Source organism: Rothia sp. HMSC069C03, from assembly GCF_001811075.1.
GTDB lineage: Bacteria > Actinomycetota > Actinomycetes > Actinomycetales > Micrococcaceae > Rothia > Rothia mucilaginosa.
Map to the genome: position 1 here is coordinate 1 of NZ_KZ627137.1, position 57671 is coordinate 57671.

The 57671-nt window shown below is 60.8% G+C and carries 41 protein-coding genes, 1 tRNA gene and 1 pseudogene (1 of these 43 running past the window's edge); 24 read left to right on the forward strand and 19 right to left on the reverse strand.

The features are described 5' to 3' along the window. Positions 1-111: 111 nt before the first annotated feature. Complete coding sequence (locus HMPREF2779_RS04160; RefSeq protein WP_070685898.1) at positions 112-1836, reverse strand: S8 family peptidase; 1725 nt, start codon at positions 1834-1836, stop codon at positions 112-114. A 706-nt stretch (positions 1837-2542) separates the two neighbouring features. On the opposite strand from HMPREF2779_RS04160, the gene HMPREF2779_RS04165 reads away from it, so the two are divergent. Continuing rightward, a complete protein-coding gene (locus HMPREF2779_RS04165; RefSeq protein WP_105360896.1) occupies positions 2543-4438 on the forward strand; it encodes a S8 family peptidase in 1896 nt (631 codons plus the stop codon). A gap of 118 nt (positions 4439-4556) precedes the next feature. On the opposite strand, the gene HMPREF2779_RS04170 is transcribed toward HMPREF2779_RS04165, so the two are convergent. From HMPREF2779_RS04170 to HMPREF2779_RS04190, 5 genes are all read right to left on the reverse strand, one after another. Then, a complete protein-coding gene (locus HMPREF2779_RS04170; protein ID WP_105360897.1) occupies positions 4557-6509 on the reverse strand; it encodes a S8 family peptidase in 1953 nt (650 codons plus the stop codon). Between the two features lie 701 nt (positions 6510-7210). After that, positions 7211-8356 (reverse strand): phosphoribosylformylglycinamidine cyclo-ligase, encoded by a 1146-nt coding sequence (gene purM, locus HMPREF2779_RS04175; protein ID WP_105360898.1) that lies wholly within the window; start codon positions 8354-8356, stop codon positions 7211-7213. Beyond that, complete coding sequence (purF, locus tag HMPREF2779_RS04180) at positions 8356-10107, reverse strand: amidophosphoribosyltransferase (RefSeq protein ID WP_070685890.1); 1752 nt, start codon at positions 10105-10107, stop codon at positions 8356-8358. Before purF ends, purM begins: the two co-directional genes overlap by 1 nt. Positions 10108-10347: 240 nt before the next feature. After that, complete coding sequence (locus HMPREF2779_RS04185; RefSeq protein WP_070685888.1) at positions 10348-10800, reverse strand: sterol carrier family protein; 453 nt, start codon at positions 10798-10800, stop codon at positions 10348-10350. A 2-nt stretch (positions 10801-10802) separates the two neighbouring features. Continuing rightward, entirely contained in the window at positions 10803-11930 is a 1128-nt protein-coding gene (locus tag HMPREF2779_RS04190; protein WP_070685886.1) for an asparaginase, read from the reverse strand. A 262-nt stretch (positions 11931-12192) separates the two neighbouring features. Here HMPREF2779_RS04190 and HMPREF2779_RS09160 point away from each other — a divergent pair, with 262 nt between their 5' ends. The 7 genes from HMPREF2779_RS09160 (at position 12193) to HMPREF2779_RS04225 (ending at position 19631) form a co-directional block, all read left to right on the forward strand. Further along, the gene (locus HMPREF2779_RS09160; RefSeq protein WP_070685884.1) at positions 12193-12534 is read left to right on the forward strand and encodes a PQ-loop repeat-containing protein; all 342 of its coding nucleotides are present in this window, start codon (positions 12193-12195) and stop codon (positions 12532-12534) included. 152 nt (positions 12535-12686) lie between these two features. Further along, positions 12687-13970: a phosphoribosylamine--glycine ligase gene (gene purD / locus HMPREF2779_RS04200; protein ID WP_070685882.1), complete on the forward strand. Its 1284-nt coding sequence runs from the start codon at positions 12687-12689 to the stop codon at positions 13968-13970. A 267-nt stretch (positions 13971-14237) separates the two neighbouring features. Further along, the gene (locus tag HMPREF2779_RS04205) at positions 14238-15164 is read left to right on the forward strand and encodes a phosphoribosylaminoimidazolesuccinocarboxamide synthase (protein ID WP_105360899.1); all 927 of its coding nucleotides are present in this window, start codon (positions 14238-14240) and stop codon (positions 15162-15164) included. A 252-nt stretch (positions 15165-15416) separates the two neighbouring features. Further along, positions 15417-16319, forward strand: coding sequence for an adenylate cyclase (locus tag HMPREF2779_RS04210; RefSeq protein ID WP_105360900.1), 903 nt, complete (start codon positions 15417-15419; stop codon positions 16317-16319). 161 nt (positions 16320-16480) lie between these two features. Beyond that, a complete protein-coding gene (locus HMPREF2779_RS04215; RefSeq protein WP_105360901.1) occupies positions 16481-17695 on the forward strand; it encodes a peptidoglycan-binding domain-containing protein in 1215 nt (404 codons plus the stop codon). A gap of 1 nt (position 17696) precedes the next feature. Beyond that, positions 17697-18473, forward strand: a complete 777-nt coding sequence (locus HMPREF2779_RS04220) for an ABC transporter ATP-binding protein (protein WP_105360902.1) — start codon at positions 17697-17699, stop codon at positions 18471-18473. Beyond that, positions 18474-19631, forward strand: a complete 1158-nt coding sequence (locus tag HMPREF2779_RS04225) for an ABC transporter permease (protein ID WP_105360903.1) — start codon at positions 18474-18476, stop codon at positions 19629-19631. Between the two features lie 109 nt (positions 19632-19740). Here the strand turns inward: HMPREF2779_RS04225 and HMPREF2779_RS04230 are convergent, their stop codons facing one another. Beyond that, the gene (locus tag HMPREF2779_RS04230; RefSeq protein ID WP_105360904.1) at positions 19741-20604 is read right to left on the reverse strand and encodes a FadR/GntR family transcriptional regulator; all 864 of its coding nucleotides are present in this window, start codon (positions 20602-20604) and stop codon (positions 19741-19743) included. Positions 20605-20825: 221 nt separating this feature from the next. Then, positions 20826-22499: an L-lactate permease gene (locus HMPREF2779_RS04235; RefSeq protein WP_105360905.1), complete on the reverse strand. Its 1674-nt coding sequence runs from the start codon at positions 22497-22499 to the stop codon at positions 20826-20828. An 843-nt stretch (positions 22500-23342) separates the two neighbouring features. Here HMPREF2779_RS04235 and HMPREF2779_RS04240 point away from each other — a divergent pair. From HMPREF2779_RS04240 to HMPREF2779_RS04250, 3 genes are read left to right on the forward strand one after another with little or no spacing between them, the layout of a single operon-like run. Beyond that, positions 23343-24137, forward strand: coding sequence for a (Fe-S)-binding protein (locus tag HMPREF2779_RS04240; protein ID WP_005504630.1), 795 nt, complete (start codon positions 23343-23345; stop codon positions 24135-24137). Positions 24138-24153: 16 nt separating this feature from the next. After that, on the forward strand, positions 24154-25782 hold the full coding sequence (locus tag HMPREF2779_RS04245) for a LutB/LldF family L-lactate oxidation iron-sulfur protein (protein ID WP_105360906.1): 1629 nt from the start codon (positions 24154-24156) through the stop codon (positions 25780-25782). After that, on the forward strand, positions 25782-26426 hold the full coding sequence (locus HMPREF2779_RS04250; protein ID WP_012902909.1) for a LutC/YkgG family protein: 645 nt from the start codon (positions 25782-25784) through the stop codon (positions 26424-26426). The genes HMPREF2779_RS04245 and HMPREF2779_RS04250 overlap by 1 nt, the downstream gene beginning before the upstream one ends. Positions 26427-26639: 213 nt before the next feature. Here the strand turns inward: HMPREF2779_RS04250 and HMPREF2779_RS04255 are convergent, their stop codons facing one another. Next, positions 26640-28199 (reverse strand): molybdopterin-dependent oxidoreductase, encoded by a 1560-nt coding sequence (locus tag HMPREF2779_RS04255; RefSeq protein WP_105360907.1) that lies wholly within the window; start codon positions 28197-28199, stop codon positions 26640-26642. A 605-nt stretch (positions 28200-28804) separates the two neighbouring features. Further along, positions 28805-30388: a cation:proton antiporter gene (locus HMPREF2779_RS04260; RefSeq protein WP_105360908.1), complete on the reverse strand. Its 1584-nt coding sequence runs from the start codon at positions 30386-30388 to the stop codon at positions 28805-28807. Between the two features lie 367 nt (positions 30389-30755). On the opposite strand from HMPREF2779_RS04260, the gene HMPREF2779_RS04265 reads away from it, so the two are divergent. Continuing rightward, positions 30756-31889 (forward strand): hypothetical protein, encoded by a 1134-nt coding sequence (locus HMPREF2779_RS04265; RefSeq protein WP_105360909.1) that lies wholly within the window; start codon positions 30756-30758, stop codon positions 31887-31889. Positions 31890-32065: 176 nt separating this feature from the next. Here HMPREF2779_RS04265 and HMPREF2779_RS04270 read toward each other — a convergent pair. From HMPREF2779_RS04270 to HMPREF2779_RS04290, 5 genes are all read right to left on the reverse strand, one after another. Beyond that, positions 32066-32139, reverse strand: a tRNA-Pro gene (locus tag HMPREF2779_RS04270). A gap of 109 nt (positions 32140-32248) precedes the next feature. Continuing rightward, positions 32249-34123: an ABC transporter ATP-binding protein gene (locus HMPREF2779_RS04275; RefSeq protein WP_105360910.1), complete on the reverse strand. Its 1875-nt coding sequence runs from the start codon at positions 34121-34123 to the stop codon at positions 32249-32251. Next, positions 34123-36162, reverse strand: a complete 2040-nt coding sequence (locus HMPREF2779_RS04280) for an ABC transporter ATP-binding protein (protein ID WP_105360911.1) — start codon at positions 36160-36162, stop codon at positions 34123-34125. Before HMPREF2779_RS04280 ends, HMPREF2779_RS04275 begins: the two co-directional genes overlap by 1 nt. Continuing rightward, the gene (locus HMPREF2779_RS04285) at positions 36162-37181 is read right to left on the reverse strand and encodes a metallophosphoesterase (RefSeq protein ID WP_105360912.1); all 1020 of its coding nucleotides are present in this window, start codon (positions 37179-37181) and stop codon (positions 36162-36164) included. Before HMPREF2779_RS04285 ends, HMPREF2779_RS04280 begins: the two co-directional genes overlap by 1 nt. A gap of 40 nt (positions 37182-37221) precedes the next feature. Beyond that, positions 37222-39366: a transglycosylase domain-containing protein gene (locus tag HMPREF2779_RS04290; RefSeq protein WP_105360913.1), complete on the reverse strand. Its 2145-nt coding sequence runs from the start codon at positions 39364-39366 to the stop codon at positions 37222-37224. 165 nt (positions 39367-39531) lie between these two features. Between HMPREF2779_RS04290 and HMPREF2779_RS04295 the strand changes: the two genes are divergently transcribed. From HMPREF2779_RS04295 to HMPREF2779_RS04305, 3 genes are all read left to right on the forward strand, one after another. Further along, positions 39532-39735, forward strand: coding sequence for a DUF4177 domain-containing protein (locus tag HMPREF2779_RS04295; protein ID WP_005504647.1), 204 nt, complete (start codon positions 39532-39534; stop codon positions 39733-39735). 185 nt (positions 39736-39920) lie between these two features. Further along, a complete protein-coding gene (locus HMPREF2779_RS04300) occupies positions 39921-40403 on the forward strand; it encodes a RidA family protein (RefSeq protein WP_105360914.1) in 483 nt (160 codons plus the stop codon). Continuing rightward, complete coding sequence (locus tag HMPREF2779_RS04305) at positions 40396-41565, forward strand: NUDIX hydrolase (protein ID WP_105360915.1); 1170 nt, start codon at positions 40396-40398, stop codon at positions 41563-41565. The genes HMPREF2779_RS04300 and HMPREF2779_RS04305 overlap by 8 nt, the downstream gene beginning before the upstream one ends. A gap of 146 nt (positions 41566-41711) precedes the next feature. Here the strand turns inward: HMPREF2779_RS04305 and HMPREF2779_RS04310 are convergent, their stop codons facing one another. Beyond that, on the reverse strand, positions 41712-42389 hold the full coding sequence (locus tag HMPREF2779_RS04310) for a Crp/Fnr family transcriptional regulator (RefSeq protein WP_005504653.1): 678 nt from the start codon (positions 42387-42389) through the stop codon (positions 41712-41714). Positions 42390-42877: 488 nt separating this feature from the next. On the opposite strand from HMPREF2779_RS04310, the gene HMPREF2779_RS04315 reads away from it, so the two are divergent. Further along, positions 42878-44056: a MarP family serine protease gene (locus tag HMPREF2779_RS04315; RefSeq protein ID WP_105360916.1), complete on the forward strand. Its 1179-nt coding sequence runs from the start codon at positions 42878-42880 to the stop codon at positions 44054-44056. Between the two features lie 138 nt (positions 44057-44194). Here HMPREF2779_RS04315 and aroQ read toward each other — a convergent pair whose 3' ends face one another. After that, complete coding sequence (gene aroQ, locus HMPREF2779_RS04320) at positions 44195-44635, reverse strand: type II 3-dehydroquinate dehydratase (RefSeq protein ID WP_070685856.1); 441 nt, start codon at positions 44633-44635, stop codon at positions 44195-44197. Positions 44636-44784: 149 nt separating this feature from the next. On the opposite strand from aroQ, the gene nth reads away from it, so the two are divergent. Both nth and HMPREF2779_RS04330 read left to right on the forward strand, forming a co-directional pair. Continuing rightward, a complete protein-coding gene (gene nth / locus HMPREF2779_RS04325; protein WP_105360917.1) occupies positions 44785-45711 on the forward strand; it encodes an endonuclease III in 927 nt (308 codons plus the stop codon). 50 nt (positions 45712-45761) lie between these two features. Continuing rightward, positions 45762-46547: an NUDIX hydrolase gene (locus HMPREF2779_RS04330; RefSeq protein ID WP_105360918.1), complete on the forward strand. Its 786-nt coding sequence runs from the start codon at positions 45762-45764 to the stop codon at positions 46545-46547. 164 nt (positions 46548-46711) lie between these two features. Here HMPREF2779_RS04330 and HMPREF2779_RS04335 read toward each other — a convergent pair whose 3' ends face one another. Further along, positions 46712-48718 carry a bifunctional 3'-5' exonuclease/DNA polymerase gene (locus tag HMPREF2779_RS04335; protein ID WP_105360919.1) on the reverse strand — a complete coding sequence of 669 codons (2007 nt, stop codon included), beginning with the start codon at positions 48716-48718 and terminating at the stop codon, positions 46712-46714. A gap of 347 nt (positions 48719-49065) precedes the next feature. Between HMPREF2779_RS04335 and HMPREF2779_RS04340 the strand changes: the two genes are divergently transcribed. The 5 genes and pseudogenes from HMPREF2779_RS04340 to HMPREF2779_RS09165 form a co-directional block, all read left to right on the forward strand. Continuing rightward, entirely contained in the window at positions 49066-50562 is a 1497-nt protein-coding gene (locus HMPREF2779_RS04340) for a CpaF family protein (RefSeq protein WP_233992277.1), read from the forward strand. Positions 50563-50604: 42 nt separating this feature from the next. Then, positions 50605-51891: a type II secretion system F family protein gene (locus HMPREF2779_RS04345; protein ID WP_105360921.1), complete on the forward strand. Its 1287-nt coding sequence runs from the start codon at positions 50605-50607 to the stop codon at positions 51889-51891. Positions 51892-52033: 142 nt separating this feature from the next. Continuing rightward, positions 52034-52663 carry a DUF4244 domain-containing protein gene (locus HMPREF2779_RS04350; protein WP_070685845.1) on the forward strand — a complete coding sequence of 210 codons (630 nt, stop codon included), beginning with the start codon at positions 52034-52036 and terminating at the stop codon, positions 52661-52663. Positions 52664-52745: 82 nt separating this feature from the next. Then, positions 52746-53276 carry a TadE family type IV pilus minor pilin gene (locus tag HMPREF2779_RS04355; protein WP_070685843.1) on the forward strand — a complete coding sequence of 177 codons (531 nt, stop codon included), beginning with the start codon at positions 52746-52748 and terminating at the stop codon, positions 53274-53276. After that, positions 53266-53589 (forward strand): annotated as a pseudogene (locus HMPREF2779_RS09165) (Rv3654c family TadE-like protein); the annotation flags it as partial. The gene HMPREF2779_RS04355 and the pseudogene HMPREF2779_RS09165, both read left to right, overlap by 11 nt. A gap of 329 nt (positions 53590-53918) precedes the next feature. Here the strand turns inward: HMPREF2779_RS09165 and HMPREF2779_RS04365 are convergent. Further along, positions 53919-56729, reverse strand: coding sequence for a DEAD/DEAH box helicase (locus tag HMPREF2779_RS04365; RefSeq protein ID WP_105360922.1), 2811 nt, complete (start codon positions 56727-56729; stop codon positions 53919-53921). Positions 56730-56941: 212 nt separating this feature from the next. On the opposite strand from HMPREF2779_RS04365, the gene HMPREF2779_RS04370 reads away from it, so the two are divergent. Beyond that, positions 56942-57671 carry the 5' portion of an oxygen-dependent tRNA uridine(34) hydroxylase TrhO gene (locus HMPREF2779_RS04370; RefSeq protein ID WP_070685839.1) on the forward strand. It continues 182 nt past the right edge of the window, so only the first 730 of its 912 coding nucleotides appear in the window; it begins with the start codon at positions 56942-56944; its stop codon lies off the right edge, out of view.

A 57671-nucleotide genomic window follows, 5' to 3' on the forward strand; every position in this document is an offset into this window, starting at 1 on the left:
TTATAGCGTCCAAGTTTCGGGGCGCAGTTCAAAAACTCAACGGGGGCTTTTTGTATGTGGCATCCTTCAGAAGCCTATTGGCTCACCGGCTTCCAAGGGATAACGTGCCGATTAGCGACCGGGGATCAGACCACCGGGGGTAATCAGGAACGGCGGGTTGTGGTTAACAGCCGGGTTCGTCACGTAACCGATACGTGCCGCACGAGTCGGGTACTTGGGGGCACGCTTGGGCTTGGGCTTGACCACGGGGTTCGGGTCCTTCTTGCCCTGCAGAGCGGCCAGTGCGCTCGCAGCGTTCACAATGCCGGAACCGCAAGCGTTCACATCGCAGGTGAGTGGCTTGGAGCTCTGCTTTAGAATCTGCTTTGCGCGCTCAGCGTTCAGCGAGGGGTCCACGGACTTCATCAGAGCGATGATGCCAGCAACCTGAGGTGCCGCCATGGAGGTGCCGTCGTACTCGGTGTAGCCTGCGCCGGTGGAAACGGTGGTACCCAGATCTACGGTGGACATGATGCTGCTACCTGGGGCGCTCACATCAACAAGCTTGCCGTAGTTGGAGAAGTCGCTACGCTTACCCTCCTGGTCGGTAGCGCCCACCACGATCGAACCGCCGCAGTTAGCCGGAGCGACCTTGGAGGTGTCCTGCCCCTCGTTACCCGCTGCGACAACGAGAATCGCGCCGCGCTTGTTCACCTCAGCAATAGCCTTGGAGTAGGTTGCGGGGCAGGTGCCCTCGCCGCCGAGGGAGAGGTTAATAATCTGGGCGGGGTTGGAGTTCGCGGGAACGCCTTCAACGGTGCCGCCGGCTGCCCAAACCATTGCATCCGCAATGTCGGAGTCGTAGCCGCCGCACATGCCCAGGGCACGCACGGGTAGAATCTTGGTGGAGGGTGCCACACCGACGATACCGCGCTTATTGTTCATAATTGCGGCGATGGAGCCGGCAACGTGGGTGCCGTGCCAGTTTGACTCGCTTGCCTCTGCATCAGCATCGCAGACGCCCTCTTCTTCCCAGTTGCCCTGGTCGGTCGGGTCGGAGTCGCGGCCGTTGCCGTCGCGGGCGATGGCAGGCTCGGTGATGAAGTCGTAGCCGGGCAGAACGTTAGCGTCCAGGTCGGGGTGCTTGACGATGCCGGAGTCAATCACGGCAACAGTCACGCCAGCGCCCTGGGTGGTCTGCCATGCCTCGGGCGCGGAGATGCCCTTGGTGCCGTGCAGGTTCCACTGCTGCGGATAGAGAGTATCGTTCGGCGCGGTCACTTCGGGAGTTGTTGCTGCCTGTGCAGCGGGCTTTGCCTGGGTAGCGGCAGCCTTGGTGCGGCCGTTGGGGCGCGCATTGGGGCGGCGCAACAGGTCCGGCTCAACCGAAGCAACGGATGCGTTGGAGCTCAGAGCCGCCATGTACTTCTCTGCCTGCTCAGCGGTGAGCTTCGAAGAGAGGGTCACCACGGTTGCCTTCTGGGCGGTAGTACGTACGTAGCTGGTCTTGACCTTCAGCAGGTCGTCAATGCTCTTCACATCGGAGGTGATGCCCGCATAGAGGGCGTCGCTCCAGGTGGCGACCTGGGTGCCTGCGGGGCTTGCCCAGTTGATGCCGCCGGCGTTCAGCGCGCTGTCGGTGTAGGTGATGACGAAGCGGTTGAAGCCTGCCTTCTGCTGTGCGGAGCTGAGGGAGGAGATGGTGGTGTGTGCCTTGGCGTGTTCGGTGCCGTTAGCCTTGGCGGGTGCCGCGAAGGATGCGGGGGCGCCCAGGGTCGCGACGAGTGCTGCGGCGGTGCCCAGGCTCAGCGCGGCGCGAGCGATGCGGCGCGGTGAGGGGTGAGTGGTAAAAGACATCGGGGTCCTTTGCGTATGTGAGTGCCGGAAGCGGCAAGTGGGTTGGTCATCCACTCACATAAATGCACCTTTGAGAAAATATCTGCATTCTTTTGTGTATTTGCCTGTGAGGAGCGAATAAAAAAAGAAAATGCACATCACTGCATTGATGTGTATTTTTCCCTAAACCCCCGTGTGGGAGTTCTTCGGAAGTGGTTTATGTGGTGAGATATCGCTATGCTAGCACCTTTTCCTATGCGTGAAGTGGCTAAAGCTTGATAGTGTGGCGTAAATAATGAGATTTTTCTTTCATGTAAATGCAGGTAAAGAAATGCCTAGTCGAACTATTCTTGTAGACTTAAAGTAAAGATTTAAGTTTTACTCATCTTTACATAAAATGACTTGCATCACAAATGTTATTTTATTCATAAAGTAACCCAAAAAGGGTGCTAGAGTATCTCACGGTGCGTACCCGTGCATGCATATTGTGGAGCTACCCTCAACAGCCTCACAAGTCACAATGCAGACACCACGCACCACAGCGCCATGCATCAACCACCCCGCACAACAGCATCTGCCCACAGAGATATTTGCCCGGCAGATACGTGCGATGAAAACACCGCACAGCGCTAACACCTCACTCTTCCATATTCACTCGTACCGAGCACACCCCCTCAACGCTACGCCGCATCGTGCGCACCCGGTACCACTCACCTCAAGGACGTCCATGCTTCGCATTGCTCGCCCCTCGCAGGCACGCTCCTCACAGCGTTCCCTGCTGAGCTTCGTCACCGCAACCTGCCTGCTCTCGGCAAGCGTGATTCCCGCCGTGGCGGCACCCACCGCGCAGGCTACCCAGCCCAAGGCATCTGCGGCGGCACAGGTAGCTAATACTGCCCAGTCCGCGCCCGTGGCATACAACCGCTTCATCATCACCTACACCGATGAGGCGAAGAACGCCGCCTCCGCTGACGCCACCGCAGACCAGATTGATTGGTCCGCAGCCGCCGGTACCCAGCAGGCAACCTGGAGCGACGCACTCTACGCGGGCATCAGCTCCGAGGTGCAGAGCATTGACGAGCTGCTGAACATTAAGACCAGCTACGTCCGCTCCACCGCGCTGGATGCCAGCGTGGTCACCACCTCCGCGGAGCTCACCCCCGCGCAGGCGCAGCAGTACATGAACGCCCTGAGCGCGAACTCCAAGGTCGCCTCCGTGTCGCCCGATATGCGCCGCTACGCCACCGTGGACAACACCTCGGAGACCGTCAAGATCAACGACCCGAAGATGAACCGCATGTGGTCCCTCACCGGTGAGAAGGGCGTCTCTGCGCTGGAGGCGTGGGGCACCACCCGCGGTAAGGGCGTAACCGTGGCGGTGCTGGACTCCGGCATTACCGCCCACCCGGACTTGGACGTTAACGTGCTGCCCGGCTACGACTTCATTGCCGAGTCGGCGTTCTCCAACGACGGTAACGGCCGCGACTCCGACCCGACCGATGCCGGCAACTGGACCGTAGACAACCAGTGCTTCACCGGTTCGAAGGCGACCGCCTCCGACTGGCACGGCACCCACGTGGCGGGCACTATTGCCGCTATCGCGAACAATAACGAGGGCATTGCCGGTGTGGCACCCGAGGCGAAGATCGTGCCCGTGCGCGTTCTGGGCGCCTGCGGTGGCTTCGACTCGGACATCACCGACGGCATTATTTGGGCTGCCGGCGGTAGCGTGCGCGGCGTTCCGGCAAACCAGAACCCCGCCCAGGTCATTAACATGTCCATCGGTAGTGAGGGCACCTGCACCACCCCGTACCGCCAGGCGATTGCTCAGGCGAATAAGCGCGGCTCCATCGTGGTCGTTGCTGCGGGTAACAACAACTTTGATGCCTCGAAGTCCAGCCCCGGCAACTGCGAGGACGTCATCAACGTGGGCGCAACCGATAAGAACGGCAAGCGCTCCTACTTCTCCAACTACGGCTCCCGCGTGGACGTGAGCGCCCCCGGTGGCGACCGCCGCTACTGGGGTGGCGGTATTCTCTCCACCCTGAACGCCGGCAAGACTGCTCCCGGTAAGGCTGATTACGCCGAGTACCAGGGCACTTCCATGGCGGCGCCGCATGTTGCCGGTATTGTGGCGCTCATGAAGGCGGTCGACCCGAAGCTGACGTACGCCCAGGCGAAGAAAGCCCTGCAGTCCACCTCTCAGGGCGTTGAGTGCGACCAATCCGCGTGCGGTTCCGGCATTGTGAATGCGGCGCGCGCGGTTCAGCAGGTCCGTTCCGACCGCGAGGCTGCGGATGCTGCCGCGGCTGAGGCGGCACGCAAGAAGGCTGAGGAGGAGGCCGCACGTAAGAAGGCGGCTGAAGAGGCGGCACGCAAGAAGGCTGAGGAGGACGCTAAGCGTCAGCAAGCCCCCGCACCGAAGGTGACCCCGGCTCCGAAGGCCAGCCGCCCGGTGACTCGCCCGTCCCGCCCGGTGACTCGCCCCTCCTACCCGTCGCGTCCGCGTTACGGCCACACCCCGCGTTACCGCTCCTGGTATGGTGCTTCTGCGAACATCTACCCGAACAGCGGCTACCCGAACAATGGCTATCTTGGTTTCGCGACCGGTAACCGCCGCTAGTCAGCTTCGCTAGTCGAGTTAGGGTTTAGGCACGAAAAGCCCCCGATGAGTTCTCTCATCGGGGGCTCTGCTATACCTGCAGAGCGAATCTTATGAAGATTCACTCCGGCATGGGTGGTTAGTGCTTTTCTTCGGCCTCGCGGGGTTTCTGCACCGGGCTGGTGACCAGCGGTTCCTCCTGGGTGATGGGCTCGATGTCACCGTTCAGGTCGTAGACCTGGGCATCTTCGAGGATTTCCATTGCGGGGGCGCCAGGAATCCGGTCGTAGTCGTCAGCGAGGTTCTGCTCATCGGTGCCAGTCGCCTGCGTGGATGCTGCAGTGGTTGCCTCAGCTGCCTCAGCCTTGCCTGCACCGTCGGCGATCTTTTCCTTAGACGTGCCAGTGCTCAAACCCTTGGAGATGACCTTGCGCGGCGGGCGTTGGAAGGCAAGCTTGCCGTTGGCGTCCAGGTTTCCTGCCTTCTTCGCGAGGTAGAAGCTGTTGATAAGGCCTCGTCCACAGAAGTACTTATCGCACTTGATGCGGTTCGTCCTCATGAGGGTGAACGCCTGGTATACCTGCTCGGTGGTCATGGTGGTGCCGTTGATCAGCTGCTGAGCCAGCAGGGCGGAGACGTGCGGCGCTGCCATGGAAGTGCCGCTCTCGTAGTCGTAGCTGAACTTGGTGTTATCCGGGCGGTCGAGGCTGTTCATGGACAGGGTGAGGATGTCCTCACCCGGTGCCGAAATGTTCACCCTCGTGCCGTAGTTCGAGAATGATGCTCGCGTGCCAGCCTTGGTGGTTGCGCCAACCGTGATAACGCCCCTGCAGTTGGCGGGCGCGTACTTGGAAGCATCCGTGTTGCCATTACCTGCCGCGGCGACAACGATTGCGCCCCTGGAACGTGCAATATCGATGGCGCGCTGGTAAGCGGCGGGGCAGGAGCTCACAGTGCCTAGGGACATGTTGATGATCTTGGCGGGGTAGGTGTTATCCGGTACTCCGTCAACGTGTCCGCCGGCTGCCCAGATGATGGCGTCGGCAATGTCGGAGGTGCGGCCACCGCATCGGCCCAGCACGCGCACGGGCTGCACACGGGCGAGGTCGGCGGTACCAACGATGCCCATGCCGTTGCCGCCGCGGGCACCGATAATGCCGGCAACGCTGGTGCCGTGCCAGGTGGAAGTGTGGGCGTTCGCCTGGTCCTTGCAGAGGTTGTAGGGCGCGTAGTCGCCTTCATCCCTGGGGTTGGGGTCGCGGCCGTCGCCGTCGCGGGCGCTGAGGGGGTCGCTGATGAAGTCGTAGCCGTTTGCCATGCCAGTGACCAGGTCGGGGTGCGGTACGTAGCCGGTGTCGAGTACGGCGACCTTGACGTGGGCACCGCGGCGCAGTCGGGCGTTACCGGTGTTCTGGACACCGGTGGTGGGGTTGGTGAGGTTCCACTGCTTGCTGTACTGCGGGTCGTTGTACGTGAAGGTGATGTCCTGGAGGTATGCGGGGTGGTTGATGTAGTCGGGTTCTACGGAGGCTACGTCCGGGTCGGAGGCGACCTGTGACATGAACTCCTTTGCCTCATTTTTGTTCAGGCTCTTGGAGGTCTGAACGACAGTGTCATCTGTGGAGGTATTGCGCAGGATTTGGGTGTCGACGTTCAGAGATTCGCTGGCAACATCAACGGTGTCTTTAACGTCATTAGCGATGTCTTGGATTGCGTCCTGATTGCCTTCGTTCTGCTGCTTACGCTGCTTAGCTTCTTGGGTGTATGTGACGATGAAGCGGTCGAACTTCTGCTGGGGGAGCGTACCCGGAGCAGCTGCGGTGGGGGTGTTAGGGCGTGCTGCGCCATTGTGCATCAGATTGAGGGGGCTTACGGGCCCTTCAATCTGGGGTGCTGCCTGAGCTGCTGCCAGGGTGGCTTCGTCGCTGGGCGCCTGTGCGAGGGCTGCGGGCAGGTCGCCTCCGAAGATGAGTGCACCGGCGACGAACAGGCTCAGGGCTACGTGTGCGGGGCGCTTGCGACGGCTGGTGTTGGTGTAGGGGTGGTGAGGGGGTGTTTCGGCGGGCTGCGCGTCGAAATATGGAAGCCTCATCTGGTTCTCCTGTTGTAGGTATCTTGCGCGGATTGTGCGAGGGTGTACGAGTGCGTTTCACCTGTGTCTTTTAGGAGGTGTCTTGTAGATGGTTTTGCGGGGCGAAAGGAGATATATTTTGGGATCTCTGACGCATTAATCGGGGCGAGAGAATAGGGGAATCTTTATCCTTTTCGTCTACTGAAAGAACTCTTTTAGACGGTGTGCAATGTACTTCTCTAAAGTATCACTTCAGGGGTAGATTGAGGGATCTTTGAAGTAGTTTTTGAAGAGGTAATGTGTGAAAAATCAACTCGTGAAGACTGGATAATGCCTAATCATTGAGGGTTTATGTGGGTGAAGCTTGAAGACTTAGGGGTGAGGGGCTTGCTATGTGGTACATCTTGAAGGGTAGGGTAAAAAATAAATGTTTTAACACTGGTATGCAAGTACTCAAATGCCGTTGATATTAAAAAATAAAAATAGCCTGAAATGCGCGTGAAATTATAGAAAAAGCTGGCTGTAGGCATGTCTGACAGTACGTACCGCCGGTAGGGCGCACATCTAGTGACATTGGGAACCAACACTACAAACAATCAGCACCTGGCGCAGCCTATATGCACACAAAAGACCGGGGCGGCCACCGCATCGGTGACCGCCCCGGTCTATTGAATCATCAGCATCAGCAAGCTGGCGCTCGCTGTCTACTGGAGAAAGCGTCCTTAGGAAGCGTAGGAGCCCAGCAGGCGAACCGCGCCGCCGTCCACGCCCTTAGCGCCCTGAACGTAATCGGGGTTGTTAGCTTCGGGCTCACCGGCGGCAACAACGTCACCCATAATCCAAGAGGGGATACCGCGGTCGTTCAGGCGCTTGGTAGCAGCCTCAGCCACGGAGGGGTCAACGATAGCGATCATGCCCACGCCCAGGTTCAGGGTGCGCTCCAGGTCGGCAAGGGGCACGTTGCCCAGCGAACCAATCAGGGAGAAGATGGCGGGAATCTGCCAGGTGGAGCGATCCACGCGACCCTCCAGGCCCTGAGGCAGAACGCGAGCCAAGTTAGCAGCCAGGCCGCCGCCGGTCACGTGGGAGAAGCCGCGTACACCGGTGCCGGTGGTGCCGTCTTCGCCGTTGACGGGGAATGCCGCTGCCAGGTCCAGGCAGTCTGCAGCGTACACGCGGGTGGGTTCGAGCAGCTCTTCACCGATGGTGCGGCCCAGCTCGTCCACCTGGCGCTCCAGACCCCAGCCGGCAACGTTCAGGACCTTGCGGACCAGGGAGTAGCCGTTGGAGTGAATACCGGAGGACGCCATAGCAATCAGCACGTCGCCCTCACGTACGCGCTCGGGGCCGAGCAGCTCGTCAGCCTCAACCAGACCGGTCGCCGCGCCCGCAACGTCGTACTCATTTTCTGCGAGCAGGCCGGGGTGCTCAGCGGTTTCGCCGCCAACCAGGGCGGTGCCAGCCTGTGCACATGCGCCAGCGATACCGCGCACAATGTCAGCGATACGCTCGGGAACGACCTTGCCGGTGGCAATGTAGTCGGTCATGAACAGCGGCTTAGCACCGCACACGACGATGTCGTCCACGACCATGCCGACCAGGTCGTAACCGATGGTGTCGTGAATATCGAGTGCCTGCGCAATAGCGACCTTGGTGCCCACACCGTCCGTGGAGGTGGCAAGGTAGGGCTTGCGGTACTTGACCAGCTCGGAGACGTCGTACAGGCCCGCGAAGCCGCCCACGCCACCAACGACGGAGGAGTTGTGGGTCGCCTTGATAGCGCCCTTCATCAGCTCAACGGCGCGATCGCCAGCCTCTACGTCAACACCTGCGCTTGCGTAGGTTACGGTGGTGGTGTTCTCGCTCATTAGGATTCCTTCGGGGTAGTGGTAGCGGAGGAGTTTGCGGGGGTGCGGTCCTGCTCGGTGAGCAGTGCCTCGAGGTCGGCGTCGGGCCCGGGGTTGCACATGCCCATACCGGCATCGTCTGCGGCAATCTGTACTGCGGAGGGGTCGAACTTCGTTTCGAGAGTTTCGGTGCCTTCGCGGGTTTCAATGGAGACAGCCTCGGCGTGCTCGGGCTTGGAGGGAACGGGACGTTCCACGGTCACCTCTGCCGCCTTACCGGCGAGGGGTCCGCCCTTACCCTTTTCTTCCGCGTCAAAGAGGGACTTGCCGCGTCGTTCCTCGCTGGGCAGTTCAATCGGGTATTCGCCGGTGAAGCATGCGGTACACATGTTTTCGACGGGCTGTTCGGTGGCTGCAATCATGCCGTCCTGGGAGATGAAGCCGAGCGAGTCGGCGCCCAGGGAGGAGGCGATTTCGTCCACGGACAGGCCGTTCGCGATCAGCTCCGCGCGGGAGGCGAAGTCAATACCGTAGAAGCAGGGCCACTTTACGGGCGGGGAGGAGATGCGCACGTGCACTTCCTTCGCGCCAGCTTCGCGGAGCATACGCACGAGGGCGCGCTGGGTGTTACCGCGAACGATGGAGTCGTCAATGACGACGAGGCGCTTGCCAGCAACCACGGACTTGAGCGGGTTCAGCTTCAGACGGATACCGAGCTGGCGGATAGTCTGCGAGGGCTGAATGAAGGTTCGACCCACGTAAGCGTTCTTGACCAGACCGTTACCGTAGGGAATGCCGGACTCTTCGGCGTAACCAATAGCGGCGGGAACACCGGATTCGGGGGTGGGCATGACCAGGTCAGCTTCGACGGCGTGTTCGCGGGCGAGCTGACGGCCCATTTCTACGCGTGATTCGTAGACGCTACGGCCGGAGATGGTGGTGTCCGGGCGAGCGAGGTAAACGTACTCGAAGACACAACCTGCGGGCTTAGCCTCAGCGAAGCGCTGGGAACGCAGGCCGTTCTCGTCGATGGTGAGGAATTCGCCGGGCTCAACTTCACGCACGAAGGACGCGCCGACAATATCAAGTGCCGCGGTTTCGGATGCGACAACCCAGCCGCGCTCCAGGCGACCGAGCACGAGGGGGCGTACACCCTGCGGGTCGCGTGCGGCGTAGAGGGTGTTCTCATCCATGAAGGTGAGGCAGAAGGCACCGCGCAGGGTCGGCAGCAGGTCGAGTGCTGCTTCTTCGAGGGAGTCGAAGTCGTGCTCCGCCAGCAGAGCGGTGACGAGTGCGGTGTCGGTGGTGTTGCCCTGGGCGAGTTCGCCGTGCTTGGGGGGCTTGCCGCCGTTCTTTTCAATCAGACGCTCGTAGAGGTCTGCCGAGTTGGTGAGGTTACCGTTGTGCGCCAGGCAGAGCGTACCGTGCGGGGTGGTACCGAGAGTCGGCTGTGCGTTAGCCCAGTGGGATGCGCCGGTGGTGGAGTATCGGGCGTGGCCGATAGCGTGGTCACCGGGCATGGAGCTGAGGGTGGCTTCGTCAAAGACCTGGGAGACGAGTCCCATATCTTTGTACACGTGGATACGTTTGCCGTTACTGGTTGCGATACCTGCTGATTCCTGGCCGCGGTGCTGGAGTGCGTACAGGCCGTAGTAGGTTAGCTTTGCCACGTCCTCGCCGGGTGCCCAGACACCGAAGACGCCGCAGGCGTCCTTGGGGCCGTGGTCAATCGGATCGAGGTCGTGAGTGAGTTTTCCGTCGGGGCGAATCAATTCACTTCTTTTCGACGTTGGGACTGCGGATGCGTCTGCGCAGGCGCAAGACGGATGTGTGTTTCTGTACTCGCACCTGCCTGCGTGTGCCGTAGCATACACCAGACCTTTAAAAGTGTACCGGGTTTCGGGGTCGATGCGGTGAAGGATATGCTAAATACCTCAGGATGGACCGCTAGAACGGGCAATAAACACACCAAATTACGAAAACTGAGTGGGCCTGCGGGCTCGTAGCAAATTCTAGAAGAGCGGCAACAAGCCCGAAAGGTCGCTGCGCTCGCCCGACGCATCAAGCGCACCGGCACCCACCGCCTGCGCCCACGAACACGCACCCAGCACCAGTGCCGCCCACACGAGCGGGCGCGCCTCCACCACGGACGGCGGGGTGCCGCGCGTATGGCGAGGACCCGCCACACACTGGGTCACCCCCAGCGGGGGCACACGCACCTCCACGCTATTGCCGGGGGCGAGGGTAGCAAGCTCTTCAAGGGTGAAGCGCACGAAGGTCGCACGCACCGAACGGGGGAGCGCGGCAAACGCCTGCTCCACCTCGGGAGCGCTCAGCAGGTACTCGTCTCGGGTGTGCGAATAGGCAGGCTCGCCGGTTGCCGCATGCTGTTCCTCAAAGAAAGCACGCACTTCGCGTACCGCCGCCATGCCCGCTTCCTCGCTGGTCTTACGCCGAATCGCCACGATTAGTCCTCTTCCGGGGCGCCGGGAACCAAATCCTCGCGGGTGAAAAGCTCCTCATGTACGCGCAACTCGCCTACCTCAACCGGCTTGCCGTCCACGTAGCCGCCGGTCACCGGATGCACCACCAGCGCGAGTAGGCGCTCGCATTCCTCGGCGCTCAGGTAGCCGCCAGCGGCGAGAGCACACAGAGCCACGGCGTACATGGCGCGGTGTGAACCGTCGCTCATCTTCACCGCCACGGACGCACCCGAACGCAGACCAATGCCGAGCACGCCCTCCGCGCCGCCCTTGACGATCGCGTCCAGTTCTTCGCTGAGCACGGTGTCGGGGGATCCGGGTGCCTGAATCAGCTCGGGGTAGTCCACCATGGCGGTCGCGACCGTGGAGGCACGCGCATCCGCCCCGAGGTTGCGGATTGCCGCACCCAGGGTTGAGTAGGCGCGTGCGGCACCGGCCAGGGAGACGGCGTGCACGGGCGCACCGCAGCCGTCAACGCCGATTGCGGCTACGGGCTCGCCGGTGAACGCCTCAATCTCTTCGGTGATGACCTGCTGCAGCGGGTGGGCGGGGTCGAGGTAGTTGTGCAAGGTCCAGCTCTGCGAGCCCTCTTCGAGGTCGCCGCGCTCAAGCTTGGCGGTGCACGCCCACAGGAATGCGGCGTGCTTGCCGGAGCAGGGATGCGCCAGGGCAGTAGCGGCAAGGTTCGCCTGAACCATTGCCTGGCGTGCCTGCTTGTCGGAGGGGAGCGTGGGCTTGAGCGCCAGGTTTGCCGGGGTGAGGGGGTTGGTTTCGGTGCTGCCTTGGGTGAGTACGTCCTGCACGGCGCGCATCTGCTCGAAGGTGCCGCGGTGCGAGCCGCAGGCGATGGCGACCTGGGAGCCGCGCAGGGGTGCGCCCGCCTTCATGGATCCGATGGCCTGCAGCGGCTTGGCGGCAGAGCGCAGGTAGAAGGGCTCGTGAATGTCGCCGAGGGCAAGCTGTACTTCGCCGTCGGGGCCCAGCAGGATGAGGCGGCCGCGGTGGCGTGCCTCAATGAAGTTGTTGCGGGTGAGTTGCGCGAGTTCTACGTCGAAGGGGCTGCTGTGGTCGGTGGTGTGAGTGGTTGCCTGTGGGGTGGTGCTGTTGGTCATTCTTCTAGTTTAAACGGGGCGTGCGGCTTGACCCTATTTGTGTTCAGTGGCGCGGAGGTGAGCGTGGGGCTGGTATGCCCCGATATGCAGTCTGAGAACGGGCGTAATGCATCCGGTAGGAAATTGCTGCAGCCCAGGGGCCCCTAATATCTATGCGAAACTAGTTAGGCGCGACCCGGTACGCGTATGCATCCTTAGCGCCCCTCACCACCTCAACTCATTATTGATCAGTGAGCGGCAAACCATGTAAAGGAGTACATCCATGGCAGAGCAGAACAACACCTCCGCAAACACCTCGGCACAGAACACTTCCTCTAAGGGCGGCGTGGGCGCAGAATCTGAATTCCACGCAAAGTTCTTCCCCATTCTCGCGCGAGCCGCTTCGATTGCTGCCGTGCTCATGTACGTGTTCTACTTCCCGCAGATTATCGGTAACCTGAACGGTCACAAGGGTGACTGGATCCAGCCTCTGGTAGCCGCTATGAACTGCACCCTCTGGTTGCTGTACGGCCTGTGGCGCCCCAAGAAGGACATCCCGATTATCATCGCGAACGCTCCCGGTATTGTCTTCGGCAGCTTGGCTGCTATTACCGCCCTCATCTAAGGTTTAGCTTGATTAGGTAGCTTCGGTTACCGCGCCGTGCGGCTCTTCTCTAGCGTGCATTCTTGCGACTGTGCCGCTACATGAGAAGAAGAGCCGCATTTTTAGTGTGCTCAGCTCACATTTTTAGTGTGATAGCGGGTACCCTGAATAGCATGAAGGTTTTGGTACTGGGCCCCGGCGGCCGCGAACACGCAATTATTCGAGCGCTTCTGCGCGACCCTGAGGTAACCGAGGTGCACAGTGCCCCCGGCAACGCCGGCATTGCTCAGGATGTTCCCGTCCACGCAATTGATGCGAATGACCCAGCCCAGGCAACCGCTCTGGCACGCGAACTGAACGCCGACCTGGTCGTTATCGGCCCGGAGGCGCCCCTGGTCGCAGGTGTCTCCGATGCACTGCGTGAGGCGGGCTTTGACGTTTTCGGACCCTCCGCAGCTGCTGCGCAGCTGGAAGGTTCCAAGGCTTTCGCTAAGCAGGTTATGGAAGAGGCTTCCGTACCGACCGCCCGCGCCTACGTGGCATCGAACGCCGCTGAGGCGCAGGCGGCACTGGACGAGTTCGGCGCACCCTACGTGGTGAAGGACGACGGCCTGGCTGCGGGTAAGGGCGTTGTGGTGACCGAGGACCGCACCGCGGCACTGGAGCACGCTCAGGCTTGCTTCAACGCTGGCGGCACCGTGGTCATCGAAGAGTTCCTGAACGGCCCCGAGGTGTCCCTCTTCGTCATCTCTGACGGCAAGAACGTTCTGCCACTGTCCCCGGCGCAGGACTTCAAGCGCATTTTCGACAACGACGAGGGTCCGAACACCGGCGGTATGGGCGCCTACACCCCGCTTCCCTGGCTGCCCGAGGGCTTCGTGCAGGAGGTCGTGGAGAAGGTGGCACGCCCGACCGTGGCTCGTATGGCTGAGCGCGGCACCCCGTTCGTGGGCGTGCTCTTCTGCGGTCTGGCTGTGACCAGCCGCGGCGTGCGCGTTATCGAGTTTAACGCCCGCTTTGGCGACCCGGAAACCCAGGCGGTTCTGGCGCGTCTGCGCACCCCGCTGGGTCAGCTGCTGCGCGCGGCTGCTCGCGGTGAAATTTCTGAGGGTACCGAGCTGGATTGGGATCCCCGCACCGCAGTTGACGTGGTCATGGCTGCCGAGAACTACCCGGACACTCCCCGCAAGGGTGACGTCATCTCCGGTCTGGATGAGGCGAACGCTCTGGAGGGCGTGCACGTGATTCACGCGGGCACCGTCGCATCTGAGGAGGGTGTGCTGACTGCTGGCGGTCGTGTGCTGGCTGTTGTTGCCCTCGGCGATGACCTGGCTGCCGCCCGTAACGCCGCCTACGAGGGTGTTCGCGCTATCTCCTGGGCTGGCGCGCAGTACCGCACCGATATCGCGCTGAAGGCTGTGGAGAACCGCATCCACATTCCCGCTCCGCGCGGCTAAAACCTAAGGTGACCGGCTTCCCCGCTTGAGGGTGGGGGAGCCGGTCGCTTCTTTGCCACTCGCTTCTTTATTCCTCGCCGCCTCAGCTTTTCCCGGGTTCATTTCCTCAGCTCGGGGCGCTGTCGGCGGCGACCGGGGCAGGTTGGGCTCTCAAGATTGTGCCGTATTGATGACTGGTGGCACTATCGGGAGCCGCGCCTGTCGCGGTATTGTAATTACACAGACTTTTTGCATCCACATCACACCACCTCATCAGGAGAAATTCTCATGACTTCTCGTTCTAACCCCGTGGAAATCCCGGGCTGGACTCACATTTATTCCGGCAAGGTCCGCGACCTGTACGTTCCGAATGAGGAACGTTTTGACGCTACCGGCTTGACCGTCAATGATGACGCTGAGCTGCGTGCCGGTTCGGTCATGGTTGTTGCCTCGGACCGTATTAGCGCTTTTGACCGTATTCTGCCCACCGAGATCCCGGATAAGGGCAAGATTCTGACTCAGATGTCCCTGTGGTGGTTTGAGCAGCTTAAGCAGGTTCCGAACCACGTGCTGTCCACTGACGTTCCGGATGTTGTGGCTGGTCGAGCAATGATTTGTCGCTCCTTGAACATGTTCCCGGTGGAGTGCATTGTGCGCGGTTACCTGACCGGTTCGGGCTTGGCGGCGTATAACGAGACCGGTGAGATTGCTGGTGTGAAGCTGCCTGCGGGTCTGGTGGATGGTTCCCGCCTGGACACCCCGATTTTCACTCCGACCGGTAAGGCTGAGGTGGGTGAGCATGATGAGCTGGTGACCCGTGAGGAGCTGTACGCTGAGGTGGGTCAGCCGGTGGGTGAGCGCCTGGAGGAGCTGAGCCTGAGCCTGTACACCACTGCGGAGAAGATTGCTCGCGAGCAGGGCATTATTCTAGCGGATACCAAAATGGAGTTCGGTACCGATTCGTACCGCGGCGAGATCACCCTGGGCGATGAGGTGCTGACTCCGGACTCTTCGCGGTTCTGGGATGCAACCCAGTACGAGCCGGGTCGTGCGCAGCCGAGCTTTGATAAGCAGTATGTGCGTGACTGGCTGCGTTCCCCGGAGGCGGGTTGGGACGGTTCGGATAACGTGCCGCACCTGCCTGAGGAGGTTGTGGAGAAGACTCGTGTCCGTTACGTTGAGGCGTATGAGCGTCTGACCGGCACGAAGTTCTAAACTCAATATTTCGGGCTGAATAAGTCTTTGATAAAGGGCGGTGCCCCGGAAGGTCATTCTTCCGGGGCACCGCCCTTTAATCCATAAGCTCTTTTACATGCATTCTTATAGGTGCTATACATCATAAATATATCTTGTATGTCTATTGTGCGGGGAGGGGGTGTCCTCTATCATACTTAGTAATCGGCTCACGATACGCTCGTATCACTGCCGGTTCTCGCCCATCAATGATACTTGAGAAAGGTGAAGTCCATGGCAAAGAAGCCCTTCGCATCCCTCGCCCTTATCGGTATTGCCTGCTGCCTGGGCGTATCGAGTTGCTCCACCACCGTTGAAGTTAAGCAAGACATTCGTAATGTCCTGGCAAGCTACGAGAATCCCTCCCCGGATATTAACGTGGCCCTTGTCAACGAGGTCAAAAAGTGCATGAGCGAGAAGTCCTTCACCTACTCCGGTAGCCAGAACATTATTGAGGGCACCTCCGTTCATGAACTTGCGATGAGTGGCGCCCACCTCCCCAACGAAGAAGCGGCCACCCAAGGGTACTTGTCCACCCGGCAGGACAACGCTAGCTCAAGCAATGCACCCGCGATGGAAAACCCGGCATATCGGAAGGCGTTCCAAGGCGACCCACAAGCCGCAGACAGCAAAACTGTCACCATCACGATGAGTAATGGTGCCCAGGTCGGTATGGCAACAGATTCTTGCATCGGACGTGCGGCAGAGGCTGTCTTCGGTTCAGCAGAAAACTACCTCAAGTACACCAACCTCATTAACGAGCTGATTACGGGCGGATCCAAAAATAACGCAGTAGAAGAAATGGGGAAATACTACCGCGATGACACCACCTACGGTGCATGCATGAAAGAAAGCGGATACGCCGATATCCAGCACTTCGGAGATGCTCCCAGCTACGCAGAGAAAACCTGGGGTAAGTACAAGGCAGCCAATGTAGCCGCCAATGCGGAAGAGCAGTCCCTAGCTCACGCCGACTACAACTGTCAAAAGTCCACTGGAATCCTGACTAAGGCACAGAATATCTACTACGAAAAGGCTGCGACCTGGCTCAATGAGCATGAGCCGCTCATCCTTGAAGTACGCGATATCGAGCGTCAGGCGCAGGAGCGCGCCGCAGCTCTAGTCAACGGCAACTAGCCGACGGCAACCAGTAAACGCTGATTCCTTGTTGGACATTTTCTAGCGAGAATTTTCTACCGGTCCTCTGCTCTCAACCGCTTTCACCCGCGGATGAGAGCAGAGGATACACCCCTTTATTCCCCCCCCCGCCCCGTATTTCACCGCAGAAAGGTGAACCCATGAACACGCAGCAGAGTTCAGAAAACCCCCGCCGCGCCGCTACAACGGCAACCATACGCGCCTACCTGGTTCCGGTGCTCGTCATTCTGCTCGTCATCACCGGCGGGTTCTCTATCTACGCCCTTAATACGGGGCTACGCACCAATGTTGAATCCAATGCGCAGCCGTCCCGCGCCGCGCAACTAACAACCCGAATCAGCACGCAGACTGTTACCCGCACCTACTCGGGAGAAGTCAGCGTGTCACCCGCCCGAAGCTACACCGTAGGAACCCCTCAAGGAGTGGTGACCAGGGACGGCGCCAAAGCGGGCACCCAGCTGAGTAACGGCTCAATTATCACCACTATCAATGAGCGTCCTATCATCGCGTTCAAAGGTAGCATTCCCGCCTACCGCGACCTTGCTGTAGGCGCACGCGGCGATGATGTTAAACAGCTCCAAGAAGCTCTAGAATCGCTCGGCTACAGTATCTGGGATGAGGAAGGAAACTACGGCGAAGCAACCGCCAACGCTGTCTACCGTTTCTACCTGGATCGTGGCTACTACCCTCCCGGGGATACTGACCGAACCGAAGAAGGACGCTACAGCACCGCACTGCCGCTCTCTGAATACCTCTTTGCTGACGGCAATGAATACACCGTAGACAACAGCTGCGGCACCAAAGGCCAAACCTCAACTCCGGCGCTGTGCACCCTATCCGCGGGTGGATACCGTCTGGTACTCTCGGCGGACGGTAGCGCTCTCAGCAATGAACTCGCTGAGGGACAGAAAGTCCAGATTCTTACCGATAACGGAAGTTCGCTCGAAGGCACTCTGGGCGCGGCCCTCACACCCGAAGGCTCAACTAACGCTGACGGCGGCGCTAACGCAGGTGCCTCCAACGGTGCTCAGAACAGCGCGCGACCTAACAGCGATACCTCCGCACAGGGAGCTAACGCACGGAAACGCTACCCCATCAAAATCGACTTGCCGGAAAACACGACGGCATCAACACGTTTTCAAGCAACCGTCACTCTCAACCGAGGCGCTGAAAACGCCCTCGCAGTGCTTGAAGCCGCCGTCAAAACTGAAGAAAACGGAACGCACTCCATCACCCTGGATAACGGTCAGAGCGTTCCCGTCACCCTCGGTGTGTGCTCCGCCGGAATCTGCGAGCTCGTCAACCCCGCTGCAGAACTCAAGGTAGGTACCGTCGTGAAGCTGAAGGAAAGCTAAAATGCCTCATCACGAGACAGAACGTGCCCTCCCCACGAGCGCTACCGCCACAAAACCTAATATCGAGTGCCACAATATTGCGCGTTTCTTCCCGCCCTCCACCTGGGCGCTAAAAAACGCAACCCTCAGCATTCATGAAGGCGAATCGGTGGCCATTACCGGCGCCTCTGGAAGCGGAAAATCTACGCTCCTCTCTATCATCGGGCTACTCGATCAGCCCTCTGAAGGTGAGCTGAAAATATTGGGCCAAAACATGGGCACCGCCAGCGACGCCGAGCGAACTGTAGCACGCCGTGAGCACATCGCTTTTGTCTTTCAGGCGTACCACCTCATCGCTCACCTGAACGCCACCGAGAACATTACCCACACCCTCCGGATGCGCGGCGTACCGGGCCGTCAGGCACATCAGCGTGCGTTGCAGGCACTCGAACAGGTGGGTTTGGGGCACCGTCTGGAGGTTCTTCCACGCAACATGTCCGGTGGTGAACAGCAACGAGTCGCGGTCGCACGCGCGTTAGCCTGTGCCCCGCGTATCCTGCTGTGCGATGAGCCTACAGGAAACCTCGACACTGAAAACTCTCACAAGGTGTTGGATCTGCTCCTCGCCGGCCGTGCGGAGAAGCAAAGCCTGGTCATCATCACCCATGAGCCCGATATCGCGGCTCGCTGCGACCGGCAGCTGCACATGGTCGATGGGATGCTCGTTAGCCCCGAACTCACTCGTCCCGAAGAACCGGCCCACCAATCGCTCAAAGAACCCGTTGTCAGGGGAGGATAGATGCTAAGGAACAACCTTCACTACGCTCTCCTTGCAGTTGTTCGCCGTTGGCGCCGCAACCTGCTCACGGTACTGGCGATGCTTGCAGGAACAACCACCATCATCATGCTGGTGGGCGTCAGCGAGTCATCGGCGCTCAATACGAGCTCGCAGCTGGCCAGTTACGATTCTACCCGGCTCGGTGTGCGCCTCCAGCCGCAGACCTGGGATATACCGGAGGATGAACTACTCTGGCGCGTTAACCAAGTTCCAGAGGTCAAAGCTGCCGGTACAGTCACCATCGATACGCAGACAACGCGTCCACAGGTCAACAGACCGGGGCATGAGGGCCAACAAACACCCCTCGCAATCGTTTCAGAAGCGGGTTTGAAAGCACGAGGTGCGTACATTGTCGAAGGGCACTTTTCGGAGCCTGCCCGCGAACGCCCCGGTGAGCCTACCGTCTATCTGGGCGTTGCCCTCGCGAAGGAGCTAGGGGTCAGTACTGAACCCGGGCGGAACATGATTGAGGTCAACGGAATGCGAGCCTACGTGCTCGGCATTATCCGTGACGGCGGCAAAAACGCTGCTCTCAGTAGCGCTCTTATTCTGCCGATCACCTCCACTTTCTTGCCGCAAGCCCACACCCTGCAACGCGGTATGGACGTCATCGTGAATCCAGGAAGTGCAGATACGGTCGCGGAACAGCTCAAGCAGGTACTCGATCCGCAGCGCGCCCCAGTTGATACAAATATCGAGATTCCGCCTTCACCGGTGACTCTTCGTGCTTCCTTGACGAAGGATAGCCGAGCTCTTACGACCATCATTCTGGTGGTTCTTATCGCCTCGACAAGCTTCGGCATTGTGATGACCATGCAGATTTCGGTCTGGGAACGCCGCAGGGAAATCGGCATCAACCGTGCATTAGGGCTGGGACGGCGAGATGTGGCGGTGAGCTTCCTGGCGGAGGCAGCCCTCCTCGGGGCCTTGGGCGCTCTTGGAGGCTTCATCCTCGGTATTCTCGGTTCCTGGGTTGTGTGTCTTCTCAACGGATGGGCACTATCTCTGCCACCCCTTATCCTCGGGATTCCTTTCCTCGGCTTGGGTGTGGGCATCGTGGCGGGTGCATTGCCCGCCTACGCGGCAACGAAGGTTCAGCCGCTTGAGCTCCTACAATAATTGCCCCGCTGAAATAATTGCTCGGCGCATAAGGGCGGTGCCCCGGAAGGTCATTCTTCCGGGGCACCGCCCTTTAGCTATGTGGGTTTATGGGGTTGAGGGGCGAAGCCTAGCCGGCGTGAACGTCTTCATCGTGTACATTCTCGTGGCACAAATCTTCGTGCAGAATATCCCGCGCCGGATGCTGCCGCGCCCGCTCCTCCGCAGCACGGTCAGACAGCGAATAAAACCACGTAATGTGCTTGCACACCCGCTCATAGGCTGCCTGCTCATCGTGAGAGGCAATCGCCTCAATAATGCCGTAATGCTGCTGCTGCAACGTGCGCTTGACCGCCTCCCAATCCTTCAGGAAAGGAACCGCCTCCTGCACATAACTCATCGTCGCCATGTGCAGAGAGTCAATCACCGTATCAAGCACAATATTGCCGCCGAGCTTCGACAGCTCATAGTGAAAACGCGTATCGCAGAAGTGGAAACGCTCATCGCTGATCTGCTCATCCATCTCCGCCAGATGCACACGCGCACGCTCCAGCGCCGCCGCACGCTCCGGCGTGTCCGGCGCGGCAGCTGCCGCACGTGCCGCAGGGCCCTCCAACAGCAGGCGGGTTGAGACAACGTCCTTCACCGGCAGGCTACGGGTCGCAATGTGCATACGCAACGCCCAGCTGAGCGCATCCGACGGCTCCGAAATGATAATCGCACCCGACTTCGGACCCGAACCCGTGCTGGAACGAATCAGACCCAGCGCGTTCAGAACCCTCAAACCCTCACGGACCGAAGGGCGGGAAATGCCGTGTCGTGCGGCAAGTTCACGCTCAGAGGGGAGCTTATCGCCCACACGCAACTCACCCAGGCGCAGGCGCCGCTCAAAGGTCTCCAGAATGATGCTGTAGCTGCGGTCCGCCAGAATCGGCTGGCGCTCAACCACAGGGGGCGCCTCTGCAGGCTGGGCGTCGTCAAAAGAACGAGGCATACTCTCTCCTGATAACGAGGCGGATAACGAAAAGAAGTCTCGACTCAGCATGTTCCCCCAAACTATTGGGGCAACCTATCGAGTCATAAGGGGCATAAAAAGCGGGGCGGCAGAACCGATAAGGTTCGCCGCCCCGCTGTGGCCTCCGGTCAAACCGGGGCGAATATCCTACTGTTCGTGAAGCGGATGCTTCAGGAACTCTCTAAAACCTGAGCTTCAGATTAGGGAATCATGAAGGACAGCACGTTGGTCTGCAGGAAGACCAGGACGCAGACGAACAGGAGCATACCGAAGGACCAGGGAACAACAGCCTTGAAGATGTCGGATTCCTTACCCTCCATGTCCACGGAGGTAGCAGCAATAGCCAGCGACTGCGGGGAGATCATCTTACCGACCACACCACCGGTGGTGTTAGCAGCCAGCATGAGCTCGGGGGTTGCGCCGTGGATACCTGCGTGCTGCAGGTTCTCAGCAGCAGACACCTGCAGCTTGGCGAACAGTGCGTTCGCGCTGGTGTCCGAACCGGTCACAGCGGTACCAATCCAGCCCAGAGCCGGTGCAAGGAACGCGTAGACGGTGCCCAGGCCTGCCAGGAAGGTACCCATAGCAATGGTCTGACCGGAGAAGTTCATGACGTATGCCAGTGCCAGAACCGAAGCAATGGTCAGGATGGACCAACGCATGCGGTAGACAACGGAACCGAACTCGGTGAAGATTGCCGGGAACTTGAAGGCGTAGCGGCCCTTCTCGTTGAAGAAGAAGTAGACGACAGCAACAACCAGACCGGAGATGATCAGCAGGGTGCCGGGGTTGGACATCCACGCGAAGTTGTAGACTGCATCCTTGACGGGCTTGCCGTCAGCGGTGACGAGGCGGGAGCTCAGAGCCTGGATGTCGATCTTGATGACGAAGCTCTTCAGCCATGCCTTCAGACCGGCGTGCAGGTTAGCAACACCGAAGATTGCAACGACGATGACGTAGGGCAGCAGTGCCATCCAGACGCGAACGGCGGGCAGAGCTTCCTTCTCTTCAGCCTGTGCGGGCAGGCCGTAGCGTTCACGAACGCCCTCGACGCCGCGCGGCTTCCAGAACTGCAGGAAGATAACAGCAACACCCATGGAGACGATGCAAGCAACAACGTCGGTCAGGTTGAACGCGGGGGTAGCAGCGGTGACCCACTGGGCAATTGCGAAGGAAACACCGATGATCAGTGCGGGCAGCCAAGCGTCCTTCAGACCCTTCATACCGTCAAGGATGACGAGCAGGATGAGCGGAACGAGCATTGCCAGGAACGGAGCCTGGTGACCAACGATGGTTGCGATAACGTGTGCGTCCTTGCCGCCAACGTCAGCTGCGGTGGTAATCGGGACAGCGACTGCGCCGAATGCCACGGGTGCGGTGTTAGCGAGCAGAACGGTAATAGCAGCCTTGAGGGGCTTAACGCCCAGGGCCAGAATCATGGTTGCGGTAATTGCAACGGGAGCGCCGAAGCCAGCCAGTGCCTCGAGCAGACCGCCGAAGCAGAATGCGATGAGGATAGCCTGGATGCGCAGGTCGCCGCCGCCGAGGCGGTCGAAGACGCGGCGCAGATCTTCAAAGCGGCCGGAGAGGACGGTGAGCTGGTAGAACCAGATTGCACCGAGGATAACCCAGCAGATGACCAGGCCGTAGATGCCACCGCGGACGGCGCCCAGACCGGCGAGATCAGCGGGCATGTGGAAGCCCAGGACTGCTACGAGGATGGATGCTGCCAGTGCCACGAGTGCGGACCAGTGAGCGCGTGCCTTAACGCCCAGTAGCATCACAAAGAAGGTGAGGAGGGGAATGGTTGCCACGAGTGCGCTGAGGCCGAGGCTACCTCCCACTGCATTGGTTACAGCGGTATAAGTTTCCACTGGAACTCCTTTGGTTCAGGGTGTGTTTTGTGTGTGGTCAGACCATAGATAATTCTGTGGGGAACGAGTCATTGTTCCCTGCATGGGGATGTGGTCAGACCATTGATCGCATGTTTAGAAGAGTACCGGATAATGTGGTGTTTCACCAAAAGTGACCTGACTCATTTTTGTGGAAGGCGACCGGAACCTGGGCTCGCTTCCAGTGAAACTGCCGAAATATTGCGGTTCTGATAGTTAATTCCAGGTTCTGAAACTCGAATATTTTCAGATACATCACGAGTTGGGTGTATGGGTCATTGGTTTACCCAGGGGAGAGTCTTCATTTGGACGCATATACCCGAAAAGAATGTTGTTTTAAAAAGGAAAAGCCCCATAAAACAACCATAAAATCTTCAGAACGGCGGATTTCTAGGGGGTTTATGGTCCACTTCTGTGTGTTTGATAAATGTTCAATCTGCGAAAAGAATATAGGGGTCTTACGGGGGGTGCATGGGAGATGAGGTCATATGTACCGAAAGGTAGGGAAGTGTACCTTAAGGTCAGGGTGACCTAACCCGTTATTTAACAAGGAAAGTATGTGCTATTCCAACTAGAGAAAAGCCGCCCAACGGTGTTAAATGGCTAGAAAGATAAAAGACATCACCACGGTTTCTGATCCCACCGCATCCCACCTCCACTTGGGGCGCGCACATTAGCCGGAACCATCCGGCCCAGCTTCCCCGACTCAATACATCTGAGTCGCTTCTTTGGAAGACCGAACTTGTTCGGACTGTGCCCCGCCTGCCCCAGACGCAGGCGGTGAGACCGAGAAACTCTGAACACAGAGGAAAGGACGGACAAGTCATGCGCATTGCACTCTTCTCTACGTGCATCGTTGACGGCATGTACCCCCGCGTAGCACGCGCCACCGTCGAAATTCTTGAGCGCCTGGGCCACGAGGTTGTCTTCCCCCCGAACCAGACCTGCTGCTCTCAGATGCACGTCAACTCCGGCTACTTCGATGACGGTTACGAAGTCATCAAGAACCACGTTGAAGCTTTCGACTCCTGGGACTGGGACGTAGCTGTTGCACCCTCCGGCTCCTGCGTTGCTTCCCTGCGTCACCAGCAGGCAATGGTCGCACGTAGCCGCGGCGACGAAGCGCTGGCTCTGAAGGCAGAGCAGATTGCTTCCCGCACCTTCGAGCTTTCCCAGCTGCTAATCGACATCCTGGGCATCACCAACGCTGCCGAGCAGCTCGGCTCCTACTTCCCCGAGCACGTCACCTACCACAGCTCCTGCCACGGTATGCGTATGCTCGGCCTGGGCACCCGCCAGCAGGACCTGGTCCGCACCGTCGAAGGCATCAAGTACACCCAGCTCGAGGGCATGGACCAGTGCTGCGGCTTCGGTGGTACCTTCTCCTTCAAGAACGCTGACGTCTCCGGCGCAATGGTCAACGACAAGGCAGACAACGTTGAAGCAACCGGTGCTTCCGTCTGCACCGGCGGCGACTGCTCCTGCCTGATGAACATCGGCGGTGCGCTGATGCGTCGCGGCTCGGACGTTCAGACCATCCACTTCGCTGAGATCCTCGCATCCACCAAGGAAAACCCGCTCAAGATTAACTCCGAGCGTGTTGAGCTCTCGATCGGCTAAGGAAAGATAAGACCTCATGACCGCTATTCAGCTTGGTATGCCCAAGGTCGTTCACTACGGCGAGGGCAACATTTTCGAAGAAACCCCCTTCCCCAAGTACGCGAAGGAAGAGCTCAAGAACGAGCAGCTACGCGCCAACCTGCGCTTCGTGACCCACGCGATCCGTAACAAGCGCGCACGCGTCACCGCAGAGGTGCCCGACTGGCAGGACCTGCGTAACACCGGTGAGTCCGTCAAGAACTACGTTCTGGCGAACCTGCCCGAGCTGCTCGAGCAGTTCGAGCGTAACTTCACCGCCGCAGGCGGCCACGTGCACTGGGCACGCAACGCCACCGAGGCAAACCAGATCGCTCTGGACCTGATCCGCGAGCAGGGCGTGGACGAAATCATCAAGATTAAGTCCATGGCAACCGCAGAGACCGGCCTGAACGAATTCCTCGAAGAAAACGGCATCAACGCTATCGAGACCGACCTGGCAGAAGAAATCGTCCAGCTCGGCCACGACCGCCCCTCCCACATTCTGGTGCCCGCAATTCACCGCAACCGCCGCGAAATCCGCGACATCTTCCTGCGCGAAATTGAGGGTATTAACCCGGACATCACCGATGAGCCGGCAGAACTGGCAGAGGCATCCCGTAACCGCCTGCGTAACAAGTTTCTGAACACCACCGTGGCAGTCTCCGGCACCAACTTCGGTATTGCTGAGACCGGTACCCTGACCATCGTGGAGTCCGAAGGTAACGGCCGTATGTGCCTGACCCTGCCCGACACCCTCATTACCTTCATGGGTATTGAGAAGATTCTGCCCACCTTCCAGGACTACGAGGCATTCCTGCAGCTGCTGCCCCGTTCCTCCACCGGTGAGCGCATGAACCCCTACACCTCCATGTGGACCGGTGTGACCCCCGGTGACGGCCCGCAGAACATGCACGTCATCCTCATCGACAACGGCCGTACCGCCGTTCTGTCCGACGAGCTGGGTCGCCAGGCACTGCGTTGCATCCGCTGCTCCGCTTGCATGAACGTGTGCCCCGTGTACGAGCGCGCAGGCGGTCACGCCTACGGCTCCACCTACCCGGGCCCCATCGGCGCGATTCTGTCCCCGCAGCTCTCCGGTATCGAGGCTGCAGAGAACAACTCCCTGCCGTACGCATCCTCTCTCTGTGGCGCTTGCTACGAAGTTTGCCCCGTGAAGATTAACTTCCCTGAGGTCCTCGTGCATCTGCGCGCTAAGGATGTTGAGTCCCAGCACGCTGTCCGCGAGTTCGAGGGCAACAAGAAGGCTCCCTTCTCGCAGATGGACGGCATGATGCTTGGTGCGAAGAAGCTCTTCACCTCCGGCAAGATGATGTCGATTGCAGAGCGTGGTCTGCCCATGTCCCGCCTTATCAGCGGCCGCAAGCACAAGATCACCGCTGTTCCCGGTATCGTCAGCGGCTGGACCGCTTACCGCGACATCCCCGAGCCCCCCAAGGAATCTTTCCGCAACTGGTGGAAGAAGGAGAAGGGTCAGGCTCCGGCACGCGATAACGCTGAGCGCGTTGACATTCAGGCCCTCATCGAGGCAAACAAGGGTAAGGTCGCTGAGGCGGCAGCAAACGCTAAGGCTGCTCAGGAAGCCCGTGAAGCTAAGGAGAACAACTAATGTCCTCTGCTAAGGAAGATATCCTCGCACGTATCCGCTCGTCCCTGGCTGACGCACCCGTCGCCCCCGAGCCCGTACGTAACTACCGCCGCGTCAGCGAGCTGAACGAAGAGCAGACCATTGAGATGCTCGTCGACCGCCTCATTGACTACAAGGCAAACGTGTTCCACGCGAACAAGGAGAACATCTCCAAGGTCATCGCAGAGCGACTGGGTGAAAAGTCCACCTACGTGGTTCCCGAGGGCCTGAACATGGAGTGGCTACCGGCTGACACCGCTGACCGCAAGCGCGTCACCGACTCCGGTAGCACCCTCAAACCCGGCTGCCTGAGCCTGAAGGAACTGGACGCAGTTGACGCTGTGGTGACCGGTTCGACCGTCTCCTGCGCAGAGACCGGCACGATCTTCTTGAACACCAACCCCGATGAGGGTCGCCGCGCCATCACCCTGGTGCCCGACCACCACATCTGCGTGGTTCCCCGTTCCACCGTGGTGGAGCTGGTTCCCGAGTCGATCGAGCGTATCACCTACACCCGCCCTGTGACCATGATTTCCGGTCCGTCGGCAACCAGTGATATCGAGCTGATCCGCGTGGAGGGCGTGCACGGCCCCCGTACCCTGGACGTCATCATCTACGACGCTTAAGGTGCAGCGCCAGAAGGCAAACCTCTAAAGAAACCGCCCGAGAGCTAAGGCTCCCGGGCGGTTTCTTTATGCCCTCGAGGCTCCTAGTCTTCAGAAGCATATGCACCAGTCATGAGGATGCAAAAACGGTGGCGGGCCCATGTACCCGCCACCGTTCTGTGCTTTATAGGGTGGTGTATCGACGGTTAGCGTCGTAGCGCCCCGTGAGGGTGCTTAGGCGCGTGCGTCGAAGTGCTGCAGACCGGAGTCCTCGCGGCTACCGCCCTGGCCATCGCCAACATCGTGGTAGTCCTTGATCCACTCGATCTTCTGAACCCACTTGACCATCTTGTAGCCGTGCATGGAGTCCGCACGCAGACGGAGCGGACCACCGTACACATCGGGCAGGGGCTTGTCGTTCATGCCCCACGCCAGGATGGTCTCATCTTCCATTGCCATGGAGATGTCCAGGCACTCGTAGTAGGGTTCGGTCGGGCGGCCGTCGTAGGTGTGGCCCACGTGGCCGAAGGAGGTCACCATAACGTAGCGAGCCTCGTCGGTCTTCTCGACCAGTGCGAGAACGTCGCGCAGGCGCACGCCCTCCCACTTGGCGATGCCGGTCCAACCCTGCATGCAGGTGTGCATGGTGATGTTGACTTCCTTGCCCAGCTGCTTGAGCTCGTCAATGCTCAGGGACTTGGATTCCTTCACCAGGCCGCCCAGCTCGAGGCGGTAGTCAACGAACTCGTGCTCCTTCAGGCGGTTCCACTCGGTGCTCTCACGCTCTGTCGGGGGGCGAGTGTTAACCCAGTGGAAGGGCGAGATGTCGGCATCGGTGAAGGTCTTCTTCTGCACCTGACGGGAGGTGATACGGTCCAGCAGGACGTTACGAATCGGCTGGGTCAGACCCCAAATGAAGGTCTGGGTGAATCGCAGGTCGCGCAGGGACCAGTACGAAGCGAAAATCCACAGAGCCACAGCGAAGACAATGCCGCCAACGAGCATGGTGACTGCCTGAGCGAACTGTGCTGCGTCCACCTCGTTGTAGGGCTTGTTCAGCATCATGTGGGCGATGTTGTACTGGGGGTGAACCACGAACACCAGCGCCACGTGAATGACGGTGAAGACGCAGTAGAACGCCATGCCCAGGAAGTGGATGGAACGCGCGGTCTGGCGGTTACGGAAGAGGCGCACGTAGCCGGGGAAGCGGCCGCAGAATGCCGGGCTCATAATCGGGCCGGTTGCAATCATCAGCGGTGCCACGATGAACACCACAGTGAAGTACATGATCTGCTGCAGAGCGTCGTACGGCTGGAAGTGCTCAATCGAGGGAATCTGGAAGCCAGCGTAAATCTGGATGGATTCCCACGCCTGCGGGATGATGTCCCAGCTGGTCGGGACGATGCGGCGCCACTGGACGGTCAGGAATAGCAAGGAGACGTAGACGAGACCGTTAGCAATCCAGATAAAAGTTACAAGAGCGTGCCATGCACGGCCCAGACCAATCTGGCCATTACCGGGCAGGGAGATAAGCGGCGACAGTCGACGCTGGTCGTCGCGGGCAGTGAACTCACCGGGGACAGTCGAAACCTTGTCCTTGGTGAACTTGAGCCACTCGGAACCCGGGGTGCATTGGTTGTTCCAGTACAGACGGGGGTGAGAGGCGAGAACTTCCCAACCTGAACGAATCAGGAAGCCCATCATAATGAAGTTGATGAAGTGCGTAATTCGGAGCCACGACGGGAAGTCCAGCTCTACGCCACCAGTGCTCGCGGTGAGGAGTAGTTGGTGCATGATATTTCCTTCAGAAATGACTGTGTGTGCAGACAATCGTTAGGATTCAGTGCGAGGCCTTGAGATGTGAGGTTAGAAATAATTACCTTTCTGACCCATATAATCCTCCTCCGTGGTTGGGAGCCGCCGGGGTATCGTCGCGGATACTCCCGAAAGGGGCGCCTCCCGTGTGTGAGGGGGAGGTGCACCAGCTCCCGCTGGGACGGAAGCGACTCTGTGTATGTATGTTGGTTTATGTTTGTTTTAGGGAAATACCCTGTGTGCTTTCAATTTTATAGGACAAAGTGTCAGTCGAGAAAGCTAAGACACGTCATCTTCTGTAATATTTGCATAAAAAATCCGAATTTAAGGAAGATTCTCATCTTTCCGTGGTTTATAGGGTCTTTCGGGTGCAAAAAACCCACCGCAGCCTCAAGAGGGGATGCGGTGGGTTTTGATTCTATATGTGGGATGCATGTTGGTTTGCAGGGCTTTAACTGCCTGGTATTGTGTGGTTTTATAAATTCAATCCCACATAAGGTTGCGGCGACTGTAAGCGAGATTCTCACTCAAACCGGTTTGTAACCGACCTTGAAACGCCGAAGGCAACCGTACCGTAGCCGCTGCTAGATTTCTGCAGAACCCGTATTTTCCGCAGAACCCTTACGCTTCTTTGCCCCAGCCCGAGAGGCTGCTCGGGACGCAACGCTAGAACCAGCGGAAGCGCCCGTAGCCTCGGCAGAGCCGGGCTGAGCATCAGCCGGGGACTCAGAATCGGGCTGGGACTCAGAATCAGGCTGGGTTTCGGAATCAGCCTGCGACTTCAAACGAACCACCGGAATCATGCCCGTGGCAAGCTTCGCCTGCGCATTACGCTGAGCCTTCAACGCATTCATCTGCTCCTTACGGCTCGGCTCCTGTTGCGCCGGCTGGCCAGAACCAAACGCCTGACGAATACCCAACGCCCATAGCGGGAACAGCAGAACCGTCAGCGCGCCGCCGGCAACCAGCAGCGACGCCGTGGACTCCTCCAAAAGATCCGAACTGGTCGCAACCTCCGTCACCGCCACAATAATCGGCAGACCCGCAGCCGAATACAACGCCAACTGCGCCTTCTGCGCGCGAGTAGTCAACCCCGAACGGGTATCAAAGAAATGCTCCGCCAAAAGAACCGGAACGCCGCGGCACAGCAGAATACCCACCACCACGGCAAGCAGACCCAAAGGCTTAGCCACCACAGCAGAGACATCAATGCCCATACCGCTAACCACAAAGAACAGCGGAATCATGAACGTAAAACCAACCACCTCAAGGCGGCGAGTTATCATATGCAAAGCCGCCGGAGGGGTCAGAGTACGCAGAATCAAGCCCGCCGCAAAGGCACCGAGCACCGCATCCAAATCAAAGAGGGCAGTGCACATAATCAGGGTCGCCAGCAGGAACATCGCAAGACGCAGAACCGTCTGACCGGTCGTATTCGCCTCCGCAGCCATAATCTGACGCAGACCCGGCACATGCGCAAACAGACGATGCGGAATCAACGCCACAATCACCGCAACCACCATAAACGCCAGCAACACCACAATCGCCATGCCCGGCGAACGCGAAGACAGCAGCAACGAGATAGCGAAAATCGGCAGAAGCTCACCCACGGCACCGTGCACCAGCACCGCATTACCCACCGGCGTACCGGCAGCACCGTGAGACTTCAACATCGGCAACAGAGTACCCAACGCCGTGGAACTCAACGCCACGCCCACCGCAATATACGTATTCAGCTCATGCGAGAACGACGTAATCACCGCCGCACCCGCCATACCCAAAGCAAAGCACACCACCCACGTGGCAATAGCGCTATAACCCTGACGGCTACGCAATGACGACACGTTAATCTCAAAGCCCGCAATCAAAAAGAGCATACCCAAGCCCAGCTCCTTCAGCAGCGGGATACCGCCCTCACTGCTGGCAAGGTTGAGCATATTCGGGCCAATCAGCAGACCAAAAATGAGCAGGAAAACCACATCAGGGATCTTCTTGCCCGTCAGCCGCGAAAGAATCGGCGACAGCAACGCAACCAACGTAATCCAGAAAATGGACACAAACTGGCCGCTATCGTGGGTCGACCCTTCCGACAGAGTCGTACCCGAAGCAAGAAGAGCACCAGACGCCCCCAAATCCGTCAAGAAAAGCGGGGAAAAAGTCGAAAACATAAAACCTCAACGTGGTGTGTGCAGGTGGGGCGCGTTTGGGACAGTAAAAGGAGCGAAATCATGCTCCCGCGGGATTGCCCCACCTTTAAGAACGTACCAATGGTACACACCTAACCTCGTGCAACAACACTTGAACAGCACGTATCGAGCGCCTGAACACCGAAAATAACCGCACGAGGAAACCACATGAGAGCAAAACCTCCGCGCCACCACCCGAGCAGCCGTTACACTTAACACCTATGCCAGAGCATCCGACACACACCACCGGATGCGGCAGATACCCTGGCAGCGCACATCCCCTGGCACGGGCACACACCCCTGGTAGGGCGCGCAGACTCTCAAACACGGCACTACAAGGAGCGAGGACATGGCAGCAGGGCGCACACAACCCATCCCCACCGTCAGCAGCGGGGCACGCGCCGCCTCCCTCGGAGGCACCCGACGCGACCTCGGGCTTGACCTCGCCCGTGCCTTCGCCGTGCTCAGTCTGCTCATCCCCTTCGGGTACTGGCTGCAGCTAATCCCGGTCTCCTGGAAATTCTGGATCCCGCAGACCCTCGTACCCGCTGAACCGCTCTTCGCCGCAATCCTGGGCGCAGCCGCCTGGCGGTACGCCCGCACCGCGAACTTCCCGCAACTCTTCGCCGGAACCATCGTGCGATTCCTGGCGCTGCTTCTGCTGGGCGTGGCGCTCATGCAGGGCATCACCTACCTGCCGCAAGCTGGCGTGACCGTACCGGCGCAGGGCTTCGCATACTCTCTGCCCTTCGACATGCTTGTGCACCTGGCGCTACTGACCCTGCTCACCCTGCTCGTCGTGCACCTGCCCCTGTGGGCAATCGCAGTGCTAGCGGTGGTCACCAGCCCCTTCATTACCTGGACCTACACCCTCCTCATGGACGCAGCCGCTCGGGCCGACCAGTGGACCGCCGTGCAGCTGCCGTTCCTGGCAAACCACGGCGTGAACCACGCACAGAGCGCGCAGCTCATCTGGGTCATGTGCCTGGGCATCGTACTCGTGCGCCTCTACGACAACCTGCAGGCAAAGCTCGCAATCCCCGTAGTACTCGCCGTGCTAGCGCTCGCCGTCTACCGCACCTTCAACCCCTACACCGAGCTGGGCTTCCTCAACAGCCCGCAGGTGCTGCTGACCCTGAACCTGGCGGCAACCCTGTACTTCTGGGCAGAATGTGCGCGACTGCTCTCCGCACAGGCGGGAATGCTCACCCCGATCGCCCGCCTGGGCCAGATGTCTCTGAGCGCCTCCATTGTGCTGAGCGGAATCATCATCTACGCAGGCCCTACCGTCAAGGCTCTCACCGTGGGCGAGCACTACATCGCCACCGGAGGCTGGGGCACCGCCGTGTACTGGAGCGCCTTCCTTCTGCTCGGCTCCGCAATTGCCCTGGGCATCTGCACCCTCTGGTCGCGCATGGCACGCTCCATTGCCGGACGCGGCCCCCTGGAGGCGATTCTCGCCCTCATCTCCGGGCGCGGCTAACCGAACCTGAACTCAATACGAAAGCGACCCCCTCGCCCGCGTTCCTGCGCGGGTAGGGGGGCGCCTCTATATACTCAATATCTGCAGCAGAATCTGCGCCGGAGTCTGCCTAGGAGTCTGTAACAGAAATACTGCGGATACGACAAAGCCCCGGTCCAGCGGACCGGGGCTAACTGTCGGGATGACAGGATTTGAACCTGCGACCTCGTCGTCCCGAACGACGCGCGCTACCAAGCTGCGCCACATCCCGATGTTGACCTATCAGCGAATACCGTAGGCAACTCACCTAGGATAACCCAAAAAAAATCAGAACGCAACACAGTGGCACGCCACCGGTCGGGGAGGGGTAAATAAAGTTCCTAGGCTTCAGCCTCCTGAACCTGATTCAGCTCATCCCAGGAGGCGTACATCGCCGCAAAACGACCGCCGGAGGCAATCAGTTGCTGCGGGGAGCCATCCTCCATTACGGAGCCCTCATGAATCACCAGCACACGATCAGCACCCAGAACCGTCGAGAGGCGATGCGCAATCACCAGCGCCGTACGCCCCGCCAAAATAGTTCGCAGCGCCGCCTGCACCGCACGCTCACTCGGAATGTCCAGCGAAGCCGTCGCCTCATCCAGAATTAGCACCCGCGGATTCGCCAAGAACACACGAGCAAAGGACACCAGCTGACGCTGACCCGCCGACAGGGTAATACCGCCACGGCCCAGCTGTGACTCGTAGCCGTCACGCAGACGCTCAATGAACGCGTCAGCACCCACCGCCTTCGCGGCAGCCTTCACCTGCTCATCGGACGCCTGTGGGTTACCCATGCGGATATTCTCCAGAATCGACGCGGAGAACAGGAACACCTCCTGGGTCAGCATGAGCACCTCACGGCGCAGCTGAGCATCTGCCAGCTGGCGAACATCCACGCCGTCAATACGCACCTGACCGGCTGAAACATCGTAGAAACGAGCCACCAGCTTAGCGATCGTCGACTTACCGGCACCCGTAGCACCCACCAGCGCCACGGTCGTACCCGGCTCAATGCGCAGGCTCGTCTCCTTCAGCGCGTGACGATCCGAGGTGTACCCAAAGACCGCCGAATCCAGCTCCACCAGAGCGCCCTGAACCGTGCCGGACGCGCCCTCAGTAACGCCAGTAGCAGATTCAGCTACAGACTCTACAGCCCGCTCATGCGGATGCTCCGGCTCAGCAACCTCCGGCTCCTCAGCCAAGAACGACGACAGCTTCTCCAGCGCTGACATCGCCGACTGGAACATGTTGTAGAACTCAGAGAGCTGCATGACCGGCTCAAACACACGGTTCGCGTAAATCACCAGCGCCAGCAGGGTACCGATCTGCATGGTGCCGCCCAGCACCGCATAACCACCCAGCACCAGCGCACCGGCAATAAACACATTGCCCAAAAGCATCAGCACGGGCGAATAGATGCCGAAAATCTTAATGGAATCCATCACCGCAAGGCGGTAACGCTCCGACGCCTGAGCGTACTCAGAACGCATCTGCGCCTCCGCACCAAACGCCTTCACCGCGCGGATACCCGTAAAAGTCTCCACAAAACGGCTCGTCAAATGCGCAGACTCGGTACGCATCGTACGGAAAACCGGCACCGCCGTCTTCTGGAACCAGCGCGTCAAGAAGTAAATCGGCACGCCCATGACCAGCATGAACAGGCCAATACGCCAATCCAGAAGGAAAATAGCGACCGCAGAAATCACCATGGACAGCAAAGTAATCGCCAACTGGCTGATGCCGCTGTCCAAGAAGCTGCGGACCGTATCAATATCGCTAGTCAGACGCGAAATGACCTTGCCCGAGGTGTACCGCTCATGGAACGACACGCTCAGCGACTGCGCGTGACGGAACACCCGCTTACGCAGGTACACCACCACGCCCAGCGACACGCGCACCGTGTACGCCACGTTGACCCATGAGAAGATCGCGGTCACCGCGGTAGCCACCACAAAGAACACCAGCAGGGTCAACAGGGGAGAGGCATCACCCTGCCTGAGCGGCTCAATGGAACTATCCAGGACGCGGGCAATCAGAATCGGCGCAACCGCTGAGGAACCCGACACCAAAAGCACCGAAATAATCGACAGAGCCAACGCCCCACGGTGCGGGCGCAACATCTGGCGCAGCAGAGCCATCGAGCGTTCACGGGTCTCCGCGCGCTCTTGCGGGCTCATCTGCTCCCGCGGCTCCGCCGGACGATGATGGGCCATTAGCCCTCCTCCATCGTCATCAGCTGACGGTACTGCTCCGAAGAGTCCATCAGCTCAGCGTGAGTGCCCTCGGCGACCACAGCACCATCAACCATCAGCAGCACACGGTCCGCCAGAGCCACCGTGGAGGGGCGGTGCGCCGTCAACAGGGTCGTAGCGCCGCCCAGGCCCTCCAAGCCTTCACGCAGACCGGTAATAATACGCTCCTCGGTGTTCACATCCAGCGCCGAGAACGGGTCATCCAGCAGCAGCACGGAGGGGCGCTTCGCCAAAGCGCGCGCCAACGACAGACGCTGACGCTGACCACCCGAAAGGCTCAGACCCTCCTCACCAATGACGGTATCCAGACCCTGCGGAAGCTCCGCCACGAAATCGCACGCAGCCAGCTGCAACGCGGTCTGGAGGGTCGCCTCCAGCTCTTCTGCGGCAGGGTAGTCCTCATCCTCGGTGCCGCGCTCGTACTGCTCAGCAACGCCCATCAGCACGTTCTCGCGAACCGTGCCGGAGAAAAGCACCGCCTCCTCAAAGACGAACGCGGTCTGGGTGCGCACCTCCTCAATGGACATGTCGGCGGTATCTCGGGTGCCAAAACGCAGGGAGCCGGAGGTCGGCTCGTAGAAACGCGGAACCAGCGACAGCACGGTCGACTTGCCGCTACCGGTTGCACCCACCAGTGCCAGAATCTCACCCGGGAAGACCTTGAAGTTTACGTCCTTCAGCACGGAAACCTCGGGTGCCTTCGTCTCAGAAGCAACTTCAGAATTCGCCTCAGCGGTAGCCTCAGCCGGCGCCTTGGCAGCGTCGTAGCTGAACTGGACGTGATCGAAAGTGACAGATACTGCGCCACCGCTGGGGTACTGCATAGTTTCCTTCCCGGAGCCGCCCTCGGCAGACACTCCAGTTACTGTTGACGAATCAGAAGCACCCTGCGGATGCTCGGGCGCAGACATAGCCGCGGAGCCACGAACCAGCGGCACCGCCTCAAAGCCGGGCTCGTCCATGACCTCGTTGTGGCGTTCCAACGCCACCTTATAGCTCAAATAGGCAGACATCAGCGCGGTCGAGCGCGTCACGTGGCTGAGCACGGTCGTCTGCACCGCAAAGTAAGCGGTCATAGCGCCCAGACTCAAGGTGCCCGCCGCAACCTGCGAAGCGCCCACAGCCAGCGCTACCGCCGTGGAGACACCCACAATCAGGCCCTGGTACAGGGCAACACGAGCCACCAGCATCGACCTGCCGTACTCGCGCACCTGCAGGGCGTCCACCGACTCGGAATATTCCTGAATCTGCTCGGGGGAGCGGCCCAGCGCCTTAATCACGCGGATGCCGCGCACCGACTCCTCAATACGGGTGGACAGATCGCCCGTCATCTGCTGAATCTCATGCGAGGCGCGGTAGTACTTGCGGGTGAAGTTCACCAGCGACAGCACCAGAATCGGCACGGTCACCACGAACACCAGCGCCAGGGACGGCGAAGAACGCAGCATGAAGAAGCCACCGACCAGGAACATCACCACAACAGTCAGCATCTGAACAATACCGAAGGACAGCCAACGGCGAATCGTACCCAAATCGCTCATGGAGCGGGTCAGCAACTGACCGGAGGGCCAACGATCCAGCAGAGAAAGCGGGGCGCTGAGCAGGCGGTCAAAGAAGTTCATGCGCATGGACAGCTCAATTGTGGAGGTCGGGTCCACAATCAGCCAGCGCCTCCAATACATGAAGGAGGCGTGCGCAATACCCAGCAGAAGCACCAGGCCGCCGGCAATCCAAATGGCGCTCTCGGTGGTGCTCTGCGAGAGATGATCCACAATAATCTGCAACATCTGCGGAATAGCAATCTCAAGGGCACCGGCACCGAACGCTACCAGCAGGCCAAACCCCCACCGTGCACGAATCGGACGCGCATACGCGGCGAGTGTGCGCGGGGCACGCTGATCGTGCGCGTAGTCGATCGGGTCGGGGGTCGGTTCGCTCGCGGTCTCCAGGAAGGGGTTGCGGCGCCGCTTAGTCGTGTGTGCTGTAGATGCTTCAGACATTAGCTGCGACCACCTGCCGAAGCGGCGGCGGTAGGCTGCTCCTTGTCGCGAGCCGTGAGGGTCACCAAGATTGCCTCCGGCGGGCAGAACAGACGCACCGGCGCAAAACGAGAGGTACCCAAACCGGCAGAAACCTGAACCGGAACACCGGATTGCTCACTCACACCCTTCGCACGCGAAGGCGGCAAATCGCAGTTGCTGACCAGGGCGTGACCGCCGGGTAGGCAGACCTGACCGCCGTGCGTATGACCGGCAAAAATAGCCTGCGCACCGTCCTGCACAAAGCGGTACAGGGTACGCATATAGGGGGCGTGCGCCACGCCGATACGGACGCTCGGCTCGTGCCCCTCATCGAAAGCGCCGGGGGCGAATCCGGGGTGCTCATCGTAACGCAGGTGCGGGTCATCCACGCCGGAGAACTCCAGGCGCAGACCCTTGAGGTTCAGTGTGTCGTAGCGGTTAATCAGGCCCGTCCAGCCGCGCGACTCGAAGGCGTCGTGCATCCGCTCAATGGGCAGGGCTACACGCGAGCCTTCCTCAATCATCTGCGGGGTGCGCGGCTGCCACAGGTAACGTGCCGGGTTCTTGAACACTGGCGCGAAATAGCAATTCGAGCCGGGCACAAATACGCCGGGGAAGTCCATGAGCGGGTTGAGCGCCTCCAGTAGCGGGCCCATACCGTCCACGTGGGAAAGGTTATCGCCCGTATTCATCACCAAATCTGGCTCCAGTGCAGCCAGCGAGTGCATGAAGTCAATCTTCTTCTGCTGGCCCGGAATCATGTGCATATCCGAAATATGCAGAATCCTAAAGTCAGGGCTACCGGCGGGCAACACCGGCAGGGACTCGGCGCGGAGCTGAAAATTGTTCAGCTCAATAAAGTGCCCATACGCCGCCGTGGCGGCCCCCAAGGCTGCAGTGGCGGCTACCGCCCCCGCTACCTTCTTCAGGAGCGGGGAGGAGCCGCGTGCGCCGGGGACCGCCACGGGGACGCGGGCGTTGACTGCGTTTTCACACATTATCAATCGCCTTTCAGGCTTCAGCTGATGAGCTGTGATTCTAGCTGTACGACAGAATCTTATCGCTGGGGGTGGTGAAGTCCTTCGTGTTGTACTTCGGAGCTATCGTCTTCATGAACGACTGCCACTGTGCACCCGCGTAGGTTGCACCATCGACATACTCGAGGACTCGACCGTTAATGCCCACACCGTTCAGGGAGCGGAAGCCGAGGTTGTTAGAACCAACCCAAGACGCGGTAGACAGGCCACGAGTGTAGCCAACCTGCCAGGTCTGGGAGGAGTTATCGTTCGTACCGGTCTTCGCAGCCGAACCGTTCGGCAGACCAATACCGCGCTGAGAAGCGGAACCGCCAGGCTGGATAACGCCCTTCAGAACCCAGCTGACACCGTTCGCGATGTCCGGATCCAGGACCTGCTCGCACTGGTTCTGGTATTCCTTCATGGTTTCACCGTTGGTCTTGGTGATCTTCTCAATGGGGCGCGGGGTGCAGTACTTACCCTCAGAAGCGAAGATAGCGTACATGGACGCGCTGGTCAGCGGGGAGATACCGTACTTGGTACCACCAATGTTGGTACCCAGATCGGGGATGCTGTGCAGCGGTTCGCCGGTACCGTCCAGGGCGTGCATCTTGACAGACAGGTCGTGCACATCGCACAGGTCAATCTGGGAGAGCATGCCGTACAGGTACGAGTTCAACGACTGGCGAATACCGTACGCAGCGGTACCGTAGGTCAGACCGCCGTTGACTGCGTTCTTGTAGGACCAGCCGTTCGGCTGACCGGTGTAGTAGTACTTACCGCCGTCGTAGCACTTGGCGTTCCAACCGAAGCTGGTGGGCCAGAACAGCTGGGTACCGTTCACGGTAGCGTTAGCGCCGCGGCCGCTGATGAGCCACTGTGCCAGAATAATCGGTTTGAACGTCGAACCGGGCTGGAAGCCGCGGGTACCACCGTAGGCGCTATCAACGTTGTAGTTGTACTCGGTCTTGGAGTGGTCGTTTGCGTCTGCGGGGCTACCGAGCTCGGTGTTCTGTGCCATCGCGATGACGCGGCCGGTGCCGGGCTCAACACTGGTCAGCGCGGAGTTCACGTCGTTCCAGTTGGTTGCTGCCGGCTGGGTGGAGTCCACAGCCTGCTTTGCCGCGGTCTGAGCCTCGGGGTTCAGGGTGGTGATCACCTTCAGGCCGCCACGCTTGATGGCGGTGTTACGCAGCTCAGCGGTTGCGCCGAGGGACTCATCCTGCAGCAGGTAGTTGACCACATAACGGCAGAAGAACGCCTTGTCGCCTGCCAGGGAGCAACCCTGGGACTTGGTGTGGACGTTGAGCTTAATGTCGCTGGCGATGGCGTCGCTGTATTCCTTGTCGGAAATCTTGCCGTCGCGGAGCATAGTGCCCAGAACGATGTCGCGGCGTTCACGGGCGAGCTCGGGGTTCACAGTCGGATCGTACACGTTCGGTGCCTGCACCAGACCGGCAAGAAGCGCGGACTGCGCCACGTTCAGGTCCTTAGCGGAAATACCCCAGTAGTACTGTGCAGCAGCCTCAACACCGTAGTTCGAACCACCCAGGTTCACGATGTTCAGGTAGCCTTCGAGGATTTCGTCCTTGGACTTGTTCTGCTCCATAGAAATCGCAAGCTTCATTTCGCGAATCTTTGCAGCGTAAGTCTTGTTACCGTTCAGGGTTGCGGTAGCGTCCTCGCCACGAGCCACAGCGGAGTCAACAATGAGGTTGTTGACGTACTGCTGGGTCAGGGTGGATGCACCCTGGCGGCGGCCGCTGTTGGAGTTAATGATGTTGTTCAGGAACGCACGACCGATACCGATAGCGGAGACAGCACCGTGGTTGTAGAAGTCACGGTCCTCCACCGAGACGATAGCGTCCTTCATGTGCTGAGAAATCTGATCCAGCTTGACCGGTTCACGGTTCTCTTCGAAGAAGGTCGCGATTTCGGTCTTGCCGTCAGCAGCGTAAATAGTAGAAGGACGGGAGGAGATGCCATCGGCAATGTCGTCAGGAAGGTCCTGGAACCATGACATCGACGCGTTCGCGACCATACCGGCACTCACTGCCGGGGGTACGACAATAATTGCCGCGAGGAAACCGGCAATCACGCTGAACGCGAGGAACTGCAAAAAATCTCCCGGACGGCGACGCGCACGGGTTTTCTTAGATGAAGCCATTCATTCAGTTTATCCCATGAAGCTGTGAGAGAAAGCCCGTCTCGCCACCCACAGGGACGCGGGCGCCTCAGCCCTGAGAATAAAGCCCCCAAAAGCGCCGGACATTGACCGAAACCATAGTGAATCCCTTTTACTTATTGAATACCGGGCGATAGTCTAGAGGGTATGAAGAAATGGGAATACGCAACTGTACCGCTAATGATTCACACGACCAAGGCAATCCTCGATAACTGGGGTGAAGACGGCTGGGAGCTCGTAACTGTTCTGCCCGGCGCATCCGCACCTGCTGGTGCAACCCCCGCGTCGAACATGGTCGCTCCGACTCAGGGCAACCCCATCGCCTACTTTAAGCGCGAGAAGGCTGACTAAGAGCAGCGTACCCGGCGGTCACCTCAACCCCACTTTCCCTTAACTCATAGGGGAGGGTGGGAATATTTGAGGCAGACCGCCGGTTAAACGTTTAACAGCTGTCTGAATATCAGCAGCGTTTAGGTTTACGGCGTTTCCCCTATCACCGTTTGGGTGCCAGCACCCGCCAACCTTCTGGAGTAATCATGACTGAACCCCGTATTGAAGCACGTATCCGCGAACTCGGTTACGAACTGCCCGTAGCACCCGCCCCCGTTGCAGCCTACGTTCCGGCTGTTACTTCCGGCTCCTACGTGTACACCTCCGGTCAGCTGCCCTTCGTTGACGGCGCCCTGCCCGAAACCGGTAAAGTTTCCGACTCCGGCGCTGAAGGCTTCGTGACCCCCGAGGACGCTAAGAAGTACGCGGGTATCAGCCTGCTCAACGCCCTGGCAGCAGTCAAGTCCGTTATTGGCGACCTGGACCGCGTGCAGCGCGTCGTGAAGGTTGTCGGCTTCGTAGCATCCGAGGTGAACTTCACCGCTCAGCCCGCCGTCATTAACGGCGCCTCCGAACTGCTCGGCGAAATCTTCGGCGAGGCAGGCCAGCACGCCCGCTCTGCTGTCGGTGTTCCCGTCCTTCCCCTCGATTCGCCCGTAGAGGTCGAGATCATCGTTGAGTATGTCTAAGCTGTACACCGGCGCTCTGCCGCTGTCTGCTATTCGTGCTGCCCAAGCTCAGCGGGCAGCGCAGGACGCTCCTGAGAAGACTGCACACACCGAATCCGTACAGGACAACGGCACCGCCCAAAACATCAAGACTCTACCCCTGCCGGTGCAGGAACGCCGCTTCGGCACTCCCACCCCGGCTGAGGGCGTGGAACGCCCCCGCGTGTTCACCGGCCGTCAGTCAGGTCCGCGCACCGCCTCCATTCAGCGTCTCTACACGATTCCCGAGTTCATGCGCACCGCCGCCGAAAGCTGGCGTGCAGGCGGTAGCGAATGCTCCGTCGGCTGTACGATGCGCCAGGCGGCATCCGTTATTTTTGTGCGCGATGGCGACAACGGCCTCGAAACGATTCTGACCTACCGTCCCGGCACCTCCCCGCTGGGCGTGGTGGCTTTCCCCGGCGGTACGGCTCTTCCCGGTGACGATGAGTCCGCCTCCTGGGTGGGCCCCGGTGCCGACTATTGGCAGGATCAATTCCACTTCTCCGATATTGCTCAGGCACGCCGCAGCGTCATGGCTGCCGTGCGTGAATCCTTTGAAGAGACCGGCATTCTGCTCGCTGGTGAGGACGAACAGGACGTCGTGGAGCGCTCCAGCACCCCTGAGCTCATGGCGTGGCGTGAAGCGGTTGCCGAGCAGGACAAGAGCTTCTCTAACTTCTTGACCTCCAGCGGTCTGAGCGTGCGCGCCGACCTGTTGCGCCCGGTCGCGCGTTGGCAGTCCCCGGACTTCTTCCTCAAGCGCTACGATATCGCCTACTTCACCACGGCGTTGCCCGTCGGCCAGGACCCGAAGCTACTGCTCGGTAAGGGCGTGTGGGGTGACTGGTTGAACGTGCGTGAACTGCTCGAAGCCAAGGACACCAGCGAACTGGGTGACCGCATCGGCCAGCCCAACACGGTGGGCCGTACCCTCGACCAGCTCATTACCCCCGGCGTGATGTGCATGCTCGAATCCCTGGCAAAGGCCCAGACTTCCGTGGCCTGGCTGTCCAAGCGCCGCAATATTGAGGTGAAGAAGCCCGTGCTCGTCACCCACAACGGTGCGTGCATGCTCTCCTTCACCGAGGTGGTTCCGGCTACCACCGGTTCCATGTACACCGGCGCAACGGGCGTGCTCTAAGAGGGTAGTGCATCCGCTCGCTCGTACGATGAAGCGTTAAATAAATCAGGAGCCGTTTCCCCATGCAGAGGGAAACGGCTCCTGATTTATTTAAGCTGTGCGTCTTTCAACGAGGGCGTCCTAGAATGCCCTAACTCAAAGAGACCTTAGCGGGAACGCTGGCGCAGGCGGGGCAGGTCCAGAATGACAACTGCGCGTGCCTCTAGGCGGATCCAGCCGCGAGAAACGAACTCGGCAAGAGCCTTGTTCACGGTCTCGCGGGATGCGCCAACCAGCTGTGCCAGCTCTTCCTGAGTCAGCTCGTGAGCAACGAGCACACCGTCGGTTGCGGGGCGGCCGAAACGGTCAGCCAGGTCCAGCAGCGCCTTAGCGAGGCGGCCGGGAACGTCGGAGAAGACCAGGTCAGCCAATGCCTCGTTAGCGTGGCGCAGGCGGCGAGCCAGAGTCTTAATTACCTGATCGGAAATCGAGGGATCCAGCTGCTGCGCGCGCTTGAAGGATTCGTGCTTGATGGCAGCCAAGCGGGTCTCAGAAACAGCGACAGCGTTGGTCGAACGGGGCGAGGGGTCGAAGAGGGCCATCTCGCCGAAAACATCACCGGGACCCATAATCGCGACCATGTTCTCGCGGCCGTCAGCGGCGGTGCGGCCCAGCTTGACCTTACCGGAGAGCACAGCGAAGAGCTGGTCGTCCTGGTCACCCTCGTAGAAAAGGACGGCGTTGCGGGAGAGGTCAATCTCCTGAATGTCATCGGTCAGCAGAGCGAAAGCTGCGTCGTCGAGGTTAGCAAAGAGAGGGGTACGACGGAGGATCTCGAGATCCATAAAGTTCTCCTAGATATGAGGTGATGAGCCGAAACTCGTAAATGTTCAGTGAGTGAGCCCGAACCGGTGTCATGCGTCTCAACATCTGAAATGTGAGAAGGCTCAAGCTAGTGTGACATATTCAACTGATATGAGCGTACCCTAAAAAAGCTGTTTGTGCATTCCGATAGGGCGAGCTTTACAGCAAAAGTTATTTCTTCCGAGAAAATTCAAAGCTTACCCACAGGTTCAGCACCTAATATCAGGCATTCAGGTGTGTACTTTTTTCGGTACCAAGCACGCAGACACCCTCATGACCAGGAGGCGCACCGCCTCCACACGCGGTACGATGCGACGAGGCAGAACCCCGGTCCCAAAAACCCCGGGAACACAAGCCCGCCGCACCCACCACTGGGTGTTAACGCGCCGCCACACTCACCGGGCACAGCCCGCACCAACCACAATGGGCACACTGTGACCACTTCTACCCACCAAGGAGGCAATTAGTCGTGACGACTGGCATCAACCTGCTTGATATTGCTATCCCCATCATTCTGCTGCTCTACTTCCTCGCCGGAGTCCGTAGCGGATTCTTCACTACCCTCGGAACCTTCCTCGGCCTGGGTCTGGGCGTCTGCGCCGCAGCCTGGCTCGTGCCCCTTGCCGTGGCATCCGTGGGATCACAGTGGAGCCTCATTACCGCCGTCGGCGTGCTCGTCATCTGCCTGACCATCGGACAGTGGCTCGGTATCCTTGCCGGGCGCACCATCCGCCGCGTCACTGACATCACCCCGCTCAAGGGCATTGAACGCTTCTTCGGCGGCGTGCTGAATCTCGCCGCCTGTGCCCTGGTCATGGTCGTGCTGACCATCTCCATGCGCACCGTACCCATCCCGCAGCTCAACACTGCGCTCAGCGACTCCAAGACCCTCTCCTGGATGGTCGCCTCCACCCCCGAGGTCGTCAAGGACCGCATCAACACGGTACGCAATGACGTGCTCGCCTTCGGAACCATTCCCGAAGTCAGTCAGCTCATCGCCCCCGAAACCAGCGCCCCCACCGAGACCGTAGAATCTGCGGCACTGAACCGGGCGGCCGCCTCCGTGGTTGAGATCCTGGGCGCCGCCGAGCAGTGCGGCTACACCTCCACCGGCTCCGGCTTCGTGGCGGACAACGGCCTGGTCGTCACCAACGCCCACGTGGTCGCCGGCGTGACCTCCCCGGTCGTGCAGGACTCCCGCGGCCGCACCTGGCCCGGCACCGTCGTCTACATGGACACCGAACAGGACATCGCCTTCATCAGCGTTCCCAAGCTACCGCTCGAACCGCTGACCATCGGCACCAACGCCACCGCAGGCAGCCTCGTAACCTTCATGGGCTACCCCAAGGGCGGCCCGTTCAAGGCACTGCCCGCCACTGTGCAGGGCATTGGCAACACCCAGACCATCGACGCCGACACCGGCCGCGCTAACGCCATGCGCCAGGTCTACCAGCTGGCAGCCGACGTGCAGCACGGCAACTCCGGCGGCCCCGTCCTCGATGAAAACGGCAACGTGGTCGGCGTGATCTTCGGTAGGGCAACCACCGGCCAGACCGGCTACGCCATCACCGCAAGCACCCTCAAGCAGGCACTGGCCGAAGGCGGCGACAACACCGCCGCAGTCTCCACCGGCACCTGCCGCAAGTAACTAGTTGCTAGATAGCGATAAAAGTTCAGGCTCCCGCCCTCACACGAGGAACGGGAGCCTGAACTATTTAACGAAAGGAGGCGGCGCGCTGTTATTCCGCGAAGCGCTGGGCTATTCCGCCAAATGCTGCACTGTTATTTATTCCGCAAGATGCTGTGCCAGGAAATCAACCGCCATGACATAGCCGTACGCACCCGCACCGGCAATCACCGCGGTAGCCTGCGGCGACACAAACGAATGATGACGGAACTGCTCACGACGATGCACATTCGACAGATGCACCTCAACCACCGGAATCTCAGCCGCCTCCAGCGCATCGTGCAGTGCCACCGAAGTGTGCGTGTACGCCGCCGGGTTGATAATAATCGCCGCGCCACGAGTACGAGCACGCTGAATCTCATCCACCAGCGTACCCTCATGATTCGACTGCATAAACTCAACATCAAAACCATGATCCGCCGCGTGCTCACGCACCATACGCTCAATATCGTGCAGAGTGGTGTAGCCGTACACCTCGGGGCGGCGCTGCCCAAGCAGGTTCAAATTCGGTCCGTTAAGCACAAAAATCGTATCTGACATAAAACCAGTGTGGCACAGTGAGTGCCCGCCAAGTGCTAGCCGGCGCGAACTGCCCAAAAAAAGATGGGACACAGAAAATGATGGGGGAGCGAGCCAAGTACGGTGAACCTCGCTACCGCCCACATGCCCATGCCCGGTACCCTCGCGCTATGACCGAGAACGCCACCCAGCCCACAGCAGACGCACAGAACACCGCAGCACGCAACGCTGCGGCACAGAACACCGAATCGCTCCTGCAGATCCGATTCGTTCCCGAATTCAAAGCCGCAGCCGCCGCCCGCCGCCTCAACGCACGCGCACCCGAAAGCCACCTCGCCACCGTGCGCCGCGCCCGCAAAATCAACCGCATCCTCGGCGAAACCTACCCCTACGCCGTCGCAGAACTCGACTTCGACAACCCCTTCGAGCTGCTCATCGCCACCGTGCTCTCGGCACAAACCACCGACGTGCGCGTCAACTCCGTCACCGGTGCTCTCTTCGCACGCTATCCGGATGCCGCCGCACTCGCCTCCGCACGCACCGAAGAGGTCGAACCCTATATTCAGTCCCTCGGCTTCTACCGCGCCAAGGCACGCTCCATCATCACCCTCTCCCAGCAGCTTGTAGAACGCCACAACGGGCAGGTTCCCTCAACCCTCGAAGAGCTCGTAGAACTCGCTGGAGTCGGCCGCAAAACCGCGAACGTCGTCCTCGGAAACGCCTTCGACGTGCCCGGACTGACCGTAGACACCCACTTCGGCCGCCTCGCCCGCCGCATGGGGTTCACCACCGCAGACGCCCCCGAAGCAGTCGAAAAAGACGTCGCCGAACTCATCGACCGCAAAGACTGGACGCTCTTCTCACACCGCTTGGTCTACCACGGCCGCCGCATCTGCCACGCCAAAAAGCCCGCCTGCGGCGTATGCCCCGTCGCCGACCTCTGCCCGTCCTATGGAACCGGGGAGACGAACGAACAAGCAGCACGTAAACTCATGAAATACGAAATGGCACCCGGTCGAGAAGACCTGCACCTGCGATTCCTGCAGGGCGCAACCCGCCGCGAACTCATGGCAGAAGGCTACCCGCTCAGCGCCTAACGGCGACTGAACCAAACCGGAATGCAGCCGCACAGAAGAGAGGTACACAGATGAGCGCACCCGAGCAGTCGGTACAACCCGAACAGGCGGGGCAGGAGGCACAGCACCCCGCCCAGCAGGCACTGGCGGCTCTCGCAGAGGGTGGCGTGGAATTCGACGTCCAAGCCCTGCTGCGCAGCGCGCCCGCCAGCCCGTTGAACAAAGAAGCCGCCGTGCTGATTCTCTTCGGCGTGCTCGACAACTCGCCCTCCACCGGCGAATTTGAAGGCTGCCCCGAGAACGTCAGCGCCGACCTGGATGTACTGCTCCTCGTGCGTGCCGCAACCCTGCGCTCACACGCCGGTCAGCCCGCCTTCCCCGGCGGCAAAATCGACCCTGAAGACTACGCGCACGCCGAAACCACCGGCGAACCCGTCGCCCACATCGCCGCCCTGCGCGAGGCAGTCGAAGAAACTGGGCTAGACCCCGCCGGCGTGCAGATCCTCGGCCAGCTGCACACCCTGCCGCTACCCATCAGCAACTTCATGGTCACCCCCGTGCTTGCCTGGTGGAACAGCCCCGTGCCCGTCGAAGTCGTCGACCACAACGAGTCCGCGCTCATCGCCCGCGTGCCCGTGCGTGACCTGCTCAACCCTGCCAACCGGCACACCGCCTACGTCAAACACGGCCGCACTTCACACCGCACCCCCGCCTTCGAGGTGCGCATGCCCGGCGGCGAAGAATTCACCGTGTGGGGATTCACCGCGATTCTACTGGACCGGATCTTCGACTCGCTCGGCTGGACCGTGCCCTGGGATACAAAAAAGATGCGTCCGGCACCCGGCTACGAGGAATAACTACGAGGAATAAAAACCGACTGGAATAAGCGCCTGACCAGCGGATATAGGGTGCAGAATAGTGCGCAAATAGGGGCGGCAGATAGCTTGAATGAAGCTACCTGCCGCCCCTATTTTCACCCTTGTACGGTGCCGCTTATGTGCGGCTGATTATTTACCGCTGATTATTTGCCGTCCGCGTAGTTGCGCACCCGCGCCACCGACACCGGAAAATCAACCGGCACCCGACCGAAGAGCAGACGCGCCGCCTCCGCCGCGCCCTCACGCACAATACGCTCCACGCGATCGGCCTCCAGCTCGGGACCGCACAGCAGAAGCTCATCGTGCAAAAAATACACAATGCGGGTGCGCATCGGCATACCAAAAATTCGCTCCGACAACAGACGAGAACGCACCGCGCCCATCCAGCACAGAGCCCACTCAGCTGCGGTACCCTGCACAATAAAATTGCGGGTCATACGCCCGTGCGCACGCGCAGTCGACACTGCACGCGACTCAGCCGCCGGCGAAGACCGATCAGCCACAATCTCACGGAAACGCTCATCCACCGGCGGGGACGTACGACCCAAAAAAGTCGTCACCTGCCCGCCCGACTCACCAATACGAGCCGCACGCTCCGTAAACTCCATCGCCTGCGGAAAAAGCGCCGCCACATGCGGCAACAGGGCACCAATCTCACCGCTGCGACCGCCATACATAATCGCCAGCATGCCCACCTTCGCGTGGGAACGCTCCGTCAAACCCACACCCTTCAGGCGCGCCAGCTCGGCAATACCCGCATACAGGTCAGCACCACGACCTGCCGAAGCGAGCGCCTCATCACGGCTCAACGCCGCCAGAATACGCGGCTCAATCTGCGAGCCGTCCGTCACCGTCAGCACCTGACCCTCCGGCGCCTGCACCGCCTGACGAATCTCCGCAGGAAGCTGCAGTGCACCACCGCCGGAAGCGCCCCAGCGCCCGGTCGCGGCACCACCCACCTCAAGATGCGGGCGGAACGCACCCTCAGAAACCCAAGTATCAGCCCAGGTCCAGCCGTTAGCAGTCCAAATACGGTACAGCTTCTTATACCGCAGAATCGGGTCAATCAGCGCCCAACGCTTATCCCGCTGAGCCGGAATCGCATCCGCCCAACTCTTCAACTCCCACGAGCGAGTAGACTTCACCGAAACCCCCGCAGACTGCAGCGCACGCAAAAGATCCTGCGGCGAATCCGGGTTCAACGACGGCATAAACAGCATACGCTGAATCTGCTCCGCCAACTCCTGCATCTTCTGCGGACGCTCACCCGGCACCGGGCGCGGGCCCAACAACTCGTACAGATGCTCATGATGCGCCTGCACATTAAACGGGATGCCGTAATAGCCAATCTCAGCCGCCACCAACGCGCCGGCAGACTCAGCCGCCGCCAAAAGACGTAGCCGCTCCGGGTGCCTCGACGCACCGATAGCGCGCGCCTGCGCCAGCCACTCACGCATCAGCACACGCACCACCGGATGCTCCGGCAGCAGAGTCACCGGGCCCGCCGCCAACTGCGGCGTGAAAGGCTCATGGGGTGCCGCCTCAAGGAACTCGGGGGAGGGATCCGCGGGGGAGCCGGCGGGTGCGGCGGAAGAGGTAGCGGGTACGCTCAAGAAATCGGCGCCGAACAGCTCCTCCTGACCCTGAATCTGCCGCGCCACCGGCAGATACCCCTGAGGCTCCACCGCCTCACGCACATCAGACAGATCCAGCGCCGGGCTGTACTCCACAAAACCACTCGGATGCGTAGCCGCAGTCACCAAAATCCGCTGCACCAGACGCAAATTATGGCACAGATGAACCCGCACCCCGCGGCGCAGAAGCAGCGGGTCAACGTGGCGGGTATCAGCCCAAATCCAGCGCGGAAAACGCCCCTGCGTCGAATCTGCCGCCTGCCGCTCCACCTCTCGCACATACGCCGGAAGATTCACCGCACCCACCCGGTCCGCCCGCGTAATCCGCGGAATAAAGGTCGGGTCCTGCAACTGCTCAGCGGTCGGCGCCGAAAAATGAAAAGCACCCCACGAAGTCACCGGCTGAGCACCGCGCGGGGACGCACCCGCAGCAATAGCCGACGTGACCGGGTGCGCGGGGGTGCCGGTCTGGGCGGTAATACCCGCGCCGGTGGCAGGACTGAGCAGAACGTACATTCTTCCATTATCGGTGACCGGGTGCGAAGGCGCGCGGTTTGCGGATGAGCGGGCACGGGATACGTGCGAAAAGTACTGTGGGTGCGAGAGGGCAGAACGCGCCGCGGTTTGTCATAAAAGCGCCGGATGCGTGCGTTTTGTTCGTTTGGGGCGCGTGCATCGTGGATATTTCGGGGTGCGCGAGGAGTTATCCACAGAACGCTCATTCTCTTAAAAATTTAGGATGGGCGCAATGCTCTCCTAGAGCCATGAACCCCACCAGAAATCCCGCCAGCAACACCGGTAGTCCCAATGGCTACCCGACCAGCGCCGTGCAGAATCTAAGCACACAGAGTCCAAGCACGCAGATGCAGGGAACGAATCGACTGAGTGCGCAGAATGCAGGTGCGCGCTCACTGCCCGCCCTGCTCATCCCCGAAGACTACCGCGCCCGCGCCGTCGCCCTGCACGCCCGCGAGCTAATCCTGCGCTCGCCGCAGATGAGCGCTATCGCCCTGAACGGTTTTAGCGGTGGTTTTAGCGGTGGATTTGGCGCCGGGGTTGAGACGGCAGCGGAGCGCGCGCCCGCAGAGGGTGTAATCGCCGCGGGCAGCGCAAACACTGCGAGTGCTGCGGACGGTGGACTGCTCCAGGAATCCCAGCCCCTCCGCGAGATTCTCGAAAATGCCGTGGACGAGGCAATCTACGCCATCGACGGCGGATGCCAGGGGAATGCCTGGGGGAACGCGAACGCAGAAGGAACGGGCGCAGACGGAAGCAATGCAGCGAAGCTCCGAAAATTCCGCGCCAAAGCTGCGCCGTCCGCGCCCGCCTCCTGGAGCTACCCCAGCGTGGAATACGTGCCCGTCAACCGGCAGACTGCGCTACGCTACCTCGCCGCGGAACTCTACGGCCTCGGCGCCCTCGACCTGCTCCTTGACGAGGGGCAACGCGCCGGAACCATCACCGATATCTACGTGAACTCGCCCTGCGATATCTGGGTGGGCATCAACGGAACCACCCGCCCCGTGGCGCTGAGCCTCGGCAATGAGCGGCGCGTGCGCGACCTCGCCGAGCGGCTCATCCGCAGGCACGGCGGGCAGCTGGATGCCGCGCATCCGGCGGCTGACATCAGCGACGAGCACGGCAGACGCATCCACGCGATTATCCCGCCGCTGAGCGAACGCACCCGGCTCTCCGTGCGTCTACCCGCCCGCGAGCGCCCCACCCTGGCGCAGCTGCAGGCCGCGGGGCTGTGTGATGATGCGACCGCCGCCTACCTGCGCCGCATGATTGCCGAACGCCGCGGATTCCTCATTAGCGGCGGTACCGGCACCGGCAAAACCACCCTGCTCAACGCCCTGCTGGGGCTGTGCTCGCCGCAGGAGCGCCTCATTCTGCTCGAAGACACCCCGGAGTTGGCGCCGCAGCATGAGCAGGTTATTGCCCTCAAAACCCGTGCCGCCAACTCCGAAGGCGCCGGCGAAATCGGGCTGGGTGAGCTGATTGTGCAGGCGCTACGCATGGGCCCGGATCGGCTCGTGGTCGGTGAGTGCCGCGGCGCGGAGGTGGTGCACCTGCTGACCGCCATGAACACCGGTCACCGCGGTGCCGGAACAACCCTACACACCAATAGTGCGCAGGCGGTGCCCCTGCGTTTGTGCGCCCTGGGCGCGCTCGCCGGACTGGATAGTAGAACGGTCGCTCTACATACGGCGACGGCTTTTGAACGCATTATCCACCTGGAACATCGGGATGGTCGCCGCCGCATCGAGGGTATTTACAGTCTGCACCCCGCCACACAGGGGAGTGAAGAGTACCTGCAGGTCAGGCGTATTTCTACCGGGTCTGATGTTGGGTACTAGCCCCCGAAATGGGGGAAGCAGAAAACGTGAAAGGAGGAAGCAATGAAGCAGAACGAGAAGAGCAATGGAAGCCTTCGCGAACGCTGGTCTGAGCGCTGGACTGAGCGCCTAGCTGGGCGCATTGCCGGAGCAGCCAGTGCCGAGGAAATGCGCATGTGGCCGCTCATGTTACGTACCCTCGCCCTGAACCTACGTGCCGGCATCCCCCTGCCGGAGGCGGTGCGCACCGACCCGGGCTATAGGCAACTCGGGGAGCTCGAGCAGCTCGGGGAGAACGAGCTGGTGCCGGGTACGGGGAAACCGCGTGCGAAGAAAAGCGTCCGGAGAAGCACCCGGGCTCTACGTGTACGAGGCCTCTCTCCCCTTTCCGAAGACTACGGGCACAAGCGGTGCGCCGAAGATATCCGCCGCTTCATGCAGGCTCTCGCCACGGTCACCTCCTGGGGCGCCCCCGCGCACCTCGCCTGCGCCCAGCTACTCGAAAACAGCACCCGGATGCGCCCGCACAGCCGCGAGCGCCTGCACGACCTGCAACTGAGCATGCGCATGAGCGAGAGCGCCGGTGCGCCGCTTGCCACGAGCCTGGAACGCGCCGCCGAACACGCCGAAGAACGCATCGATGCGCTTCTGGGTAGGCAGAGCGCCCTCGCCGCACCGCGCGCCACCGGCAGGATTCTCTCCTGGCTACCGCTGCTTGGCCTCGGATTGGGTGTGCTCATGGGAAGCGACCCCGTGGGCGTGCTGACCGGCTCCATTCTCGGGGCGCTCACCGGTTTGCTCGGGCTGGGGCTCGCCTTCGTCGGGCGCCGCTGGACCGCCGCGCTCGTGCATCGGGCGGAGGTGGAGAGCCTGCGGACGGCAAATGCTGAATCTGAGACGGAAAAGTCTGCCTTGCCAGCAGATGCCGGGCCCGTTGATACCGCCCTCGTGTTGGAACTACTCGCCGCGCAGTTGAGAGCCGGGCTCGCACCGCTCGCCGCCCTGGGCACCCTCGCCGAGGCGCTCAACAGCCGACCGTTGCACACGGTCTGCCAGCGCCTACAGATGGGTAGCGGCTGGGGGAGTGCCTGGTCGGGGTCCGCGGCGGGAACCTTCGGTGAGCTGCGGGATGCACTCGCCCCCTCCTACACGGGTGGCGCACCCAGCACGGCGCTGCTGCTCTCCCTAGCCGATGCGCATCGCCTCAGCGAACGCCGCGCGGCAGAACGCGCCGCCGGAAAGCTCTCCGTAGCGCTCGTGGTACCCCTCGGGCTGTGCTCACTGCCCGCCTTTATCTGCCTGGGTATTGTGCCCATCCTCATTTCGCTACTACCCACGCTGACCGGCTAAAGATTCAAGCCCATAAGCACTGTTGACTAGCCGAAATTCTGAAAAGTTTAGACCTTCGCTTTAGACCTTCGCCCATCTGCAGCGAACGCGGATGAGCACCCACCCCGCCCCGAATGAACGGGGCACAACGAAAGGAAAACCAATGACGAACACCCTCTGCGAAGCAATCCGCCACGACCTGCACGCTGTCGATGCTCCGCTCAACGCACCGGCCGGTGCTCCGCGTGAAATTCAGCCCGCCGCGCTCGGTGCAGAAACGCAGACCATTCTGGGCCCCGTGCCGCTGTCCGTTGCTATCGCAACCACCATGAAGCAGCTGCGCGAAGAATGCCCCGAACTATTTACTGATGCTGAGCTTTCCACCGGCGCTGAGCAGAAGCATGCTGGCCCCAGGATTGACCCTAACGAAATGGAGATTGATATGAATACGGACCGTCTGAACCCCGAACAGGCGCTGACCATTGCCCGCGCGCTCGCCGAGGGCTGCACCCTGGACGAATGCGGCGCCACCTGCCGCAGCCTGGGTGAGCACGCGCCCAGCTGTACCGAATATGTACCCGCTGGGGGGCACGAAAAGGCGCTCAAAGATTACGCCCAGGCGGGTGATCCGGAGGAGGGCGCCTCCACCGCTGAGTACGGCATTGTGATGCTCGCGGCGGTCGGTTTCGCGGGCCTGCTGGTGCTGATTCTCAAGTCGGATGAGGTGCGTTCCATGCTCCTGGATATTGTGCGTAACGCCCTGTCGATTGCGGGTAACACGGGGCTGCTCTAGAACCTTTGGCAAAACCCGCTGTAGGGTTTGCTTCTAAGCTTTGGGAGCCCCGGAAAATCAAACTAGAAAGGAGGAATAAAGAATGAACGCTCATGTGAATTTGGGTGCTTTGCGGTGCACTCGTCTCGCAGGAAAAGTCGGGGCGGAACCGGCACCCTCGACCCCGCACAAGAGCCCAGCAGAAGAGGGTGTGATTACCGCCGAATTTGCGGTCGCCCTACCCGCCGTGACGGTGGTGCTCGCCCTCTGCCTGGGTGCCGCCTCCACGGGGGTTGCACAGCTCAAGGTGGAGGAGTCCGCGCGAACGGCTGCACGAGCCGCCGCCCGTGGAGATTCCGAGGTGCAGATTCGCTCCGCCGTCAGCCGCATCGACCCGGCGCAGAGCGTGCAGATTTCCGTTTCTCCTGATGCTGTCGCTTCTGATGGTGCGGTCGCCGCGGATGCGGGGCGCGCCCGGGAAGTGCACGTGCGGGTGAGCCGCCCCGCCCCCGGTGTGATCGGGTCGGCAACCGGCTGGGTGCTACGGGCGGACGCCCACGCCCGCGTTGAAGGCAACGGTGGCACTCAGGAAAGCAGTGACAGTGAAGAAAGTGCCGGCAGTGATGGCGAATAGAAGCGCGGTTTTTGCTTGGTCTGCGGACGAATATTCCGAAGAGGGTAGCGGCACCGTCCTCGCCCTCACCATTATTGCCGCGCTGCTGGTGGTGACCGTGGTGATTGCCGGTCTCATCGGGGTGGTGTCCGCTAACCGCAGGGCCTCCGCAGCCGCCGATTTGAGCGCACTCGCGGCGGCGGATGCCTACCGCGGGCTTACCGAAGGCGACCCGTGCGCGGTCGCGGCGGACCTTGCCGAACGCCACGGCGCGCACCTGGAATTCTGCACGTTTCCGGATCGACCTGAAACGGTGGAGGTGACGGTCGCCGTCCCGGTTGCAGGGCCCTTGGGGATGCTGGGCCCGGCGAGGGTGCGTGCCCGCGCTGGGGCTGAGTACCCTGAAGAAGAGTACGCCGAAGAAGAGCATGACGCGGCGGGCAACGTGGAGGAGCTGAGCCCCGATGAAGTCGCCGAGCTGGAGGAGGAACTGGGGATCGAGCAGGACTCGGTACCCGAACCTCCCAAAACCCGAAAGCCCAGCAGAGCCGGAAAACCCACCCGAGCCAGAAAAATCCGCCGATTAGGTTATTTTCCCTCATTGGGAGTTGTCATCCTAGCCCGTCCTACGTCCCCCAGTATGCCCCGCACCCCCAGCGCGTTCTACGCCTCTGCCATGCTCCGCAACATTGCCTGCAGTAGCGCCCGGGCGCCGTGTTTGCTGAGCGGCTCGTTGCGGTTGCCGCACTTGGGTGAGTGCACGCAGGAGGGGCAACCGTTGTCGCATCCGCAGCTTTCGATGGCTTCTAGGGTGGCGCTTAGCCACTGCTGAACCGCGTTGAAGCCGCGCTCGCTGATGCCTGCGCCGCCGGGGGCTGCGTCGTAGACGAAAATGGTGGGCCTGCCGGTGTCCACGTGAAGCAGTGTGGAGAGTCCACCCAAGTCCCAGCGGTCGCTGGTGGCGATGAGCGGTAGCAGTCCGATGGCGGCGTGTTCGGCGGCGTGCAGGGTGCCGGGTCCGTCCTCTTCGGTCACGCCCGCGCCGAACAGGTAGCTGGGCTCGAAGGTGAACCAGACCGCCTCGGTCATGAGCACTTCCGGCGGCATGGATTGCGCCTCTTCGCCCAGGTATTCGCCGCCGTAGACGGAAAAACGCCGGTAGCCGGTGACCTGGTCGGTGACCTGAACTTGCCCGCGGTGCATGGTGAGCGGGGCAAGCTGCTGCGCGTTGGTTTCGGGGATAGAGATTTCGGGAGCATGCTCTCCAGGAGCGGGCTCACCGGGAGCAGTCTCGGCGGGACCCGCTTCCCCAACAGCGTTTTGCGCACCGTAACTAACCCGCGCACGCTCCGCCAGAATACGCACCTCGGTGCTCTCAATGGCGCGCGTGTAGTAGTCCGGGTAGACGCGGCTGAGCAGAATCACGCGCTCGCCCTCGCTGAGGGATTCGACCACGTACTGCGCGCTCTGGTGAATGTAGATTGCGCCCGGGTGCCCCTGGCTCATGGCGTGCGCGGCGTCCATGGTGCCAACCAGGGTGCCGTCTTCGGCGTCGATGAGCTGGTAGGGTCCGCCGCCGGTGCCGCGGATATCGACCAGCTCGGCGGCTGATTCGGCGTGCGTCCAATACCAGCCGTCCGGGCGGCGACGCAGGTACCCCTGATGCACCAGCCGATCCAGCAGAGCGGCGGTATGCGGCCCGAACAGGCTCAGCTCTTCAGTGCGGATGGGCGCCTCCTGCGCGGCGGCGCACAGCTGCGGTGAGAGAACGTACGGGTTCGTTGGGTCGAACACGGTCGCCTCAACTTCCTGCCCGAAAATCGCCTCTGGGTGGTGCACCAGGTAGGTGTCGAGCGGGTTGTTGTCGGCAATGAGCACGGCGAGCGCGTCCTGACCGCTTCGACCCGCGCGGCCCACGCGCTGCATGAAGGAGGCGCGGGTACCTGGCCAGCCCGCCACGAGTACGGCGTCCAGCCCGGAGATGTCGATGCCCAGTTCCAGCGCGGAGGTGCTCGCCAGGCCGAGCAGTTCGCCGTTGCGGAGTTTGCGTTCGAGTTCGCGGCGCTCTTCGGGGGTGTACCCGGCGCGGTATGCGGCGACGCGGTGGGAGAGGCCCGCCTCCACCTCGTCGAGGTAGCGTTGGGTCTTCTGCGAGAGGATTTCTACGCTGCGGCGTGAACCGGCGAAAACCAGGGAGCGGGCGCGGGAAAGCACCAGGTCGGTGAGCATTTGCGCGCCCTGCTCCACGGGGGAGACGCGGCGCGGCGCCTCCTGCTCAGCCTTCGACTGGACCGCCTGCTGCTGGGTGCTGCGGGCGCCCTTGGCGAGTTGATCGTGCGCCTTGGGCGGCATGAATTCGGGCTCCCAGAGCGCGACGGTGGTTTCACCGCGTGCGGAGGTGGACTCGGTAATGGCGGTGACCGCCTGCTGCGGCACGCCGATGAGCTTGGAGAAAGACTCGACCGGGTTGGAACTGGTCGCGGAGGCGCCGTAGAACACGGGCACGGTGCGGTAGAGTGCGCAGACGCGGCGCAGGCGGCGCAGCAGATTGGCGATGTGCGCGCCGAAAACGCCGCGGTAGCTGTGTGCTTCGTCGAGCACCACGTAGCGTAGCCCGCGCAGGAAGGATGCCCACTGCCGGTGGTTGCTCAGGATTGAGTAGTTGAGCATGTCCGGGGTGGTGAGGATGAAGTTGGAGTGTTCGCGGATCCAGCGGCGTTCGCCGGTGGGGGTGTCGCCGTCGTAGCTTGCCGCGTGGAGCCCTGGCAGGTTGTAGGAGGTGAGGGCGGTGAGCTGGTCGGCAGAGAGCGCCTTCGCCGGTGAAATGTAGAGAACGTTCGCTCTATTATTAAGGTTTTCTGCCCCGGAATACGCGGAAGTTGAGCTCACCGGCTCGCCGTACGATGCACGGCAGATTGCATCCAGGGTAGGCATCAGGTAGCTCAGGGTCTTGCCTGAGGCGGTACCAGTCGCCACAATCACGTGCCCGCCGCTGCCGGTGCTCTTCGTGTCTTCGGCGTGCGTGGGAGCCGGCGTTTCAATGCGCTCAGCCTCAATACGCCCCGCCTGCCAGCCGTAGCGCGCCGCACTCGCCGCCAGCGCCGCATCAAGACCCGCGTGGGCGGCGTCTGCCGCCTGCACCTGGTGGGCGTAGGGCTCGGCAATACCGAGCGATTCAAAGGCCTCCACCACGCGCGGATGCAACCACTGCGGCCACGGCGCGTAGCTCGCCTCTCTGGCGGCAATGGTGTGAATATGGGTCACCTGCTCGGGCAGGCTTCCGGTGCGTTCCGCCTCCGGCAACAGGGATGCCAGCACCTGCTGTGTGCTCGCGGGCAGCTCGCGGTAGCGCAACGTTTTTGGGCGCGCCGCAGACTGCCCCTGCTCGTGCTGGTGTGCGGACTGGTGCGTGGGCTGCTGTTCGCGGTGCTGGTTGGCGTTCTGCGAGGAGGTGCTGTGCGGCATGGGTTCCATTGTAGAGCGGCGGGCTACACCCCGACCTGTCGCCGGTCACGCGCTACCCTGAATGCTGGCTCCGAGCCCGGCTCCGAACCCGCTCGGCTCCCTCCCTCGACTCAGAGCCCAACCCCGCCCCAGAACCGCTTCTGCGCCGCCAACCCCTTAGTCAGCGCGCACATATCAAAAAATTTGCATGCTTTAGACGTATATGACGATAAAATAGTTTCGTGGCTCAAAATAAGATTATTCTGTATTACCAGTTCGCCCCCATCGCCGACCCGCAGGCGGTCATGCTCTGGCAGCGTGTCCTCTGTGAGAAGCTCGGCCTGCGCGGGCGCATCCTCATTTCCAAGCACGGTATTAACGGCACCCTCGGCGGCGAAATCAACGCGGTCAAGGCGTACACCAAGGAAACCCGCAAGTACCCCGGCTTCAAGAACATGGAGTTCAAGTGGTCCGAGGGTGGCGCGGAGGACTTCCCCCGCCTGTCTGTGAAGGCACGCGACGAGATTGTGGCTTTCGGTGCTCCCGACGAGCTGCAGGTGGACGAGAACGGCGTCGTTGGCGGCGGCGTGCACCTGAAGCCTGAAGAGGTCAACAAGCTTGTTGAAGAGCGCGGTGACGAAGTGGTCTTCTTCGACGGCCGTAACGCGTTCGAGGCGAAGATCGGCAAGTTCAAGAACGCTATCGTTCCCGACGTGCGCACCACCCACGACTTCATCCGCGAGATCGAGTCCGGCAAGTACGACCACATTAAGGACAAGCCGGTCGTCACCTACTGCACTGGCGGTATTCGCTGTGAGATTCTCTCCGCGCTCATGAAGAACCGCGGCTTCAAAGAGATCTACCAGATCGACGGCGGCATCGTACGTTACGGTGAGAAGTACGGCGATAAGGAACTCTGGGAAGGCTCGCTCTACGTCTTCGACAAGCGCATGCACATGGAGTTCACTCCGG

Coding starts and splice junctions, on each gene's coding strand:
- HMPREF2779_RS04160 (WP_070685898.1), bottom strand. CDS start 1,836: ATGTCTTTTACCACTCACCCCTCACCGCGCCGCATCGCTCGCGCCGCG.
- HMPREF2779_RS04165 (WP_105360896.1), top strand. CDS start 2,543: ATGCTTCGCATTGCTCGCCCCTCGCAGGCACGCTCCTCACAGCGTTCC.
- HMPREF2779_RS04170 (WP_105360897.1), bottom strand. CDS start 6,509: ATGAGGCTTCCATATTTCGACGCGCAGCCCGCCGAAACACCCCCTCAC.
- purM (WP_105360898.1), bottom strand. CDS start 8,356: ATGAGCGAGAACACCACCACCGTAACCTACGCAAGCGCAGGTGTTGAC.
- HMPREF2779_RS04190 (WP_070685886.1), bottom strand. CDS start 11,930: ATGACCAACAGCACCACCCCACAGGCAACCACTCACACCACCGACCAC.
- HMPREF2779_RS09160 (WP_070685884.1), top strand. CDS start 12,193: ATGGCAGAGCAGAACAACACCTCCGCAAACACCTCGGCACAGAACACT.
- purD (WP_070685882.1), top strand. CDS start 12,687: ATGAAGGTTTTGGTACTGGGCCCCGGCGGCCGCGAACACGCAATTATT.
- HMPREF2779_RS04205 (WP_105360899.1), top strand. CDS start 14,238: ATGACTTCTCGTTCTAACCCCGTGGAAATCCCGGGCTGGACTCACATT.
- HMPREF2779_RS04210 (WP_105360900.1), top strand. CDS start 15,417: ATGGCAAAGAAGCCCTTCGCATCCCTCGCCCTTATCGGTATTGCCTGC.
- HMPREF2779_RS04215 (WP_105360901.1), top strand. CDS start 16,481: ATGAACACGCAGCAGAGTTCAGAAAACCCCCGCCGCGCCGCTACAACG.
- HMPREF2779_RS04220 (WP_105360902.1), top strand. CDS start 17,697: ATGCCTCATCACGAGACAGAACGTGCCCTCCCCACGAGCGCTACCGCC.
- HMPREF2779_RS04225 (WP_105360903.1), top strand. CDS start 18,474: ATGCTAAGGAACAACCTTCACTACGCTCTCCTTGCAGTTGTTCGCCGT.
- HMPREF2779_RS04230 (WP_105360904.1), bottom strand. CDS start 20,604: ATGCCTCGTTCTTTTGACGACGCCCAGCCTGCAGAGGCGCCCCCTGTG.
- HMPREF2779_RS04240 (WP_005504630.1), top strand. CDS start 23,343: ATGCGCATTGCACTCTTCTCTACGTGCATCGTTGACGGCATGTACCCC.
- HMPREF2779_RS04245 (WP_105360906.1), top strand. CDS start 24,154: ATGACCGCTATTCAGCTTGGTATGCCCAAGGTCGTTCACTACGGCGAG.
- HMPREF2779_RS04250 (WP_012902909.1), top strand. CDS start 25,782: ATGTCCTCTGCTAAGGAAGATATCCTCGCACGTATCCGCTCGTCCCTG.
- HMPREF2779_RS04255 (WP_105360907.1), bottom strand. CDS start 28,199: ATGCACCAACTACTCCTCACCGCGAGCACTGGTGGCGTAGAGCTGGAC.
- HMPREF2779_RS04260 (WP_105360908.1), bottom strand. CDS start 30,388: ATGTTTTCGACTTTTTCCCCGCTTTTCTTGACGGATTTGGGGGCGTCT.
- HMPREF2779_RS04265 (WP_105360909.1), top strand. CDS start 30,756: ATGGCAGCAGGGCGCACACAACCCATCCCCACCGTCAGCAGCGGGGCA.
- HMPREF2779_RS04275 (WP_105360910.1), bottom strand. CDS start 34,123: ATGGCCCATCATCGTCCGGCGGAGCCGCGGGAGCAGATGAGCCCGCAA.
- HMPREF2779_RS04280 (WP_105360911.1), bottom strand. CDS start 36,162: ATGTCTGAAGCATCTACAGCACACACGACTAAGCGGCGCCGCAACCCC.
- HMPREF2779_RS04285 (WP_105360912.1), bottom strand. CDS start 37,181: ATGTGTGAAAACGCAGTCAACGCCCGCGTCCCCGTGGCGGTCCCCGGC.
- HMPREF2779_RS04290 (WP_105360913.1), bottom strand. CDS start 39,366: ATGGCTTCATCTAAGAAAACCCGTGCGCGTCGCCGTCCGGGAGATTTT.
- HMPREF2779_RS04295 (WP_005504647.1), top strand. CDS start 39,532: ATGAAGAAATGGGAATACGCAACTGTACCGCTAATGATTCACACGACC.
- HMPREF2779_RS04300 (WP_105360914.1), top strand. CDS start 39,921: ATGACTGAACCCCGTATTGAAGCACGTATCCGCGAACTCGGTTACGAA.
- HMPREF2779_RS04305 (WP_105360915.1), top strand. CDS start 40,396: ATGTCTAAGCTGTACACCGGCGCTCTGCCGCTGTCTGCTATTCGTGCT.
- HMPREF2779_RS04310 (WP_005504653.1), bottom strand. CDS start 42,389: ATGGATCTCGAGATCCTCCGTCGTACCCCTCTCTTTGCTAACCTCGAC.
- aroQ (WP_070685856.1), bottom strand. CDS start 44,635: ATGTCAGATACGATTTTTGTGCTTAACGGACCGAATTTGAACCTGCTT.
- nth (WP_105360917.1), top strand. CDS start 44,785: ATGACCGAGAACGCCACCCAGCCCACAGCAGACGCACAGAACACCGCA.
- HMPREF2779_RS04330 (WP_105360918.1), top strand. CDS start 45,762: ATGAGCGCACCCGAGCAGTCGGTACAACCCGAACAGGCGGGGCAGGAG.
- HMPREF2779_RS04335 (WP_105360919.1), bottom strand. CDS start 48,718: ATGTACGTTCTGCTCAGTCCTGCCACCGGCGCGGGTATTACCGCCCAG.
- HMPREF2779_RS04340 (WP_233992277.1), top strand. CDS start 49,066: ATGCAGGGAACGAATCGACTGAGTGCGCAGAATGCAGGTGCGCGCTCA.
- HMPREF2779_RS04345 (WP_105360921.1), top strand. CDS start 50,605: ATGAAGCAGAACGAGAAGAGCAATGGAAGCCTTCGCGAACGCTGGTCT.
- HMPREF2779_RS04350 (WP_070685845.1), top strand. CDS start 52,034: ATGACGAACACCCTCTGCGAAGCAATCCGCCACGACCTGCACGCTGTC.
- HMPREF2779_RS04355 (WP_070685843.1), top strand. CDS start 52,746: ATGAACGCTCATGTGAATTTGGGTGCTTTGCGGTGCACTCGTCTCGCA.
- HMPREF2779_RS04365 (WP_105360922.1), bottom strand. CDS start 56,729: ATGGAACCCATGCCGCACAGCACCTCCTCGCAGAACGCCAACCAGCAC.